This is a genomic window from Cytobacillus sp. FSL R7-0680 (genome assembly GCF_038009245.1).
In the GTDB taxonomy this organism is placed as follows: domain Bacteria; phylum Bacillota; class Bacilli; order Bacillales; family Cytobacillaceae; genus Cytobacillus; species Cytobacillus kochii.
Genome location: NZ_JBBPAO010000001.1, coordinates 4,323,102 through 4,380,772 on the forward strand (window position 1 = coordinate 4,323,102; position 57,671 = coordinate 4,380,772).

Genomic DNA, 57,671 nt, shown 5'->3' on the forward strand with positions numbered 1-57,671 from the left:
CTTGTGAAGGTAATGATATGGCAAAAAGAAAATGTTGAACCATCTGACATAGTATAAGTGCCATCCGCTGACGCAAGTTTTCCATGGGTGATAATTCGCTCAATATGTAGAGATAAAACATGATTATTTTCAGTGTTAGCAAAGAAATGAAATAGGCTCTCTTTGCCAATGATTGACTGATGGTTCACTCGTTGCCATTGGATATCCTCTGACAAATAGTGAGAAACTTGGGAGGGATCTTTACGAGCAAAAGCATGTATCATTTCTTTAATCGTCTCTTTTTTTGGTGCATTGCTACAATCTTTTGGGTAAGTAAAGGTAAAGTCCATTATACTTTCACTCCTTTTTATGTATCTTACCGGATTTTTTGCCTGATTGACAAATCTATGGAGAACATAATATAGTTATTATTAATAAAAGAAGGGAGGATCATTAAAAATGACTGCAAGTATGAGATTACGCCACGTTACTTTGAACAGCTAATTGAATAATGTTCAAAGGCTCTGTTTTCATAAACAGGGTAAACGGGAGTAGTCTGCACATTTTTAATGGTTTTCATCGTGATAATTTCGAACAGAAAACGCAGATTGTCTGTGTTTTTTTGTTATCTCTAAAACAAATACCACCATATACGTTTACCCTAAACACAGACAACCGAGCGCGTCTGTGTTTTTTTATGATCACATTCCTTTAATCACTCAACTAAAGGAAGTGGCAGCGTGGGACAATTAACATTAGAAATAAAAAATATTGAGGTGACATATCTAGATCGTATTATTTTAGAGATTCCTTATTTATCAGTCTACCAGTATGATCGAATTGGGATTGTTGGGAAGAATGGTAGTGGTAAAACGACCCTATTAAAGCTTATGTATGGGGATATCTATCCTTTAAAAGGAAGTGTGAGTAAACAGATTGACTTTGGCTACTTTGAGCAAAAAGAAGTGCCGGAAACAAGGCAAGCAGACGGAGAGTTATTATCAAGGTTATCCGTACCAAATGAGGATGTGAATCATTTAAGTGGTGGTGAACAGACACGATTAAAACTTGCTCAACTTTTTTCCACCTATTATGAAGGATTGCTTATCGACGAACCGACAACCCATCTGGATAGTGAAGGCATAGATTTTTTAATAGATGAGCTTATGTATTATTACGGTTCGCTCATTATTATTAGTCATGATAGATACTTGCTCGATCAATTGGTAACAAAAATATGGGAAGTTGAAGATGGACACGTAACAGAATATGTGGGCAACTATTCTGACTATGAGTCACAGAAACAACTAGCTCACAATCAGCATATTCAAGCATTTGAACAATATAAGAAAGAAAAACAAAGATTAATTCAAGCAGCGGATGAAAAAATGAAGCAAGCAGAAAAAGTGAATCAAGCCAATCGTTCAATGTCGAAAAAAGAGGCAAAAGCAAAAGCGAACCGAATGTTCATGACGAAATCAAAAGATACAAGTCAAAGAAACATTCATCGTCAGGCGAAGGCAATAGAACAAAGAATAGATCAGTTAGGAGAGGTAAAGACACCGGAAGTTGATCGTGTGCACCACTTCCCACAATCAAAAATTCTTCAAATGCATAATAAATACCCAATAATGGGAGATAGAGTCTCTTTATCTGTTGATGGCAAACGATTATTAACACATGCCAGTTTCCAGTTCCCATTAAGAAAGATCATTGCCATTGAGGGAAGGAATGGTTCCGGTAAAACGGTTTTACTTAAACATATCGTCTCCAATGGGGATGGAATAGTTCTATCTCCTAATGTATCATTTGGTGTTTATCATCAGCATAATTATTTATTAGAAGGTGTACAAACGGTTTTAGCATTTATGAATGAAAACAGTGTATATGCTGAAAGTAAAGTTCGTACAGTCCTTCATTCTATGGGTTTTGAAGGGAATGACTTGCAGAAATCGGTAATGACCTTAAGTGGTGGAGAATCAACCAGACTTGTATTATGTCAGCTATTTTTAGGAAGTAATAATGTACTCATCTTAGATGAACCAACCAATTTTCTAGATATAAGAGCCATACAAGCATTGGAAAGTTTTCTTCATGCATATGAAGGGACTGTACTGCTGGTAAGTCATGACCGAACTTTCGTGAAAAGAGTGGCGGATCATATTTTTAAAATTGAAGAGCAACAAATAAAACAAGTGAAATAAAGGAGAGATAAAAATGGATAAAAAAGAAGTGAAAAGACTAGCTAACAAACATGGATTAATGATTGATGAGGAAGAAATTAAAATAAATGAATCAGGTATGGATTTCTTAGTTGCACATGTTGTGGATAAAGAAAATAATCAGTGGATATTACGTATACCACGCCGTGAAGATTCAATGACTCGTTCAAAACAGGAGCATGCGGTACTTGAAGTACTTTATAAACATACGAGCATTAAAGCACCGCATTGGGAGGTTTTTACGAATGATTGTATGGCCTACAAACAATTAGACGGTATACCAGCTGGCACAATCGATCATGAGATACAAAACTATGTTTGGAGCTTCGATAAGGAAAGTGATTTGACAAGGTATCACGCAACGTTAGGTGAAATACTGGCAGAACTTCACCGAACGCCGATTCCCTATGTAGAAGATATTGGTATTAAAATTTTTAATAGTTCCCAAGCAAAAGAGGAAATGAGTTCAAGAATGAATAAGGTAAAGGAGATTTATGGGGTAAAAGATGAACTTTGGAGACGTTGGCAGAAGTGGTTGGCGAATGATCGCCTATGGCCCAATCATACAGGATTGCTTCACGGTGACGTGCATCCAGGGCATATTCTTGTGAATAAAGAGAAAGAGGTAACAGGATTGATAGACTGGACTGAAGTAGCTGTCGGTGATGTATCTATAGACTTTACTTCTCATTATTTAATTTTTGGAGAAGAGGGGTTAGATGCAGTCATCTCAGCTTATGAAAAAGCGGGCGGCAGGACATGGCCATTTATGAAAGAGCATATCATCGAACTTGTCAGTGCAGCAGCCGTTGGAGTAGCTGAATTTGCTCAACTCTCTGGCTTGGAGGAAATGGAGAAGATGGCAAAAACGATGCTTGGTGTAGATGGGGATAATGAGGAGAGCAGCAAATAAATCCTAGAGATACTCAACAAGCGAGCAAAGACTGTGAAAAGATTTGCTCGTTTGTTTTTACTATCATTCGTTTGAAATCTACAATCGTCATTTGAAAACAGGGTGAAGCAACATACGACGATTATCCGTAGGTGATCCATAGTTGAACTGAACCATTAAGAATAATGAAGGTAATAGAAGAATAATGTCGAATCCCACATAGGAAGAACAGCAAATGGAGGTTTTTCGGGTGGCACATTTACTCTATCAACTCTGTATTCAGGGCGAGATCACACAAATCTATCAACAATTAATAAGAAAGGAGCATCGTACTGCAGAAGAGGAAGCCATGTTGAAAAGTTATCAACAGCGCTTCTTTCAGAAGAATGAACCTTTTCAACATGTTGATAAGTGGATAGCAAATGTAGTTAATTGTTATCACAGCTATTTTATAGATGTTTTAACTAGGAGAAAAGATGTTTCTCAAGCGGAAAGTGATCTATTAATAGGTTTAGGTAAATCAACATTTAGCCATGCTCAGTCGATGGAAGAAATAGAAGAAGAGCTGAGACAAATATTTAAAGAGAAAGGCTATTCATTCGTCGGAGGAAGGACATTTCCACATTATGGTCCATATATTTGGCAAACTACAGAAAGTAAAAAGGTAGATGTTGAACTTTTAAATGAAATAGAAACGGTTCAAGTATTTTTCCTCGATGATTTTTTGATGCTGGGTTGGCTAGACTATGCCACTTTTGGAGAAATAGGAGCAGGTGGATGGGCATCGAAGGAAGGGATCTATTGTATACTTCCTCGCTATAGAGAATATTTAAATGAAGATCAGTACCTCGTTTCATTTTTAAAGCATGAAGCTCAACATATCAACGATTATAAACATTATCCGAATTTAAGCGGGAAGGAGCTGGAGTATCGCGCAAAATTAATCGAGCTCATCTATTACTCAGACCATCGTTTGCTAGAAAGGTTAATCCATCAAGCCATAAATAATGATATTCCACATAACTATGCATCTTACCAAATCATGCAGCAACTATCTACATTCTTTTTCAAGAAAAATGAACAAAAAGATATGGATAAATGGTTGAATATACATTATAAGGAAATCTGTCAATATGGGAGAAAGCTATATTGTCAACATACAGATATATTGAAAGGGTTAAGAACAGGAGGTTAGAACAGTCTTTAAAAAGTTAGCTTATTTTATTATTTTATTTAGCTGGGGTGTATTATTTAGTTATTTTTATAACCTTTTGATGCCAAAGAGCTGGCTTTATCTAGTCATTGGTATACCAGCCCTTTATTTTAGTACAAGTTTTTTAATAGATAGAATGAAAGGTGAAAAAACTCCTTGAAGCGAAAGTTTTATAAACTTTATTCTAATGTTTGTAGGTCATCGACAGTAATAAATCGATAGCCTTCTTTCGTTAAAGCTTTTAAAATTTCTTCGATCACTTGAAGTTCGTCACCAGATTGATCATACATTGGATGAAGGAGAATAATAGAACCAGGGTGGATTGCTTCTAATACATAGTCGATTTTTTCCTCTGGTGTAGTGAAAAAAGTATCAGGTTCAATATTCCATGTAATCGTTTCTTTTTCTTGTTGCTTGAGATAATAAGGTAAGAATACTAATTTTTTGCCGTTTGGTGGTCTAAAGTCTATCTCGCCTTTATATCCCGCTTCATGGATGAGTTCATCGGTTTTATCAATTTCCTCTTTAATAAATGTCGGTGACTTGAAAATCATTCTTGCATGTGAAAATGTATGATTACCAACTTGATGATCAGCTTCAATAATTGCTTTCGTTTCTTCGGGAAACTTCTCTATATCTTGACCAATCAGAAAGAAAGTGGCCTTTGCATTGTATTGTTCCAATAAGTGAAGAACCTGTTCCACATTTTTAGTTGGACCATCATCGAAAGTAAGAGCAACTACTTTTTCATCGGTTTCAATGCTATTTGTTATGTTTCCGAATAATTGATATGATCTTGCATTCATTAATTCATAGCTACCGAATAAAAGCAAACAAAGTAACAGTAACGACAAAAGGATTTTAAGATATGTTTTTTTTCTCACATTACTATTTCCTCACATTTTAGATTTCATTAGTCTTGATTATAACAAAAAAATGAAAAAGGACTGAAACTATTTCCGTGTAGATCCGTATAACATAGTAGAACATTGCAATAACGAAAGGGGATACTCCATGGGAGAACTATTTATATTCTCACTTATAATCGCTGTGGTAAGCGCAGTTATTTTGTTTCCAATCTTATCTTTATTTCAAAAGGGGGAAGAAAAGAAAAAAAGCCCTTCAATTAACGGGTTCCTTTTTATCTTCATTCTCCTCTTTATTATTATCTTTAGTATTTACTACTTCACTAATTTAGATCGCAATATGAATGGTCTTGTTATCGGTTTAACAGTGTTAGCTGTACTTGGCGGTTTCTTTGCTAAAGGTATAGAACGTAAGGTTAAATTAGTACTAGGTTTAATAGGTATCATAGCTATCGCTTATATGTCTTTCGCATTTGTCTTTAATGCAGATAAGAAATTTGAAAAAGCACAAATGCAGGTCGAAGAAGAAATTGAAACATTTGATGAGAATGAAACACCAGCAAGTGTGCCGCCTGATTTTGCTCGTAATAAAATGAAGAAAGCTTTTGGGCAAGTGCCAAACACGAGCTATTATGAACTTGGGAGTTTACAAATACAAAAAGTAGATGGGCAATATGTGTATATTGCACCAGTAGAATTTTCCGGTTTCTTTAAATGGATACAAGGTGATACTACACCAGGGTATTTTACTGTAAGTGCAACAGACTCTAGTGCCAATCCAAAGTTTATTAAATCGGAAATGGCTTATACACCATCTTCCTTCTTAAACAAAGATATTTATCGCCAGATTCGAATGCAATACCCTGATTATATTTTCTATGGTGATGTGCAATTAGAAATTGATGATGATGGTAAGCCTTTTTATATTCGCACCTATGGTGAATTTATTAGCGCAAGAAACGGTTTTAATCCATTGGGGATAGTGATGGTTGACCCGTTAACAGGAGCTGCTAAGCAATATAAATTAAAAGATGTACCTGCTTTTATTGACGGAGCTGTTTCGCCGGAGACAGTTAGCTTGCATAATAGCTACTTCGGAAAATATGTGAATGGCTACTGGAATAGTTTATTTGGAAAATCTGATGTGAAGTTACCATCAGATGAAGGTACAGAAGCGAATGTGAGTCCTATTTTTGATGAAAAAGGCGATATGTATTATTTCACTGATTTCACCAGTCCGAAAGAGGGCGTTGACTCTATGCTAGGATATTCTTTGACGAACTCTCGAACAGGTGAAGCGACTTATTATACGGGGAATCTTGAAGAGTCTTATATGGATTCTCAAGGGGCATTACAAATTATCGAAAAGAAATTCATTGAGAAAAAATGGTATGGTAAAATGCCAATCCTATATAATTTCTATGGTGAAGCAAGCTGGTTAACACCGGTATTAGATACAAATGGCTTCTTGCAAAACTATTTTATCGTTTCAGCTGCGAATCCGGAAATTGCTGTTTATGCTAGTACACCAAATGATGCATTGAAGCAATATAAAACAGCTCTACAACGTGGTAGTGGAAGTGTTGAAGGAAGCTCTAGTGCTGAAGAAGTCCAATTAACAGGAAAAGTAGTTAGGGTATATAAAGAAAGAGTAGGGGAATCAACAAACGTATCCTTCCTTTTGGAAGATGGTAAGAATTTCATTGCCTCTACTGAAAACAATCCGCTAGCGATCTATTTGCAAGAAGATGATGAAGTAGAGATGACCTATTTAAATACAGGTGAAATGTTTTTACCTGTTAAAGAAATGACCATTAATGGATTAGAATAACAATGCTTTACTTAAAACGTGCACAATTCTGTTATGAAAACAGAATTTGTGTGCGTTTTTTTATTTGGTAGCCAATTTCATCTATTTAACCATTGTCTAACTATTTTTTACTCTTTCTTTAGTGAGGATGGTTTTTCACCCGTTATTTACTAAATTATTTTATGAATAACAAATTTATAGAGGATTAATAGGTTGAAATCGAGGAATTTAGGAAAAATAAGTATGCAGTAACTGCCTGAGACATTATAAAAGAGATTTGCCGTTTAGAGAAGAGAACATGGGACTCCGCCCATCCTGAACAGCTCGCTATGGGATTTCTTTGTTTTGCTACTGCTTCATGTGTGAACAAAATCTTGTTACGCAAATGCAAAAAAGGGGAGTCGAAAGGATTGGAATTGTTATTACCATATTTAGGTGTATTATTCGTTATTATCTGTCTTGAAGGATTACTTGCTGCTGATAATGCGGTCGTATTAGCATTAATGGTCAGTCATTTACCTGAGAAACAACGGAAAAAAGCCTTATTTTATGGCCTAGTTGGTGCAATGGTTCTTCGTTTCGGGTCATTATTTATTATTTCTTTCTTAGTGAACGTCTGGCAAGTTCAAGCCTTAGGTGCGATATATTTATTAATCATGTCAATTAAAAATCTATATACTTGGTTGAGAATGAAAAAGAACAATCATTCTCAACAACAGGAAGAAGTCATAGAAGAAGCTACTCAGAAAGAGTTTTGGTGGACTGTATTTAAAGTAGAATGTGCAGACTTAGTCTTTGCCATTGATTCTATTTTAGCTGCCGTTGCTTTAGGTGTAACCTTACCTGAAACAGATTGGGGTCATATTGGTGGACTGAACACAGGGCATTTCCTTGTTGTATTTATTGGTGGACTGATCGGTGTCCTTCTCATGCGTTTTGCTGCTAATATCTTTGTTGATTTACTTCATAAACGTCCGAACCTTGAGGGGGCCGCTTATCTGATTGTCGGTTGGGTAGGGATTAAGCTACTCGTAATGGTCCTTTCACACGAAGACATTGCTTGGTTACCAGAAGGATTTGCCCATTCAGCCCTTTGGCAAATCATATTTTATGGCATATTACTTGCGATCGCAGTAATAGGTTGGTTTTCTTCTAGTAAAAACCCAGCATGAGTTGTGTTTATAGAGGATGTTTTAAGTACATGCTAAAAAAGAAAAGCAGTGGATATAATGAAGTATTCATATCCACTAAGAAATTTGTTGTGTCTTAATTAATGGGAAGGATAATCCTCACTTTTGTCCCCATACCGACATCACTGTGTACTTTAATTGACCCTCCATGAAGTTTGACGAGTTGTTTAGTGATTGCCATTCCTAATCCGGTACCAGTAGAAGAATCAGTCGTATTTGTCCCACGATAGTAGCGATCAAACAAGTTATCTAATGTTTCATCGTCCATACCAATTCCATTATCCTCAATGGTAATGATGACCAATCTCTCTTCTAACGTCTGCGTCGTAATCGTTATAGTCGTTCCTTTTGGGTTGTATTTCACAGCATTCATAATGAGATTATCTAAAATTCTTTGGAACCATTTAGGATCGAGAGAAATAATCAATTGCTTTGTTTCTGATTGCAGATCAAAAGTATAGGCATACTCATCTTGCATATTCATTGTCTGAATAATTGTCCTACGTATCGTTTCGTTCAATTCTATTGATTCTTCTATAATAGGTAAACTGTTATTCTGTAAACGATAAGTTAAAGTTAGGTCTTCGATAAGCTCCATCATGTAATGGGATTTCTCATCGATTGTGTCAATGAAATGTTTTTTTTCATCTAGGCTCCATTGATATTGATCGGAATTTAACATTTTTGTGTAACCTACAATAGAAGAAAGCGGTGTTTTCAAGTCATGTGATAAGCCACTAATCCAGTCTTCTCTTGTTTTAGCTTGTTTTTTTCGCATTTTTTCATTTTCTTCTAGTTGGATGGTTACAGCAGAGAGTGTTTCCATTACTTCTTTATAAAGTCTATATTTATGCTTAATAACTCCAGACTTATTATAGAGCTTTTGTTGATGTCTAATATTTGTAGGAGACGTATATTGTTTATTCCCTAAATTTTCAATCCATTGGATCACTGTCGTTACAGGTGATGCGAACTTACGCGAATATAAAAAGCCACTAATAATAAAAGTGAGTAATAAAGCGATTAGGAGAGCGATCAGTGGATATTTTAAATGATATATAAACGTTGTTGCTTCAACATCCTCTTTTATCGGATTAGGGACAGAGACAATGAGTGTCTTATTAGATTCCTGATTGGAAATACTCTTTGTCAAAAAGCTATTATTGTTACCTAATTGATAAAGTTCTTTAATAGACAGTCTCTGCTCATTGTTGAAGGTATTCAAGACTGTCCCATCCAGTGTAGATAAAAACACGGATCCATCTACACTCATTACTTCATGTTGAAGATCCCTTGGTAATTGCAATTCATCTGTTGTCCAGTTCATATGTGAGGCGATTTCATCAATGAGCTTCTCAGCTTTATTTCTTTGCCCAAACATGACAATGAGTGGCTGTTCACTATCATTATATAACTGCCAACTATAATATCGATCGTAATCCTCCTTATGATCTATCAAAGCTGAGAAGTTCATTTCTAACTCTTTAGGCGAGTATAAATGCTTTATTAGCTGCCCTTTATTATCAAATATTAATAACCATCCAGATTGCTTTTTTACTAGCTCTTTTAACTCTGATTGGATGGTGACATGCCCATTGTTTAGTTGTATTTGATCCTCTAAAAATAGTTCGTCAGCTTTCCCAACATTCCCTTCAATCTCCGCCTTTGATAAATAATAACCAAAGAAAACAGTAAAGGTTAAAAGAATAAAAGAAATGAAGATAAAATAAAAAAACAACTGCAAAAGAAATTGAGTAATAAAACGTCGATGAATACTCATTTTGGGGTATCCCTACTAACAAACTTATAGCCAAGCCCTCGTACAGTCACAATCCATTTTGGATCACTAGGATTGTCTTCGATTTTCTCTCTTAACTTTCGAATATGAACCATTACCGTATTATCTTCTCCTAAGTAAGGCTCCCCCCAAACTTGCTCATAAAGCTGTCCTTTACTGAATAGTTGATTAGGGTGCTTACATAAGAAAACGAGTAATTGGAATAATTGAGCTGAGAGATCGATTTTTGTCTTGTTCTTATATACTTCACCTGAATGAATGTTGATCTCAAGGGAGCCAAAGTTGAATTGCTTTAATTTTTTTGATGGTAAATGAGTTTGTTGTCTACGTAAATGGGCAAGTATCCGTGCCACGACTTCAAGTGGATTAAAGGGCTTAGTAATATAATCATCAGCGCCTAAGGCAAAACCTGATAACTTATCTAGATCGGATGCTCTCGCCGTTAGAAAAAAAATGGGTGCATTAGTGATCGCACGTATACTTGGACAGATGTCAAAACCACTTTTACATGGAAGCATCACATCTAAAAGGATTAAATCATACTCGTTATTTTCACATAATGATAAAGCATCTTCTGCTGTGCCAGTCGTATGTATATGGTTAAAGCCTTCTTTTTTTAAAATCGTCACTAACATCGTACAGATTGACTGTTCATCGTCTACTATTAATAGTCTGCTATCATACAATTTCTATCATCCCCTAGCTAGTATTCCGCATATATCATATCATTTTTAAGAAGCGATTGTGGAAATTTAAGGTAGAATTAAGGTGATGTTACTCATTAGGTAAGGTGAGTCTATTATAGTAGTTCGTAAGGAGGGAATAACATTGATGGCAATTACAAAGAAGGAATTCTTTCAATTATTCAAAAGTGTGAAATCGATTATTATGATTGTTGTTCTTTTAGTCAGTTCTTATTATTTTGCAAAGTATACGGAGCAATTAGTACCAATTCTGGAGTTAGAACAAACTTCAAGTTGGTATGCGGGTGGTCTACTGATAATCTTGCTACTTTTTGGTCCATTATTCGTGATGTCATTATCACATGATGTCTTAAATCGAGAATTGAGTGAGCGTACGATGCGCTTTCTTGTCACGAAGACATCCAAAGCAAATATTCTGTTTGGTAAATTTTTAGGAGTATGGATTTTTTGGTTTGTCTGTTTTACTGTCTGTTATGTAATAACGTTGTTTTATTCTAAGTCATTTGATGGGCGATTATTTTTGGAAACAGTAAGTTTATTAACTTACCTTGTCGTTATTACATTATTGTTATCAATTGTCATTAAGAGTCCACAATATACAATGTTTATTGGTGTGATTTTTGGGATGGCCTTTTCAATCTTTCAAATGGTTATATTAGAATCTACAGCATGGTATAGCTATCTAAAATATTTGATGCCGCTATTCTATATGCAAGACGAAGATTTTAAGTTTCTTATCGTTTTTTTACAAGCTGCTGTTATGTATAGTATGACTTATTTTATTTTTAAAAGGACGGATTGTTAAATGAATGTGATAGAAACGAGAGATATAGTAAAGCGCTTTGGTAAAGTCGATATTGTAAAAGGGATAAACTTAAAAGTAGAAGAAGGAGAGGTTTTCGGTTTTCTTGGTAGAAATGGGGCAGGAAAATCTACTTTTATAAATATATTAACAGGTATTCTTCGACCAACTTCTGGCTCATTTAGTATTCTAGGAGAAAAGGTACCAAATGAAGAAGTGAAAAAAAGAATCGGAGTATTGCCTGACTATACGGCATTCTATCATCATATGAATGCAATTGCTCATTTAAAATATTTTGCCAATATTTCTGGAAAAAAAGTGACGACTGCAGAATGTTTACGTGTCTTAAAATGGGTTGGACTTGGTTTAGATGCGAATAAAAGAGTGGGTAAATACTCATTTGGGATGAAGAAAAAACTAGGGTTAGCTCAAGCGATTATTCATGATCCGGAAGTATTATTTTTAGACGAACCAACCTCGGGATTAGATGTTGAATCTGCGATAGAAATTCAACAATTAATCATTAAGTTAAAGGAAATGGGGAAAACGATATTTTTAACTTCGCATAATTTATATGAAGTTGAAAAGCTCTGTAACAGAATTGGAATTATGAAAGATGGCAAGCTACAGAAACTTGGTACAATTGCTGAACTTAAAGCGTATTACCGGTCGAAGCTGATTGTGACAATGAAACATTCAATTTTTCCGCAAGATCAAGAACATACGGTCATCCAATGGTTAAATAATATGAGTGAAGAGATACAACGAGAAGATGAGAAAACAATAATAACTTTAGAAAAGGAGGAACAAATTGCTCAAATTGTAAGAGCTTTTAACCAATATAAAATTGATATTTTTCGTATTGAGGTAGATGAGCCTAGCCTTGAGGAAGTATTCTTAGAAGGATAGACCGGATTTTAAGTATCATAAAGGTAGCCTATAAAACCATTCTTGGTTCGGGCTACCTTTTATTTTTTACATTTGAGCTAAAGAAAAAATTAACAAATAATTTCAAAATAACACTAGATTTTTTTTTCATTCCATCCTATAATGAAAATGATTCTCATTATCAAACAGAATCTCTGAATGAAAATCGTTTTTTATATGGGAATGTTAGTGGCAGCAACTGTAGGGAAGGTTGAATAGTAATGAGTGAGAAGCATCTTTGTATAGGGTTATCATTATCACCTACTTGGTTAAATGGCTGGGGTTGGCGCAAAAAAGATAGTAGTGCAGAACGTATATTTTCTGCTGATTTTTACATAGATCTGACGAAAAAGGCAGAAGAAGCAAAGTTGGACTTTGTATTCAAACCAGATGCATTATTTTTGCATCCAGAAAGAGTCAATGTTTCACCAGCGATGGGAGGATTAGATCCGACATTGTTAATGACGATGCTGGCAGAGCACACAAGTCAGATTGGATTAGTCACAACTGTTTCGACTACTTTTAACCCACCATACGTGATTGCAAGGCAATTACAGACACTTCATCGATTAAGTGAAGGAAGAGCAGGGTGGAACATTGTCACTTCCATTGAAGGTGGAGATAATTTTGGCCATAAGAACATGCCTTCTTCAGAGGAAAGGTATAATCGTGCGAAAGAGAGCGTAGATGTTATTCGTAAGTTGTGGAGGAGCTACCCTGCTGAAGCTTTATTAGTTAATCGGGATGAAGGAATATTTGCTGATAAGGATAAAATTCATCGAATTGATTATCAAGGTGATTTTTATGATGTGAGAGGACCACTGAATTTACCTGCTCACCTTGCTGGAGAATTACCATTATTTCAAGCAGGTGCTTCTGATGCTGGGCGTGAGTTTGCTTCTGGTGTGGCATCAGGAATTTTTGCTGCCACACCTACAATCGAATCAGCGATAAGTTATCGTCAAGATTTGCGCAATCGTGCAAAGTCAAAAGGTAGAAAAGCTGATGATATTGTTGTATTACCAGGATTATCACTTTTCTTAGGAAATACAACTGCTGAAGCAAAAGCGCTTTATCGTGATGCTTTTGCACATCTAAGTCTGGAGCAACAATTGGCAATGGTACGGCGTATACTGGGCCTGGATCTGAGTGGATTTGCTAAAGATGACAAAGTAACTGCAGCGCACATACCGCATAATGATCGACAAGTGTATAGCAAAACACATGAAGGACTGTTAAAAGATTACATTATCAAAAATGAACCAACAGTTCAGCAATTACTATCAAGGCCAGAGGTTATCAGTTCGGCTCATTGGATAATCATCGGCACAGTCGAGGAGGCTGCACAGCAGATTGAATACTGGCTGGATAAAGGAGCAATGGATGGTTTTATTGCTTTACCAGGTGGTTCAATAAGGTCACTACAACTATTTTTCGATAAGCTGCTAACATTACTTGTAGAAAAAGGATTGTTCAGAGAAGAGTATGAAAGTAATACATTTATAACAAATCTAACAAAGAAGAAGAACTAGAAGGAGAGAATAATAGTGAATAGAAAGTGGATGTTAGCTAGTTTAATGATGTTCATCATGTTAGTATTAGCCGCTTGTGGTGGAGGTAGTAGTGAAGAGTCAAATGCTTCGAACAAAGAGGAAGATGATGCAAAAACCGAAGAAAGCAGTGAAGATGGTACAAAAACAATTGAGTACTTAGGTAAATCATACGAAATCCCTGCTAATGCAGAGCGAATCGTAATTACTGGTGCCATGGAAGCAATGGAAGATGCGTTAGCATTAGATGTACATCCAGTGGGTGCTATTTCAGTTGGAGGAGAATTTCCTGAAATTTATACTTCTATCACAGATAAAGCTGAATCTATCGGTGAAAAAAGACAACCGAACTTTGAAAAAGTGCTTGAGTTACAACCAGATGTTATTTTAGCAACATCTAAATTCCCTGTAGATGTAACAGAGAAATTAGAGAAAATTGCTACGACTATTCCTGTTTCTTATATCTCTACTGATTGGGAAGCAAACTTAAAGTTAATGGGTGAGATTTCTGGAAAAGAAGATAAAGCAGAAGAAGTATTAAATGCATATAAAGAAGATGTAGAAACTGCAAAAGCATCTATTGCTGGAGAATTAGAAGGTAAAAAAGTAGCAGCTGTACGTATCCGCGCAGGTCAAGTATTTGTTTATCCACAAGATGTATTCGTCAATCCTGTTTTATATAGTGAATTAGGATTAGAAGTACCAGCAGAGATTGAAGCAGCAGAGAACCAAGCACAACTTTCAATTGAGCAGTTAGCAGATATGAATCCAGACCACCTATTCATCCAATTTGCTGAAAGTGAAAATGCAGAGGCGAAAAACGCTTTAGAAGATTTACAAAACGATCCTATTGTGAAAAACATTACGGCATTTAAAGAAGATCAAGTATATGTAAATACGATTGATCCACTATTAGAAGGCGGCCCTGCAAATAGCCGTGTTGAATTTTTAAAAGCATTACAAGAAGATTTATCTAAATAATATCGCAGGAATAAGGAATATCATCAAAAGATGATAGTACTCTAGCAGTTATTGTCCAATATACACACCATCCATATTTTTTTTCGCTCTCGCCTATGGACCCCCTTTCCGACGTGCTGAGCTATATATCCATTATGGACAATAATTGACTAGATTACCTTTTTCTATATAGAATTTCGAGGCCACCCAATATTTTGGGTGGCCTCATTTGTCTCCGCCGGTATTTAATCATTTTCTAAAAAGAAGGCGTGTTTGCAAGTCACTCAGAAAGGAATCCGGGGATGAGTGCCTCGCAAAAGGTGTTTGCAGGTTACTCAGGAAGAAACTCGTGGATGAGCGCTTCGCAAAAGGTGTTTGCAGGTTACTCAGAAAGGAAACTGCGGATGAGTGCTTCGCAAAAGGTGTTTGCAGGTCATTCAGCAAGAAACTCGGAGATGAGCGCCTCGCAAAAGGTATTTGCAGATCACTCAGAATGGAAACTGCGGATGAGTGCTTCGCAAAAGGTGTTTGCAAGTCACTCAGAAAGAAACCCTGAGATGAGCGCCTGGCAAAAGGTGTTTGCAGATCACTCAGCAAGAAACTCGGGGATGAGCGCTTCGCAAAAGGTGTTTGCAGGTCACTCAGAATGGAAACTGCGGATGAGTGCTTCGCAAAAGGTGTTTGCAGATCACTCAGCAAGAAACTCGGGAATGAGCGCCTCGCAAAAGGTGTTTTCAAGTCACTCAGCAAGAAACTCGTGGATGAGCGCCTCGCAAAAGGTATTTGCAGATCACTCAGAATGGAAACTGCGGATGAGCGCCTCGCAAAAGGTGTTTGCAGGTTACTCAGCAAGAAACTCGGGTATGAGCGCCTCGCAAAAGGTGTTTGCAGGTCACTCAGAAAGGAACTCGCGGATGAGCGCCTCGCAAAAGGTGTTTGCAGATCACTCAGAATGGAAACTGCGGATGAGTGCTTCGCAAAAGGTGTTTGCAAATCACTCAGAATGGAAACTGCGGATGAGCGCCTCGCAAAAAGTGTTAGCAAGTCAACTCCGAAAGAAACCCTGGAATGAGTGCCTCGCAAAAGGTGATCTGAGTATAATTTTTATCTTTGGAACAAGTTCCAAATAAATGAAGCCCGTAATTAATAGTTTCTTACTATAGAAAAATTATATAATGATATTAATTTATTATTACTTATTTTACTATATTTAAAATTATCTGGATTATTAATCATTACAATGGTAAAGATCGTTGCTCTTAAAAAATTATTCGAAAGTATAAGCGATGAAAAACAGACAGTATCTTGAATCTACCAAGAAATAATTCGCCATTTAAATAAGACCACAAAAAATATTAGCAGGGTTTATATATTACGAAGTGAGCGAACTATTTTACAAGAATAAAACCCGAGTACGCAAGGTACCCGAGCAATTAATTCTTTATGATTCAACGGGCACACCGTTAAATGGTGTATCACTCAATTTGATCGAATCTGTTGGACATCCATCGATGGCGTCTTCAACGTCAAAGAGGAGATCTTCAGGTATTGGTTCATTTCCTTGGTTATCATCGAGAATGACAAAAGAGATTCCTTCGTCATCATAATCATACACATCTGGAGCGGAAGCACCGCAAGCGCCACAAGCAATACAAGTTTCTTTGTCTACAATCGTATATTTGGCCATGATATAACCTCCAATAAAAGTTTAGATACTAATTATAACTAAAAAAATACGGTTAACTTAATAATGTTATATACGGAATGATAATTGGAGAATTATGATTTGTCAAATATTTTAGAAATAAATAATTTACGGTTATAACCTTAATTACCAATGTTTTTGACTTATTATAATTATATTACCTCTATTTTAAAATATCTGATTTTTATTTACATTTAAAAAATTATGTGATAATTTAAGTGAAAATAAATATAACTTTTTTACGGTTGTAAACTTGTAAAAGGTTATATTTATATATGTTTTTTAAATGAAAGCGTTTTAAAAACGGGCTTTTTCTATAGAAGGTTGGTGCTCAAAAGCTTTTTTACAAAAATACTTACACAATCTCCACATAACAACACTGTTCATTGGGGTGTTTCAACGATTAAAATAATTTACTTATATGAGTAGCTATCAAAAAGAAAAAGCCACAATAACCAATAAGGAGATAAAAAGATGATTCTACACAAAGCTGAAACCTTTAGTAAGTCTGAAATGGAAGTGCTACAGTTAGAAGGATTAAAGAAAACTGTGAATCGAGTATTTGAACATGTCCCTTTCTATCAAAATAAGTTTCAAGAATTAAATATTACTCCGAATGATATCCAAACGCTTGATGATTTAAGTAAACTTCCTTTCACAAAAAAATCCGATTTAAGAGATAACTACCCTTATGGCTTGTTTGCGGTAGAGATGAAGGATGTCCTTCGCGTACATGCTTCATCTGGTACAAGTGGGAAACCAACGGTAGTTGGTTATACTCAAAATGACGTTGATAACTGGGCTGATTTAGCTGCTCGTGCGATTGCCTTAGCTGGTGGTGAACCGGATGGCATTTTCCAAAATGCCTATGGCTATGGGCTATTTACTGGGGGATTAGGGATTCATTTTGGTGCAGAAAGGTTAGGAATGGCGACAGTTCCGGTATCTGGTGGCAATACCGATCGCCAAATAATGATTATTGAGGATTTCAAACCGACAGTGATTGCAGGTACCCCTTCTTATATTTTGAAAATTGCAGAAGAAATGAAAGCGCAAGGCAAAGATCCAGCTAAGAGTTCCTTAAAATATGGCATTTTTGGTGCAGAACCTTGGACAGAAGGTATGCGTAAAAAACTTCAAGAGTTGTTCGGTATAAAGGCAAGTGATATTTACGGATTAAGTGAAGTGATGGGACCAGGTGTAGCGATGGAATGTCATGAAGAACAACAAGGTCTGCATATTGCTGACGATCATTTCTTGGTAGAAGTAATCGATCCTGATACGTTAGAACCAGTAGCTGAAGGAGAAATCGGCGAACTTGTTTTTACTAGTTTAACGAAGGAAGCGTTTCCAATTATTCGTTATCGTACAGGAGACTTAGCTTCAGTAAAATCTGGTACTTGTTCTTGTGGTAGAACAACGAAAAAAATGTCTCGAATTAAAGGGCGAATCGATGACATGATGATTATTCGCGGTGTAAATGTATTTCCTTCTGAAATCGAGCATTATTTATTACAAATAGAAGAATTGGCACCTATCTATCAAGTACATTTACTCAATGATGGGGTACTGGATAGTGTAGAACTTCATGTAGAAATGGATGAATTTATGTATCAAAAATCGAACGGTGTCGATTTAGAGGGATATACTTTAGGTTTAATGAAAAAAGTACAGCATTCCATGAAAAATAACTGTCTAGTTTCGATGAAAGTTAAAGTACATCCACCAAGGAGTATCCCGAGATCAGAAGGGAAAGCTGTTAGGATCGTTGATAAGCGACAAGTCGAAGTCATCTTGTGAAAAGATTAAAATGAATAATCAGAAAAATAAATTTGCTTTATAACATAACTATAATATATAATATCGTTATATAAACGTTATATAAAATATAAAATAACTCAAAGAAGAGAGGGAAGGTAGATGAGTAGTTCAGTTGTAGCGGAAACAGAAGAACAAAAGTATGAACAGTTTATGGAACGGATTAATCGCGGTGAACAAATCGAAGCTGATGATTGGATGCCTGAAGATTATCGCAATGCATTAATTAAATTGATTTCTATGCATGGAATCAGTGAGATTATGGGAGCGCTTCCAGAGAAAGAATGGGTACCTAAAGCCCCGTCTATACAAAGAAAACTCGGCATCATGGCAAAGGTACAAGATGAAATGGGGCATGGCCAATTACTATTGCGTGTCGCTGAAGACTTACTTAAGCCTACTGGCAAAACACGAGATGACATTATGCAGGATCTTTTTACAGGAAAATTGAAATTTCATAATGTATTTCATATGCCGGCACCGAGTTGGGGAGATGCAGGTTTAATTGGTTGGTTAGTAGATGGTGCGGCTATCATTACACAGACCAATATGCTTAACAGTTCGTATGCACCCTATTCGAGAGCATTGCATCGTATTTGTGCGGAAGAAGTCTTCCACGCTCAACACGGTGAAGCGATTATCATGGCATTAGCAGAGGGAACAGAGGAACAAAGAGAAATGGTGCAGGATGCTGTGACAAGATGGTGGGAGTCACTTCTGTTATTCTTCGGACCCCCAAGTTCCCAAGTAGGCAAGTCAAAACAAGATATTACCATCAAATACAAAATCAGACCAAAAACAAATGAAGAATTGCGTCAAGCGTTCCTCACAAAATATGTACCTAGAATTCTATCTCTTGGCTTAGAGATTCCTGATCCAACCATCCGTTTTGATGAAGAGAAGCAAGAATGGACCTATCAACAACCTGATTGGTCGAAATTAAAAGAAATCATGAGAAATAATGGTCCTAAATCTCAGGAACGCTTAAATCTTCGCCGCGTATCTTACGAAAATAATGCTTGGGTGCGAGAAGCATTAGGTCAGATTAGCTAAAGGAGGAAGTCAGATGGGTAGTAATGAATTTTTTCAAGAATTCGAAGTATTTAGTAAAAAGACATCAAAAGCAGCCTTTCAACATCAATTTAGCTTGCTTGCCCCTAATGCTGAAATGGCTATGGTTATGGCACAAGAGAACTTTTTGCGCCGTGAACCTGTAGCAGATATTTGGGTGGTTAATCGTAAAGAAATTCGTGGTTTAAATTATGAAGAAAAGCAGATGTTGAACCGGTTAGATAATAAGGAATACAGAACAACAAAAGGGTATGGCTACTTAAAGAAAAAATGGCGCCATTACGAGCAACAAATGTTAGATGAAAAAGAGATTCTATCATGGGGGGAGAAGTAAGATGAGCACAAATGCAGTGGAAATGACACCAGCGCATAAAGAAGCACTTGCTGAGCTTTTATTTCAGCTTGCTGATGATGACTTTCTCCTCTCTTACCGCGGTTCAGAATGGCTAGGGCTGGCGCCTCATATTGAAGAAGATGTTGCTTCATCTTCCATCAGTCAAGATACGATGGGTCATGCGAAAATGTATTACGGTTTACTAGAAGAGCTGGGGTATGGAAAGATAGATGATCTAGCACATGGACGATCGGCGAAGGAAAGAAAGAATAGTATATTAGTAGAACGCGAAAATGGTGCAGGCTACTATATGGAAACACCAAGATATGATTGGGCATATGCAGTTGTTCGCAATTATTTCTATACGCTAGCAAAAAAAGTGAAAGTAGATTCATTGAAAAAAACCACCTATCAGCCACTAGCTGAAGTAGCCACAAAAGTTAGCATGGAATTGTTTTATCATCATATACACTGGAGGACATGGTTTACGCAATTATTGTCTTCATCTGACGAGGCTAAAGAGCGTATGAACAAAGCAATTGAAGGAGTAATGGCTGACTTTGGTGATGTTTTCTCTTATGGTAATGCATCTCAAAGCTTTAAAGAATTTGCTTTAATTGAAGATGCAACGGTATTAAAACAAAGATGGGAAGCAGCACTTGAAGAAGTAGTGAAAGCGCTTCATATCGAATCGCATATCATACAGCAACCAGATCGAAATGGACGTTTAGGGGAACACACTGAGGAACTTGACCGGGCGTTAAGTACGTTATCAGAGGTTTATCGCCTCAATCCTGCTGTTCCTTGGTAAGATTTTTTAGAACATGTGAGGAGGAATAGAGATGTATCAATCGACTTTAGTAGCTGAAAAGGACATTATGGAAGCGCTTGAATTAGTTCAGGACCCTGAAATTAGCACAGTGAGTGTGGTAGACCTAGGGATGATCGAGGGTGTAGAAATACATGATTCGTATGTATCGATTACGATGCTTCCAACCTTTTTAGGGTGTCCAGCACTTGAAATCATCAAGAAGAATGTGGTCGAACAAATCCAAAGTGTAGCGGGGGTAGAAGCAGTAGAAGTATTATTTAAAACTGCACCTCCATGGACTTCAGATCGCATTACAGAAAAAGGACAAAAAGGACTAAAGGCGTTTGGTATTGCTCCACCTCCAAAGCATTTTACAGAAGACGGTTCTTGGCATGTGGATTGCCCCTATTGCGGATCAACCTATGTCACGCTTGATAATATATTTGGACCGACAGCCTGCAGAAGTATTTTATATTGTAAATCATGTAAAAATCCATTTGAAGCAATGAAACCAATATCAAACTTAATGTAAAGGGGAATATAAACAATGGTCAAATTAATCGCATTTTACAAGCAACCTGAAGATAAGGCAGCATTCGATGAGCATTATTACAATGTACACGTGCCAATTACTGAAAAAATCCCTGGATTACAAAAAATGAAAGTAACAAAAATGGTCGGTACACCAACCGGAGATGAGCCCAAATTTTATTTAATGTGTGAAATGTACTATGAAAATCATGAAGCATTGAAAAATGGTATGAAGTCACCTGAAGGTAAAGCATCAGCGAAAGATGTAATGGGGTTTGCAGGTAAACTGGTTAGCTTTGCTATCGGTGAAGAAGACGAATGAGTGAATACGCGTTTATAGAAACAAAAGTGGAGGATTATATTGGCATCATTGAGCTAAACCGTCCGAAGCAATTGAATGCTCTTAATCGTCAAATGATGAAAGAAATTGTTCAGGTAATGGAGCGTTATGATCAGGACGATACCGTGAGAGTCATCTTACTCAAAGGCAAAGGAAGAGCTTTTTCAGCAGGCGCAGATATTGACGAAATGTCGAATGATGATCCCATTCATCTAGAGCTGCTAAACCAATTTCAAGATTGGGATCGTCTTTCAGTGATAAAAAAACCGATTATCGGCGCTGTACAAGGCTTTGTTTTCGGAGGGGGATTTGAACTGGCCTTAAGTTGTGATGTATTGATTGCAGCTGAAGGTACGGAATTCTCCTTTCCTGAAGTTAATCTAGGTGTGATGCCAGGTGCTGGAGGTACACAGCGTTTAACCAAACTTGTAGGTCGCACGCTCGCATTAGAGTGGATATGGAGTGCGAAACGTATTCAAGTAGAAGAGGCGCAATCTCATGGCTTTGTAAATAGAATTGTATCTGGCGAACTATTAGAAGAAGAAACATTAAAGTTTGCGAAAATGATTGCAGAAAAGCCGCCACTAGCCATCCGCCTCATTAAAGATTCCGTTAATAAAGCGGTTGATTATTCTTTATATGAAGGCATGCAATATGAGCGAAAAAACTTCTATCTACTCTTCTCTTCAGAAGATCAAAAAGAAGGAATGAATGCTTTTATTGAGAAAAGAAAGCCCAAATTCCACGGAAAATAGAAAGAAGGTTGGCAATGTTCAATACAATTAATTATGAATGTCATGAAGGAATCAGTTGGATCAAGCTGAATCGTCCCGATAAATTGAACGCTTTTATTGCAGAAATGAATCGCGAAATTACACAAGCAGTAAAGCTAGCGGGTAAAGATGAAAAAGTACGCTGCATCGTTATTACTGGTGAAGGTAGAGCGTTTTGTTCCGGGCAAGATTTAGCTGAGGTAAATGATGATACGAATCACGGTGATTTACTAAGAAATCATTACACACCGATGGTAAAAGCAATAATGGCTTGCGAAAAACCTATTATTGCGGCGGTGAATGGCGTAGCTGCAGGAGCTGGATTTAGTTTAGCTTTAGCGTGTGATTTTCGTCTTGCTTCAGAAAAAGCTAGTTTTATCAATGCTTTTGTTAATATTGGTCTAATTCCGGACTCTGGTAATTTACATTTTCTTAGCCATTTAGTTGGCCGAGCAAAAGCGCTAGAGATTTCTGTTCTAGGGGAAAAAATCCCTGCACAGAAAGCCTTGGAGCTGGGTGTGATTAATCGCGTCATTCCACAAGATACTTGGCAAAAAGAAGTAGAGGAATTTGCAATTAAATTAGCGAAAATGCCTACAAAAGCCATTGGCTTAATTAAAAGATACTTAACACTGGCAGAGAATCTCCCGCTAGATGCTTATTTAGAAAAAGAAGCAGAAGGGCAACGAATTGCTGGTTTAACAAAGGATGCAAAAGAAGGCGTTCAAGCATTTATAGAGAAAAGACAACCTGAATATATCGGACAATAAAATTAGGAGTGGTAGACATGGCAACAGTTCAAGAAACAGCTAAAGAAGCAGTATCAATGAAGAGAGATTACTATCACCTGATAATTAATGGCGAAAAAGTAGAAAGCACAGGCGGAGCAACAATCAAAACTTATAACCCTGCTACTGGTGAATTATTGGCAGAGGTGGCAAAAGCGTCAAAAGAAGATGCAGAAAAAGCAGTTTTAGCAGCAAGAGAAGCATTTGACAACGGAAAGTGGAAGAAGTTTCCCGTTAATAAAAGATCGCGTATTATGAATAAAATCGCTGCTATTATGCGTAGTCGATTTAATGAACTTGTTGAATTAGAGATGCTTGATACGGGTAAAACATTAAGCACAGCACAAGGACAAGTGATGCAAGCGATTGAGGATTTTGAATTTTATGCAGGCGCGATTGTTGGCCACCGCGGAACAGTCAATCCAATGGCAGGACAATTTCACAACTATACTGAAAAGGAACCTGTAGGGGTTTGTGCACAAATCATCCCCTGGAACTATCCTCTAATGATGGCTGCTTGGAAGGTTGCTCCTGCGATTGCAGTTGGATGTTCAATCGTTGTGAAACCAGCTAGCTTAACACCACTTACAGCGATTATTTTAGGAGAAATCTGCATCGAAGCAGGTGTCCCAGCAGGAGTAGTAAATATCGTTCCTGGATCAGGTAAAGATGTAGGGAATTACTTAGTAGAGCACGATAGAGTGGATAAAGTGGCTTTCACAGGATCAACACCAATTGGTAAAGATATTATGGCGAAAGCTTCAGATACATTAAAACGCGTGACATTAGAGCTAGGTGGAAAATCACCAAATATCGTTTTCGATGATGCGGATATTGATGCAGCAGTTGTAGGATCGATCTACGGAATTTACTATAACACAGGTCAATCTTGTGAAGCTCGTTCTCGTCTCTATGTACATGAGGATATTTACGATGAATTTGTAGAGAAATTTGTTGAAAAAACAAAGTCATTAACATTAGGTAATCCATTTGATAAAGGGACACATGTTGGTGCTATTATTGATCAGAACCAATGGGATGTCATTGATGGTTATGTGCAATCTGCCAAAGATGAAGGCGCTGAAATTCTTGCGGGTGGGAAAGGTGCGCAAGTAGAAGGATTTGAAAATGGCTTTTGGTATGAGCCTACAGTGATTGCTAATGTGAATCATGAGATGAAAGTGGTTAAAGAAGAAATCTTTGGGCCAGTTGTTGTCATCATGAAATTCAAAGATGAAAAAGAAGCAGTTAAACTGGCGAATGATACTGTGTATGGTTTAGGCTCAGCTGTTTGGACAAAAGACGGAGCAAAAGCAACTAGAGTAGCAAACAAAATTGAAGCAGGAATTGTTATGGTGAACTGCCCATTCTCTGCTTTCCCTGGTACACCTTTTGGTGGTTACAAACAGTCAGGTTTCGGTCGTGAACTATGTATTGAAACATTAGATCTTTATACAGAAACAAAAAGTATTATTTCTTATTTTGGGAACAAACCGCTGAACCCATTCGGCATTTAAGGAATACACATATGCGGATGCCAAGACTATTGACGCTTGGCATCCGCCTTCATTTATTAATGGGAAATAGAGGAGGAGAGCATGATGAGTAAAATTGTTGTTGTCGGATCAGGTGTGATGGGCAGAGGGATTGCTTATGTGAGTGCAGTCGGTGGATACGAAGTTGTCTTGAATGATATAAAGGAAGAAGCGTTGAACAGTGCAAAAAAAGAGATTGAAAGTATTTTTGCAAAAGGTGTTTCTCGTGGGAAAATTACGGGTGAACAATCAGCCGCGGCTCAAGCGAATCTAAGCTATGCAACAGACTTGAAACAAGTAGTGGCTGATGCGGATCTTGTTATTGAGGCTGTTCCAGAAATTGCGAGCATTAAAAGGGACATTTTTGAAACGATAGATCAATTTGCACCTGGACATTGTCGTTTTGCCTCCAATACATCAACAATGAGCCCGACGGAAATTGGCTCTTATACGAACCGTCCAGAAAAAACAATCGCCATGCACTTCTTCAACCCGGTACATAAAATGCCGCTAATTGAAATCATTCGCGGATTAGAAACGAATGATGACACAGTTGCTTTTATTGAAGGTGTTGCTGGCAAAATGGGTAAGGAAACAGTTGTTGTAAATGAGTTTCCAGGGTTTGTAACGAGTCGAATGAGTGCGCTCGTCGGAAATGAAGCATTTTACATGCTTCAAGAAGGATTAGGGACGCCAGAAGATATTGATAAAGCGATTAAGTTAGGTCTGAATTATCCGATGGGGCCATTCGAATTAGTCGATTTGGTAGGTTTGGATGCAAGATTAAACAACTTAAGGTATTTACATGAAAAATTAGGTGAAAAATACCGTCCTGCTCCATTACTAGAACAATACGTCAAAGCTGGCAGATTGGGAAGAAAATCTGGCAAAGGCGTCTATGATTACACGAAAAAACCCGAGGAGGCCCTGTAAAATGAGAGAAGTTGTTATCGTTGATGCAGTAAGAACACCAATTGGTCGCTATAAAGGCGCATTAAAGGATGTCCGTCCCGATGATTTAGGTTCAACAGTCATTAAAGCATTGGTCGATCGGAACCCTGGGTTACCTGCTGAGCAAATAGAAGAGGTTGTCCTAGGCAATGCCAATCAAGCGGGAGAAGACAATCGGAACGTTGGGCGTATGTCAGCCCTTTTAGCAGGTTTACCTATTGATGTTGCAGGTACAACATTGAACCGCCTCTGTGGGTCCGGATTAGATGCTGTTTTATATGCAGCACGTGCGATTGCCATTGGTGAAGGTGACGTTTATATTGCTGGTGGTACAGAGAGTATGACGCGTGCACCATTTGTGATGGCTAAACCGAGTAAAGACTACCCAAGAGGTAATATGGAAATGTTCGATACAACGATTGGTTGGCGTTTTACGAATAAAAAGCTTCATGAAATGTATGGTACAGACTCGATGCCACAAACAGCTGAAAATGTAGCCAAACGTTACAATATTTCTCGTGAAGATCAAGATAGATTTGCTTACGAAAGCCAACAACGTGCAAAAACCGCTATGGACGCTAATATTTTTAAAGAGGAAATGGTCCCTGTTGTCTATCACGATCGTAAAGGAAATGAAGTAGTAGTGGATACGGACGAGCACCCACGTCCCGATACCTCATTAGAAAAGTTAGCTAAACTACGTCCCATTTTTGAAGGCGGAACAATTACTGCAGGCAATGCTTCTGGTGTCAATGATGGTGCAAGTGCATTGTTAATTATGAGTGCGGATAAAGCAAAAGAGTTAGGACTAAAACCATTAGTATCCTATGTTGCTGGTGCAACAGCCGGACTAGAACCAGCAGTCATGGGACTCGGCCCAATCTATGCATCAAGAAAGGCGCTAGACCGTGCCAATTTATCTACAGCTGATATTGGCTTGGTTGAACTAAACGAAGCTTTTGCATCACAATCAATAGAATGCGTGAAACAACTTGAATTAGATACAGACAAAGTCAACGTCAACGGAGGGGCGATTGCCTTCGGTCACCCATTAGGGGCAAGTGGTGCGAGAATTCTTACGACATTGATATATGAAATGAAACGTAGAAAAGAAACATATGGACTAGCAACGATGTGTATTGGAGTGGGACAAGGTATTGCTGCTATTGTGAAAAATGTAGAGGAATAAAGAATGATATTGTTTGGCAATGTCCCCTTCATGTATAAGGGGACATTGCAGCATTTAATAGGGAGTAAATCTTGTGTTATTAAGTGAAAAGGCAAGAACCATTATCAGAGGAAAGTGATCCACGCTACGTCGAAAGTGTAAAATTTTCGTTCTTGGTAAATGAGAGCCTCACAAAAGAGGGCATTATAGCAATGGCAAAATCCTGATATTAACAATCCATAAATTATGGTATCAATAGGCTAAACATCCAGCGATTAAATCTATCAAATAGTATCCTTTAAAGGAGGAAAACTCAATGACAAACGTATTATTCAAGCTAGAGAATCATATTGCAACGGTTACGATTAATCGTCCAGACGTCCTTAATTGTTTTGATTATGCTACACTGAAACAGCTTCAAGAAACGGTAGCGGATATGCAAATAAATCCAGATGTACGTGTGGTTATTTTCACAGGGGCAGGAGATAAAGCCTTTAGTGCTGGAGCAGATTTAAAAGAAAGAAAAACATTGAATGAACAACAAACAAGAAGAAATGTCCGCTTAATTCGTGATGTGTTCAATGATATTGCAAATCTACCGATGCCAACGATTGCTGCAATAAACGGATATGCCTTTGGTGGAGGGTTCGAACTGATTCTTGCTTGTGATTTTGCTCTCTCAGTAGAAGATGCTAAATTAGGTTTAACTGAAACGAGTTGGGCAATCATTCCAGGTGCTGGTGGTACACAGCGCTTACCGAGAGTGGTTGGAGAAATGAAAGCGAAGGAGTTAATCTTCACAGCCGCGAAAATATCTGCCAATGAAGCATATGGATTAGGAATTTTGACAAGAGTAGTAGAGAAAGAGGCTTTACAATCGACTTGCATCAACTTCGCACAACAAATGTTGAAAAGCGGGCCTGTGGCGCTCATCCAGGCAAAATATGCAATCTCACAAGGGATGAACACGGATATTCAAACTGGGATGGCGATTGAATCGAAGGCATATGAACTAACGTTACCGACAAATGATCGTGTCGAGGCACTGCAAGCATTTAGTGAAAAAAGACAACCGGTGTTTCAAGGGAAATAACTATTGCGTTTCTTTGTCTTTTTTAGATAAGATAAAAGATAAAGTACGAATGGAAAAAGAGTGTGATAGAAATGGGCAATAATACGCAATCTTTAATCTTTACGATATATGGAGATTACTTGCGTCATTATGGCAATAAGATTTGGATAGGTACGCTCATTCACCTACTGAAAGAATTTGGCCATAATGAGCAGTCAACAAGAGTAGCCATGTCCCGAATGTACAAGCAAGGCTGGGTTCAGTCTGAAAAGAAAGGGAATAAAAGCTATTACTATTTGACCCCGCGTGGAGAAGATCGGATGGAGGAAGCTGCGGGTAGGATATTTAAACTGAACCCGCATAGTTGGAAAGGTAAATGGTGTTTTCTTATGTATTCGATTCCAGAGGAAAAACGCCAGGTTCGTGATGAGTTCAGAAAAGAGCTTGTTTGGAGTGGATTCGGTAGTTTTCAAAATGGTTTTTGGATCTCACCAAATAACCTAGAAAAAGAAGTCAAGCAACTTGTTAAGAAGTATGAGATAGAGTCTTATGTTGACTTCTTTGTTTCGGAATATAAGGGGCCTCAAGATAGCCTGTCATTAGTGGAGAGAAGTTGGCCTGTAGATGAAATTCAAGCAAAGTATGAAGAGTTTATTTCTACATATAGTAAGCAATATATTATTCATCAAAGTATGATTCAAGATGGGAAAATGACGAAAGCAGAGTGTTTTGTCGAAAGGACATTACTTGTTCATGAATACCGTAAATTTCTCTTTATCGATCCAGGTCTACCGAAGGAGCTCCTTCCTGTAGAGTGGAATGGGAACCATGCAGCACTTTTATTTACGCAATATTATAAATTACTTGCAGAACCTGCAAATGAATTCTTCGAAGAGATTTTTCGGAAGGATAATGATATCAAACGAAAAGATGCCGATTATGATGTGTCGAAGCATCCTTTAATGAGTGAAGAATAAAACGATGGCTATTTCTGGCCATCGTTTTTTACTTGTTGCCCTTGAAATTCTGCGCCTTTTTGCACATAACTATCAATAGAAAGTTGTATTAACGCCAGATCCTTATCATCGATTGCACGTACAACTTTTCCGGGTGAGCCGATCACAAGGGAGCGTGGTGGAATTTTTTTATTGGCTGGTATAAGCGTATTGGCACCAATAATACATTCTTCTCCAATGTGTGCCCCATCTAAAATGGTTGATCCCATACCTACAATTGAGCGCTTACCAATATGGCAACCATGAAGAATAGCATTATGGCCTACTGTTACTTCATCTTCAATAATTGTTGGTGAACCTTCATATAGATGAATGGTTGCATTATCTTGAATACTACACCGTTCTCCAATGATTATTCTATCTTCATCTCCTCTAATGACAGCATTAAACCAAACAGAGGATTGTTTCCCAATGATTACATCGCCAATAATATAAGATCCTGGTGCTTGAAATACGGTTTGATCTACAGAAGGTTTCTTGTCTCGGTAAGGTATGATCATTATTTTTTCCTCACTTTTATATTTTTTAGAATTGTCATACATTAAAATTTATTATAACATAATTATTACAGGTGGTGAAAAAATGAAATACTTAACAACTCTTTTAAATATTCAATATCCCATTATTCAAGGAGGGATGGGCAATATCAGCTCTGCACAATTAACAGCGGCTATATCTGAAGCAGGGGGCTTAGGGACGATCGGTTGTGGGACATCATCCGTTGAAGAAGTAGCCGAAAAGATTAAAGCAGTGAAAGAAATGACAACAAAACCGTTTGCCGTCAATATTCCCCTGACTGTTACAGAAGACGTAATAGGGATGATGAAATTGGTTATAAAAGAGCAAGTGCCGATTGTTTCTCTTTCAGCAGGGAATCCAGCACCATACATAGCTAAGCTACATGAGGTGGGGATAAAAGTCATTGTCGTTGTCGCTTCAGTGAAGCATGCTATGAAGGCGGAACGAGCAGGAGCGGATATATTAGTAGCGGAAGGTTTTGAGGCAGCGGGAATTAACTCAAGCTTAGAACTTACGACTTTTACGTTAATTCCACAAATCGTCAAGGCTGTAAATGTTCCGGTTGTTGCAGCTGGTGGTATTGGTGATGGGAGTGGATTAGCAGCAGCTATGATGTTAGGAGCAAGTGGTTGCCAAATGGGAACGAGGTTTATTGCCACAGAAGAAGCACCTTTTCATGAAAACTATAAGAAAAAAATCATTCAGGGTGATGACCTTTCAACAATGATATTAGGCAGACCACATGGGAAAGTAAGAAGAGTCATCACTGTGCCGTATACTCAAACAGTACTAGCAGAACAGGAAAATGATTCAGTTGAACAATATTTAGCAAAAACATCGGAAACACAGCATGTATTAGGCGCTATTGAGGGTGATTTTGAAAACGGCTTCATAAATGGTGGGCAGGTTGTTGGGCTTATTGACAGAATCCCGACTGTGAAAGCCTTAATTGAACAAATGATGAAGGATTTAGAAGCGCAGGTAAGTAAAATTCATCAGCAGTTATTTAAATAAGTAAAAGAGTCACGACATTATTAGATGAACTAATTTCAAAAACGAACAATAACAAAATATAGTTTATAAAAAATCATTTGCAAAAAAGTCCGTTCCATTGCACTACAGACACTCGCTTTCCGCGGGGAGGGGCTGAGCCTCCTCGGCATTGCCTGCGGGGTCTCAGCTTTCCCTCTATTTCCCGCAGGAGTCGAGTGTCTTCCGCTTCTTTCACTATTCTTATTCATATAAGGATTCAAATCACAGAAAAAAACCGAATGATTAGATGTTAATCATTCGGATAAATCATTAGCTATATACTTATGTCCCAACCTCTATGCTTTATGCCACGTGATTTTGTTTGCGTTTTTTTGCCTTTTCTGCAGTCGCAGTAAACAATACATCAGAAGATGAGTTCAATGCGGTTTCACAAGAGTCTTGTAGAACTCCAATAATGAATCCAACTGCAACGACCTGCATGGCTACATCATTAGAAATTCCGAACAAGCTAGCTGCTAGAGGAATTAATAATAGAGAGCCCCCAGCGACACCTGATGCACCGGCAGCAGATACAGCAGATAGGACACTTAAAATAATGGCTGTCCAAAGATCTACTTCAATACCTAGAGTATGGGCAGCGGCTAGTGTTAATACGGAGATAGTCACAGCAGCTCCTGCCATATTAATTGTAGCACCTAGTGGGATAGAGATAGAATAAGTATCTTCATCTAAATCCATCTTTTTACAAAGATTTAAGTTTACAGGGATATTAGCAGCAGAGCTTCTAGTGAAGAATGCAGTAATCGCACTTTCTCTTAATGTTTGTAAAACCATTGGATAAGGGTTTTCTCTTGTGAAAATGAAAACGATCAATGGGTTAACTACAAGTGCAATAAAGAACATACAGCCAAGCAACAAGATTAAAAGCTGTCCATATTCTGTTAATGCGGAAAGGCCATTAGAAGCAATCGCATCAAAAACAAGACCTAAAATACCGATTGGTGCTAACTCAATTACCCATTTAACAATAGTAGTAATCGCGTCTGAGATGTTTGCTAATGCCGTTTTGGTTGTATCTGCAGCAATTGATTTTAAAACAATACCTAATACAATTGCCCAAGCTAAAATACCAATATAATTCGCATTCATCAATGCGTTAACTGGATTATCTACTATATTAAATAATAATGTTTGTAATACTTCTACAATCCCGCCAGGTGGTGTTACATCATCTGCTCCCGTTTGGAGTGTAAGGCTTACAGGGAAAATGAAGCTAGCAATTACGGCGATGACACCAGCTGAAAATGTTCCTATTGCATATAGAAAGATAATCATTTTCATATTCGTTTGTTGGCCTGTTTTATGACTAGCAATGGCGTTTATAACTAGAAATAAGACTAAAATTGGTGCAACAGCTTTTAAAGCACCGACAAATAGAGAACCAAATATAGAAATCCAACTAGCTTGTGGAACAACTAAAGCTAATATAATACCAATAATCAGACCAGCTAGAATACGCTTTACTAAACTAATTTCGCTCCATTTACGTATGAAGTTTTTCATGATGCTCCTCCAAATTCAAATTTAATATATTAATATAATGTACAGTTGTCGCGTCCACGTGGACAATATCTTTCAATAAGTGTATCACGAATTGTTCATTAACGGAATAAGAAATTATTTCGAAATATTCATTTTTGATAGATGATTTTCCTTCAAAGAGTCTATGTGCTGCTCTTTCTTTAATAGATATAAAATAAAAATAGTAAATGATGGCATTCGCAAGATATGTTACTTCCCGTTCGCTAGTTTTAGATTTTTTGTGATCGTTTTACATAATGATTAATTGTCTTCCTTCCTTTTTATTACATATTTAATATATTTATAAAGCAGCGACGAAGGTATTTGAATTTACCTAGGTTTATAAAAACGTAAGTTCCTGCTTTATTATTTTTCATTTTGATTATATAGATATTTCACAGGTAAATACCATTGAATGGAATGTTATTGTAAAATATTTCATATATTAAATACTATTGACTGCAGCTTGATTATCTGCAATAATAAACTCAATTAAATACTGGTACCTTTAATTCAGTCCAGAGAGGCTGGCAAGGGCAGCGGATATCATTATTTCTGTAGTGATATAGTATTTTCTAGAGAGAAATACTATATATAATCATATACAGATAATGAAATTAGGGGCTAATTGTCAGATCTAACTGATGATTAGTCTCTTTTTTTTCTGCTTTTTGGTATCAGAAAACTGATGGAGGGATTTACAAATGAGTAAAATCGATCAAGAGTTTTCGTGGCAAGCGGTGCCAAAATCGCAGAGAAATAATTTCTGGAAGACATTATTTGTTATGTTAGGGTTCACGTTTTTCTCAGCAAGCATGTTAGCAGGAGGCGAGCTTGGTATAGGACTCAGCTTTAGTGAGTTTATTATCATCGTCCTCTTAGGGAATTTACTATTAGGCATATATACAGGTGCTCTTGCACATATTGCTGCCAAGACAGGATTGTCCACACATCTTTTAGCTAAATATGCTTTTGGAGAGAAAGGGTCGTATTTACCTTCCTTTTTACTAGGATTTACGCAAGTCGGTTGGTTTGGTGTTGGTGTGGCTATGTTTGCTGTTCCTGTAGCAACAGCGCTAGATTGGAATGTGTATGCACTTATCTTTGGTTTCGGTATTGCGATGACAATCACTTCTCTCTACGGGATGAAGTCATTGGTTATTTTAGGGTTTATTGCAGTACCAGCAATCACACTCTTGGGTGGTTATTCAGTTATAGAAGGAATTTCAGCTTTTGGTGGCTTAGAAGGCTTAATGGATTATACACCTGCGCAAACGATGACAGTTGCTGCAGCATTGTCCATCTGCATAGGGTCATTTATAAGCGGCGGAACATTGACACCTGACTTTGCAAGGTTTGCTAGGACTTCTAAGCAAGCCGTAACAGCGACGGTCATCGCCTTTTTCTTAGGAAATTCACTTATGTTTTTATTTGGTGCAGTCGGTGCGATGGCATATGGTTTAGCTGATATATCTGAAGTCATGTTTTTACAGGGATTGATGATTCCAGCTGTACTTGTATTAGGACTTAACATCTGGACAACGAATGATAACGCCTTATATGCATCGGGGCTTGGTTTTGCCAATATTACGAAGATTTCCAAGAAAGTATTTGTTGTCGTAAATGGTTTGGTTGGTACCATCTTTGCTATGTGGATGTACAATAACTTCGTTGGTTTCTTAAATATCCTAAGTGCTGCCGTACCATCTATCGGTGCGATTATCATAGCCGATTACTTCTTCATTAAACGTAGAAACTATGAAGGATTTGAGCAAGCGAAATTTAAAGTCATTAATTGGGTGGCCATGGGAGCATGGGCACTAGGGGTTACTTTTGCTCAAATTATGCCGGGCATCACACCTCTTAATGCATTGTTTGGCACAGCAATCATTTATATCGTTTTAACCTTCATTGTAGCAAAAATATCAAAATCTAAGGAGATGACAACTAATGATCATACAGAACGCGAAATTACGGGGTAAAGAAGGGCTATGGCAATTAATTATTAAAGATGGTGTTTTTCACGAGATTACACAAAAAACAATTGAAGTTCCAGATGGTGAACAAGTAATTGATGTTGATGGGGCGCTCACTTTACCTCCATTTATTGAACCTCATATTCATCTGGATACAACTTTAACAGCAGGTGAGCCAGAATGGAATAGAAGTGGTACTTTATTTGAGGGAATCCAAAGATGGTCAGAGCGGAAAGCATTTTTAACTCCAGAAGATGTTAAAACAAGGGCGAAGCAAGCGCTAAAATGGCAAATTGCCCAAGGGATTCAGCATGTTCGCACACATGTCGATACCACAGATACAACCTTAACAGCTGTTAAAGCTTTATTGGAAGTAAAGGAAGAAATGAAAGACTATGTTAATATCCAGCTTGTTGCTTTCCCGCAAGAAGGGATTTTATCGTATCCAAGTGGGGCAGAGCTGATGGAAGAAGCGTTGAAAATGGGTGTCGATGTCGTTGGTGGTATTCCACACTTTGAATTTACAAGAGAATATGGCGTAGAGTCGATGAAGATTGCTTTTGACCTTGCCGAAAAATACAATCGTTTAATTGATATTCATTGTGATGAAATAGATGATGAACAGTCACGTTTTGTTGAGGTTGTTGCTAAAGAGGCGTATGAGCGGGGTTTAGGAACACGAACAACAGCAAGTCATACGACAGCGATGGGTTCTTATAATGATGCTTACACATATAAGCTATTCCGCTTACTGAAGATGTCTAACATTAATTTTGTTTCAAACCCATTAGTCAACATTCATTTGCAAGGAAGATTTGATACGTATCCAAAAAGAAGGGGATTGACTAGGGTAAAAGAAATCCAAGAAGCTGGACTTAATATTTGCTTTGGTCATGATGATATTTTTGACCCTTGGTATCCTCTAGGAACAGGAAATATGTTACAAGTACTTCATATGGGTATTCACGCTTCACAGTTGCTAGGTTATGAACAAATTGTCAATTCAATCGATTTGATTACGAAAAATAGTGCAAAGACATTACAAATCGAGGATGAATATGGTATTGAGAAAGGTAAACCGGCGAATTTTATTATCCTTGAAGCAGAAAATGAATATGAGGCCGTTAGGAAACAAGCGACAATCCTTTATTCTATTCGCGGAGGTAAAGTGATAGCTGAAACGAAGCCACAAGTAACCAATATTACATTTGGAGATCATGTTGAGCAAGTTAATTTTAAAAAATGAATTTCAAGATAATGACCACAGAGAAAATCTGTGGTTTTTTCTATAAGAATTTTTGAATGAAGCACACAAAATTATTTATCGGCAAAAGGAAGAGGAGTGGTTTTAGTAAAAGGGTATGAATAATATCTAGTTTTTAGATGTTTAACCCTTCTATTATTAACTACTAAGACCATTCCACAACCTCAGCCAGTATTCTGTTGGATCCACCGCAGGTAGAGCGGCTGATAGTGCTTTAACTTTCCCCGTCAATCATTTCCCAAAAGTGCCAAGAGGCTTTGGACATTTGTTTCTCTTTGAGGCGCAAAATAACAGGTTCCATTTGATATTCATAAGATTGTATTGCTCGAACTTCAATATTTTCAAACAGTTGAGGAGAATTGTCCATTTGCGGAATCATTGATATCCCAAGACCTTTACTGACAAGTTGGATGGCCATCATCACATCTTTACATTCAATAATGATATTTGGAGTTATATTTCTTTCTTCAAAGGACTTAAGAATATTTTCAGTGAAAGTCAAACCCTCTAGTGCTCCTAACAAGATGAAAGGAAAGGAAACCATTTCTTCAAAAGTTGTTCTTTCAGGAGACAGTTGATCTGCCCATTCACTTGGAATAATTGCTACACAAGATCGTTTGTTCAAACTTTTTATTTTGTATTGCTCATTATTCATTGGTCTTAATAGAAAAGCCATATCGATTTCTCTTTGGTCGAGTCTTTTCAATAATTCCTCGGTATTACCGTTTAAAATACTGACCTTGACATTAGGAAATTCCTTCCGATACAAGCTGATATAATCAAGCAGCAGATTTGAGCAAGAAGAAGATACCCCGATTCGGACAGTTCCAGCATCTCCTCGTTCGATTTCTTGTATTTGTTCTTCTACAACTTGCATTTCCATTAACATTTGTGTGGCATATTTGTACAAAATGATTCCTGTCTCTGTTAACTCCCATTTTTCCCGGTAACGATGAATTAAGGTAGAACCTAAGTCGGTTTCTAGCTTCTTTAAAACTTGGCTCAAAGGGGGTTGCGCCATATGCAGAACTTTTGCTGCTTTAGAAATACTGCCTTGATCGACGATTGTTTTATAATATTGAAGCTGTCTGATATCCATAATTTCTCCCCTTTCATCATATGTAATTTGATATAACTAGTTTATCATATATATATTTTTTATATATTTGTTCTGATGATAAAATGAGTAAGTGAAACATTGAACAAATTTAGAATCGGGTGAAACAAATTATGGCTAAACGACTAGTTCTTTATGTACTAGGCTTATTTTTTTTATCACTAGGCGTTAGTTTTTCTATTCAAGCGGATTTAGGAGTTTCACCAGTATCATCATTACCTTATGCGTTAAGTTTAAGTACTGGTATGAAAATCGGTATGATGACTGTCGCTGCGAATATTCTATTCATTATTGTTGGAAGCATTTTGACTAAATCTTTTATCGTAAAAGAGGTTGTTGGTCAACTGATTATTTCGTTCTTATTCGGTGGATTTATGGATTTAACTTTGCTTTTAGTTCAAATTTTTCCAGCACCACAAACAATTGGGATGAAAATTATCTTTTTGCTTATTAGTTTATTTGTAGTGGCAGTAGGCCTGTTAGGTTATTTTAATGCTAAGTTACCACTTATGCCTTATGATGCCTTAACCTATGCCATCAGTGCGCGTTTTAAGATGATTTTTAGTAAGGCGAAAATTACAAGTGATTTATTGAATGTCTGTGTCGCCGGTGCTGTTTGCCTCATCTTTGTCCATTCACTAGGAGCTATCGGGGTTGGCACAGTTATAGCCGCTTATTTTATTGGTAAGATCCTTGGTTGGATGACAAAATTATACGAAGTACCGTTAAAAGAATGGTTGTGGGCAAAACCACAAGAGGAATTAAGTAAGATCAACTAAGGGGTAATATAAAATAATTCATTATAACCAGTGAGGGATGGGGATGCCTTGCTGGTTATTTTTTAGTTAAGAAAGATATTTTGTTGTTTACGCTAATCTAGTTGGAGGAGAATAAAAGCCAAACCGGCAATATAACCGGTTCTCAATTTGATTCTCCCTCTTCCAATTGCTTTAATTTCTCATGATATCTTTTATGGGCTCCTTTTAAGGCAACAATTACTGCTGTGGTGGATGGTGCGAAATAGTGCTTTTCTATCCGGTTGATAAGGCCTTGAAGGTCGGTACTCATGTCAAATCCAATCATTAATCTCTTAAAGAAATTTTGCGTCAGGCCAGTTATAAAGGTAAATTCTGCGTTGATAATCTTATGGTTAGTAGAATTGATTTCGAGAACAATACCTGCGTGTTTGTATACTTCATACATCGCTGTTCCTTGTGGAGCTTTGGCATAAGCAGTAACAAGTACGGAGCTAAGTTCATTTTGTGCCATGATAGTGGCTCCCTTCTATTTCGGTTTACTAAACAGTTCTATTTTATCATATAACTTCAAAGGTTTTTAGAATTGAAAATTTTCCATTGACTATCTAAATCTTTTAAAATATGATAATACTATCAAAATGATTTGAATATATTATTCTTTCTGAAGAAAAGCGTCTTCTTAACGATGAAATTCACCTTTCATAACACTTAAGGATACCTAGCTTTTTCAAGGAGATAAGAGTCGAGTAATTTTCTTATTTTCCTGGGATAGCTAGGTTTTTTGTTTTTGTTAAATTAAGGTAATTCGTATAAATGCTGGAGGGGGGAGTTATTAGAGTGACTAAAAGAATCGCTGTTATTGGTGGAGGAACAATGGGGATCGGGATTGCCCAATTGTTTTCTACAAATGGGTATCAAGTTACGTTAGTGGATGTGAATAAAGAAGCATTATATTTAGCAAAAGAGAGAATGGAATATCAACTTTCTACTCTTCTTTCCAATTCAGATGATGTTAAAAGTGTGTTGGCATCTGTCTCTATGACTGTTGAAATGAGTGAAGTGAAAACAGCTGAGTTCATTATTGAAGCAGTTCCGGAAAAACGAGACCTGAAACAACAGGTGCTACAGGAAATAGAGAGGTTTTGTGCGGAGGAGACGATCATTGCAACAAACACTTCTGGGTTGTCTATTGATAGCTTAGCTGAAAGCCTAACCTATCCACAAAGGATGATGGGTACACATTTTTTCATGCCAGCTCATGTCATTCCACTCGTTGAAGTGGTAAAAGCAAAAGCAACATCGGAAGCAGTTGCAGACAAAGTGATGTCACTATTAAAAGAGGTTGGCAAAAGGCCAGTACTGATTAAAAAAGACATCCCAGGATTTATTGCCAATCGCATTCAACATGCAATGGCAAGAGAGGCCATTTCACTATTAGCTTCAGGTGTCGCTTCAGCAGAAGACATTGACACAGTTATTCGTTATAGTTTAGCGCCTCGGTTATTATTTAGCGGACCGCTTGAACAACGAGATTTAAATGGACTAGATGTTCATTTTCATATTGCTTCATACTTATATCCAGATCTCGAAAATCGGACAGATCCTGATCCATTTTTTGTGAAAAAGGTAGAAGCAGGAGAACTAGGTATAAAAAGTGGGAAAGGTTTTTATGATTGGCAAGATAGAAATGTACAAGCAATTGTCGAAGAGAAGAATAACGCAATTTTGCAAATAATGAAAGCGCTTAAAGATAGAGACAACAAGGAGGGGAACTAGATGGAAAAAATGACAAACTTTTTCACAAATTTAATGAGGAAGTATTTACCTGATGCATTTGTATTTGCTATTGGATTAACGATTTTAACAATGATTCTAGCCATGTTGATTGAGGGACAAACACCAAAAGAACTTGTGCTAGCATGGGGAAATGGGTTTTGGGATTTATTAGCGTTTACGACACAAATGGCTGTTATTTTAGCTATGGGTTATGTTTTAGCAACTGCACCACTAACGGATAGGTTATTAAATAAAATTGCGGCTAAAGTAAAAACACCTAAGGGTGCAATTATAGTGGCCACTTTAGTTGGGTCGATTGGTAGCTATCTAAACTGGGGATTTGGGTTAGTTATTGGAGGAATTATCGCCCGTAAATTAGCAATGAATGTAAAGGGTGTGCATTATCCCTTAATTATTGCAGCTGCATATAGCGGTTTTACCTTTTATGGTTTAGGTTTATCAGCTAGTATTCCTGTGCTCATTTCTACACCAGGTCATCCAATGGAAGCGGCAATGGGCATAATCGGTTTAAGTGAAACCATTTTCTCTTTACCAATGGTAATAACAACGGTTGTCTTATTAATTACTTTGCCACTTGTGAATGCTGCTCTTCACCCAAAGAATAAAGAGAATGTAAGAGAGATAAATCCTGCATTATATGAAGAGAAAAAAGAGGCATCAGTGAATATATTAGGCGATGATACTTTTGCCTCAAAGATTAATAATAGCCGATTACTTAGTTATGCTATTGGTATCATTGGTTTAGTTTATATCCTTTTCTATTTCATCGATGGTAACACAATGAATCTTAATATTATTAACTTTATTATCCTTTTCTTAGGAATTATTCTTCTAGGGACACCTGCGAAGTATACGCAAAGCTTAAATAGTGGAATTGGTACAATATCAGGAATCATTCTACAATTTCCGTTTTATGCAGGAATCATGGCGATTATGGCATCATCGGGTCTAGTTGATACAATTGCTGCTATATTTGTTAATTTTTCAACTGCTGAAAGTTTACCATTCTGGGGAATTATTAGTTCTTTCTTTATTAATTTCTTTGCTCCATCTGGCGGCGGTCACTGGGTTGTTCAAGGACCATTTATGATTGATGCGGCGAAGGAGTTAGGTGCAAGTCTTAGCCAAACATCTATGTCTGTTATGCTTGGTAATGCATGGAATGATGTGATTCAACCTTTCTGGATTTTACCAGCGCTCGCTTTATCGAAACTAAAGCTTAAAGATATAATGGGTTATTTAGTAATGATTATGTTTTATGTAGGAATTATTTATATTGCAGCTTGTTTAATATGGGGTTACTTACTATAAAAGGAGGAGCTAATAATGAAAGTAGTCGATTTATCTGTTGTTTTATACGACGGTCTGGTATCTTTCCCGTCTCACCCAAAGGTGGTATTTATGGATCATGTTACACATGATTTTTCAAAACCGCGATATCAAGCGCCGTGTGAAGGGTATGCGAGTAAAACGATAATCATGTCAGATCATAGTGGCACACATATGGATGCTCCCTATCATTTCTTTAAAGATGGTTGGACAATTGAGCAAATCCCTGTGGAGGCAACAATGGGGAATGCAGTATTGGTAGATGTTTCTCAAAAGAGTGCAAATGAGCCTGTAACAAGAGATTTGGTAGAAGAGGTTGTTTGTCGTGACAATCTTAAAGTGAAGAAGGATGATATCGTTTTATTTCGCTGCTGGCCAGGAGAATGGAATGCTGCAGGTTTTCATGACTGCTTATCATTAGATCCTTCTGTTGCTAGTTGGGTAGTGGAACAAAAAGTAAAAGCGATTGGTCTTGATCTTCCTAATGCTGATATTAATACAAATATGCAACGTAATGTTCATATGGAGTTACTTGGCCGAAATATCATGATTTTTGAGAATGTAGTAAATCTAGAGAAGTTAACAAAGAAACATTTTTATTTTATGGGAACGCCACTAAACCTAAAAGGAATGACGGGCTCACCAATAAGAGCTTTAGCGATAGAAGAATGGTAAAAGAAAGGAGGAGAGCTTTTTATGAGAGCAATAGTAAAAACTAATAGATCACGAGGTATTGAAATAAAAGATGTAGAATTGCCTACTTTAAAAGAGAATGATGTACTAGTACAAGTGCTAGCTGCCAGTATTTGTGGAAGTGACCTTCATATGCACGAAGGGATGAATGCGTATGAATGGGTATCTACCCCTGTCACACTAGGACATGAATTTGCTGGAGTGGTAGTGGAAGTGGGTCATAAGAATCACGCTCATTTGATTGGGAAAGATGTAGTCATTAATCCGTATATTCCTTGTGGTCATTGTGAGAATTGTTTGAAAGGGCAAACGAATCTATGTGACCATGGCAAAGGTTCCATGAGTAAAGTGCCGGCAGAATCATTACGATACGGTTTTAGAGAAAATGGTGGAATGGCAGAGTATGCTTCTATCGATTATCGGAATGTACTCCCGCTTCCCGAGGAAGTTACTATTGAAGTGGCAGGGATGCTAGAAGCAATTGGAATTGGTGTGCGCGCAATTGAAAGGGCAAAAATTCTGCCGGGTGAAACAGCAGTTGTTATTGGACCTGGACCCATTGGATTATCAATGGTGGCCTCTCTATCAAACTATGGATTTAAACAATTGATTGTCACTGGATTAACAAAGGACAAAGACCGTTTGGCATTAGCATTAGAGCTAGGTGCTACTGATATAGTGTATGTTGATGATGAAAACTTATTAGAGGCAATTGCTCATAAGACGAACGGAAATGGCGTAGATCATGTTTTTGAAACGAGTGGGTTTAATGGTTCGCTGACAGATGCTGTGAGAATATGCAAAAAAGGTGGGGAAGTCTTACTTATTGGGATTAGCCCGCAAGAAAGTACCATAGCTACTAGTGAAATTGTACGTGGTGAGATTGATATAAAAGGAATATATGGAGTGACAGAACAAACGATGAAGCGTGCGATTGCAATGGCAGCATCAGGAAAGTATCCATATGAAAAACTTATTACACATACGTATGCTTTGGAAGAGGCAGAAGCAGGATTTAATGCAGGCATAAGAAAAGAAGCGGTAAAGGTAATATTAAAGCCATCAGGAGAATGAGCTTATATAAGATGGCAAATGCAAACGAACAATCTCTAAACTTGGGTTGTTCGTTTTTTTTTTGAGTTAGTGATTATTTCATTAGGAATTTTCGGTAAAATCTTACGCTATCAATAAAATATAGGTTTTATCATTTTATCGTCTTATTTCGTATGGTTATGCCCACCCTATAGAGAATTGATTGTATGAGTTGATAGATTATTCAGAAAGAATCCTGCTATAATGTAAAGAATCTATAAATACTGGAGAACTGTATGAAAAAGTTATTAAAAGTTCCTATAAAAATTAAGATTCTCGTCCTTATAGTCATTTTAATTATTTCTATTATTGTTTTGTTATCTGCGATGTATATCGTGATGAAATTAAATGATGATATGGCTAAGGCTGAAGAGTTAACAATGCAGACAGCAAAGACCGTTTCTTATATGCCGGCATTACATGACTTTTACAACCCTTATAAACTAGTAAATACTTTAGGAAATGTAGTAAATCAAGTAAAAAAGATAGACAATATGGAAGTGTTTTTTCAAAAACGCAATGGCATGATTATCGCCTCGACTGATGATGAATCTACTTTTGGAGAATTAACAATAGAAGAGCATGAAAAAGCACTTATTTATGGAAGCTCTTATGTGATGCAAACAGTAGAAGAAGATAAAAAAGTGATTAAGGCCGTTGCCCCTATAATGGTCAATTATGGTGAATATAAAAAAGTAGAGGGAGCAGTCATTGTCCTTTTTGAAGTGAACCAATTATATGAAGCCATTTGGGAGGATATAAGAGAAATACTTAAAGTATCTGTGATAATCTTGTTTCTTGGCATCTTTGCCGGCTATTCATTGACTAATAGTATTAGGAAAGACACATTAAATTTAGAACCTTATGAAATTGCTGCCATGTTCAGAGAGAGAAACGCTATACTCCATTCAGTGAAGGAAGGGATCCTTTCTATTGATGAAAAAGGGATGATTACGATGGTCAATACTTCCGCTGCTCAGCTATTGACATTAGAGAGTGAAGTAGAAGGGAGATTAGTAGAGGAAGTCATTTCTTCAGAGGTAATGATTGAAGGACTGAAGAGTTGTAAGAAACAAGTAAATGTTGAAATACAAATTGATGAGAAAGCCATTATCATGAATACACAACCGATTATAGAAGCTGGGAAGAGAATTGGTACAGTAGCTAGCCTCCGAGATCGTACTGAAATTAAACGAATGATAGATGCCATATCTGAAGTGAAACAGTACTCTGATGATTTACGAGCACAATCACATGAATTTACGAATAAGTTATATGCCATTTTAGGCTTACTTCAATTAGATAAAAAGGAGAAAGCGATTGAATTCATAAACAGCGAAGCAACATTATTAAAAAAAGAAGAAAAAATCATTTTTACAAAAATAAAGGATGAACGCGTGCAAGCGATATTATTAGGAAAATTAGCACAAGCTTCCGAAAAGAAAATAGACTTTGTAATAGATAAAGAGAGTTCTTTAGAAGGGTTACCAGATAACCTCAATTTATCGTCACTTATCATTATTCTAGGAAACTTAATTAGTAATGCTTTCGATGCAGTAAAAGAGAATGCGCCCAAGGAAGTGAAATTTTTTGTTACCGATATTGGAGACGAGGTTATTTTTGAAATCCAAGATAATGGAACAGGAATTGCTGAAGAAATGACACAACAACTATTCGAGAAGGGACAATCATCTAAAGGGAAAAATCGTGGTTACGGGCTCTTTAATGTTCAAGTAGAGATAGAATCTCTAAATGGTGTGATTGAATATAGCAGTGATGAGCATAAGGGTACAATCTTTACTGTATATTTACCAAAGAAAGAGGGGAGTAAAAATGGGAATCATTAATGTAGCAATAGCCGAAGATGATTATCGGATTGCGCAACTTCATGAAGAGTATATAACTAGAATAGATGGGATGAAGGTAATTGGAACAGGTTTAAATGCTCTTGCAATGATGGAACTGTTACAACAGCATCCAGTTGATTTATTACTTATGGATATATATATGCCGGATCGTTTAGGAATTGATCTATTAGAGGAAATAAGGGAGAAGTATCCTCTTGTAGATATTATTTTAATTACAGCAGCGAATGAGAAAGATTATTTATTGAAAGCACTAAAATATGGAGTAATCTCTTACTTAATTAAACCGGTTTCATTGGATGTTTTTAATGCAACCTTAGAAAGGTACAAAGAAGAAAAAGGGAAATTCGCTTCTGTCACTGAAGTCAATCAACAGGTTGCTGATTATTTCTTTGGTCGCACGCAAACAGACATATTACATAAACAAACCGGTTTGCCAGCTGGAATTGATCACGTTACGCTTGAGAAAGTGCGCTCCATTCTACAAAAGGGAGGAACAGGTTTAACAGCTGACAAGGTCGGAGAGAAAATGGGAGCATCTCGTACAACAGCCCGCCGCTACTTAGAATATTTAGTTAGTATAAACAAAGCTTATGTTGAACAAGTATATGGAGTGGTGGGGAGACCCGAGAGGAACTATTTTTATCGTTGAAAAACTGGTCGTAAAGGGACCGGTTTTTTTATGTATAAGAGGGAAAACATACGTCGGTGAATGGTATGTCGTATTGCCACTTATAGTTATTGTGAAATAAAGCACAAATGAACACAATGAACTTAATTAATTTTAAGTTTTTAATAGACAATTTTTAGAAAACGTTTACATTTATTTATTCAGAATTTAATATTAACTCAGAATTTAACAAAATAAAGGGAGTGGATATAGTGAAAAAGCTGGTAGTTTTCGTTCTAGCTGTTCTTATATTGACAGCGTGTTCTTCCAATTCAACTTCAGGAAATGGGGAATATCCAACAAAAAATATAGAAGTAGTTGCTCCTGCCTCACCTGGTGGCGGATGGGATTTAACAGCTCGATCTGTGCAAAAAATTCTTAAGGATAATAACCTGGTGGATAATAACATTAATGTCATTAATAAGCCAGGTGGCGGTGGTGAAGTTGGATGGAGCTATTTACATACGAAGGATAGTCATTATCTTGCGGTAAACTCTAGTCTGCTATTAACCAATCATTTCTTAGGACAAAGTAAGTTAACTTATGAGGATTTTACACCTCTTGCGACCTTAGCAACTGAATGGCAGGCCATTGCTGTATCAGTAGATGCTCCATATGAAAATATAAATGACTTGTTTGAAGATATTAAGAATGATCCAGCATCTATAAAAATTGGCGTAGGACCAGGACTAGGCAATGATGATCATCTATCATTTGTGCAAGCGGCAGGAATGAGGGATGTCGCAGCAAAAGATTTGAATTTCCTCGTCTATGATGGCGGTGGTGGGGACGTAGTGACAGCCCTTTTAGGAAATCATGTAAACGCGGTCACGACTTCATTATCAGAAGTTAAGGAACAACATATAGCTGGCAAGCTAAAGATTTTAGCGGTGTCTTCGGAAGATAGATTAGAAGAATTAGAAGATGTACCTACATTAAAAGAAGAAGGTATTGACATGGTTTTCCCCCATTGGCGAGGTATTATGGGGCCACCAGATATGACAGAAGAAGAAATCAAATATTGGGATGAAAAATTGGGAGAGATGGTTAAGAGTGAAGAATGGGCTGAACTTTTAACAAATAATGATTGGGATAATTTTTACCAGAATAGTAGTGATACGAAAGCGTTTTTCGATGAACAAGCAGAATTATATAAGGATTTAATTGGCGAATCAGGGCTGGTTCAGTAAGGGAGGATTTGTTAAGTGAGAATCATCAAAATAGGTTTACCCATATTAATGATAGCCGTTAGTTTAGTTTTTCTAATTAGCTCATTTCAGATCCCAAAAGCTACATTAGGTAGTGCCAATGGGCCTCTATATTTTCCTATTGGCATCAGTGCACTGATGCTTATCCTAAGTGTTATTTATCTGGTGAATGAGCTGAGAAATATCCATGAAAAAGAAGAGAAACTGACAGATGTCTTTAGTAAGAGGGCCATACAGTTAATTGTTGTCACGATCATCCTCGGTATCATTTATGCCTTGACATTTGAAACACTAGGATTTTTAATTTCAACGATTTTATTCTTAGGTGTCTTATTATTTTATCTGAATGGTTGGAGAAAATGGCTCGTTAACGTCATCGTTACTGTGAGTTTTTCCTTCATTACTTGGTACGGATTTAGTCAACTATTAGGTGTAAGTTTGCCATAGAAAAGGAGGGAATCATATGGAGGGTTTTGTAGAAGGATTGATGACAGCCATACAACCAATTAATATTATTTGGATTGTAATAGGAGGATTCTTGGGGACAGTTGTTGGTATGTTACCAGGGTTAGGTCCAGCCACGGCTGTTGCGGTTTTAATCCCAGTTACTTTTGGAATGGACCCAACAAGTGCCATTATATTAATGGCTGCCATTTATTATGGTGCGATGTACGGCGGATCTAGAAGCTCTATATTATTAAATACACCTGGCGATGGTTCGGCAATTGCTGCCACCTTTGATGGTTATCCGATGGCAAAGAAAGGGCAAGCTGGTCAAGCAATGGCCATATCAGCAGTAGCTTCTTTTATCGGGGGGATATTAGCCACCTTTGGATTTATTGCCTTAGCTAAGCCGTTAGCAAGCTTTGCCTTGCAGTTCGGTCCATCGGAATATTTTTTACTTATGCTATTAACCCTCTCAGCTATTGTTTCGCTATCAACAGGAAAAATGATTAAAGGTTTTATAGCAATGTGCTTAGGGTTATTATTAAGTACAATTGGCATTGATCCGCAAACCGGTGTTCATCGTTTTACCCTTGGGCTGCCACATTTAGCAGAAGGTATTGATTTTCTAATTGTCATCATTGGAATCTATGCGGTAGGTGAGGTATTTTATAATTTCTTAACGATTTATAAAGAAAAGAAAAAGCAAAAAGAAAATCAAGACATGGGTAAAACATGGTTCACCAAAGAGCAATGGAAACGTTCTAAATGGCCCATTCTCAGGAGTGCACCTCTTGGATTTATTGTTGGTGTACTTCCGGGAGCGGGGGGAACCATTGCATCAATGATTAGCTATTCTACTGAGAAGCAGTTATCTAAAAAACCAGAGGAATTTGGTAAAGGAGCTGTAGAAGGTTTAGCAGCACCAGAATCGGCAAATAACTCTGCCTCAGTTGGGGCGATGATTCCGTTATTAACAATGGGGATTCCAGGTTCAGGAACCACTGCTGTTATGCTCGGCGCATTAATCATGCTCGGCGTTAGACCTGGTCCGATGCTTTTTGAAAATGATCCGGTTATGGTTTGGGGACTTATTAACAGTATGTTTATCGGTAATATTGCTTTAGTGATTATTAATGTACTATTAGTTGGGTTACTCGTAAAGGTCCTTCACACGCCAGCTAAAGTACTGTATCCGCTTATCATTATGTTGGCTTTTATCGGTACTTACACGTTGAGTTATTCTACAGTTGACTTTTACTTATTATTGTTATTCGGTCTCATTGGTTTAGTTATGAAAGTGTTAGATTTTCCTATTGCTCCATTAGTTCTAGCGCTAATTGTGGGAACAGATATGGAACAAAATTTCCGTATGGCTCTGACATCATCTAATGGAAGTCTAAGTATTTTCTTTTCTTCTGGGATTTCTATTATTTTGATGATTCTTACAGTATTATCTTTATGCTATCCACTTATTTTGAAGTTGATTAAAAATAGAAAAAGAAAAGAAGACCAAACAATATCAGGTTAAATAACAGCTCGTCATTGATGGCGAGCTTTTTGTTTGCCTATAATGTTGTATAGATACTTCCTGTAAAAAGAAAATAAAAAGCCTAGAGAATCACTGGATAAAAGGAGGAAGAAAACATGTATCAATTAAAGACAAAAGAGACGGATGAAGACGTCATAATGTTTATCGAAAAAGTGGATTCAGTAAAGAAGCGGGAGGATGCTTATCAGTTATTAGATATCTTTATTGAAGCGACCGGTTATCAAGCGAAAATGTGGGGAACGAGTATTATCGGATTTGGAAAATATCATTACAAATACGAATCTGGGCATGCTGGAGAGGCTCCGTTAGTTGGTTTTTCACCGCGTAAAGCTAAAATAAGTCTTTACTTAGCTGCATGTGATCCTAATCGCCTAAACATATTGAATGGTTTTGGTAAGTATACTACCGGAAAGTCATGTGTGTATATTAATAAAGTTGCTGACATTGATATAGAAATATTAGCGCAACTAATTAATAGTTCAATCAGTTATTTACAGAAGAAATATCCTCTCTAAACTCGTTGCAATGGCTGGGAAGTCACTTCGATAAAAGGGGAAACTAGGGAAGTATTGATGCATAATTTCTTTCCTAGTCAACTTTATCAATATGCTGTTTGATTTCCGATCCAAATCAGTTACAACCAAAATGTTTCGCCGATTAATAATTTTTTTAGTTGATTGGCATCTAATTGTTGCTTTTCCCATTCAGTATCTAGTCTAGCAATAGCTTCTGGTCCGGTATCGTCTGCTAAATGATAAGTACCATAATGCATAGGGATAAAGGTAGCGCCATTTAATTCTATATATGCTTTCACTGCATCTTCTGGGTTAATGTGACTGACTTTCATAAACCATTCTGGTTCGTAGGCGCCAATGGGCATTAATACAGTTTTGATGTTGAACTTTTCGGCGATCTCTTTAAACCCACGAAAGTAACCTGTATCACCGACAAAATAAATAGAGTGTGGCTCATTTTCTATTATCCAACCACCCCAATGAGATGTATTCGTATCCGTTAGTGATCTTTTCGTCCAATGTTGAGCGGGTACAAAAGAAAGGGACAACGAATTGAGTCTAAAAGAATCATACCAGTTCGCTTCAAATATATGCTGATATCCCCGTTTGCTAAAACTTTTCCCTAAACCAATTGGTACATAGAAAGTGGGGTCTCCTTTTAGTTTTTTAATTGATGGAAAATCTAAATGATCATAATGACCGTGAGAGATTAAGACAATATCGATATCTGGTAAATCAGTTATAGAAATACCGGGAGCTGTTAATCGTTTACCGAGACCCATACGTTTTGCCCACACGGGATCAGTAACGATATTTAATCCATCTATTTGAATGAAAAAAGTAGAATGGCCAATCCATGTAATAGAAGCTTCTTTTCTATTTTTGTTTAATCGTATAATTTCTTTTGTTGGGGATTGCTCAATTTGGATAGTAAGATCTTTTTTATTTTGTCTTCGTTCTTTTTGCCAACGACGAAAATCATTGAATGATTTAGTGTTTTCTACATTATCTAGATTAATAAAACGTTTTTTACCCGTCATTCTAACCCTCCAAACTTATCTTCCTTTAAAAACATCTGTTAGCAACCATTATATCTGTCTATTTTTTAATATCAAAGTTTTTGTATTCATTTAAACGTAGAAAATGCCCCGTCATTTTTAACTCATGAAAGTACATCTAAATTTAAGTTTTGTAGAGGGAAAAAAAGATTTGATGAAAAAAAGCTCCCAGTGGATTCTTTATGAGGTTCCTGCGTATTTAAAAAAGATTAATTCTTATGAATGCAACTCTTGGTATGTAAATTCATTGTATTTCTTATAGTAGGCATAGGACAAAATCTCTTTACGTAACTTTTAGTATGTCTAGGTGAAAGGTGCGTGAGCCGCGCTGAAAAGAGTACAAGAAAACCAAGTCGTATTTTATTCGATAAAAGCATCAACGATTAAACGTTTCATTATTTTAGACTGTGTGACTGGCACAGCGTTTTATTATGCTATTAAAGCCATTTCGACTAGTATGATACTTGCACTTATTGGTTGTGTTGTTGGGACGGAAGGAATTAAACAAGTGAAAAGAGAAACGGATAGGAAGCATTAGCGAATACTAATTGTCTTTTAACTTCTCCCTTTTTTCAATGCTAAATAGAGTAGTGAATTTCTATGTTATTCATTTCACTCAGAAAACAAAGTACTATTCCATTATTAAATAAGTTGGTTACACTATATGTATTAACTAAAAAGGGATGTATATCATGGATGAAAAAATCAACCGTAAATTAAAGAAGCCGATTTATAAACAAATTGCCGATGAAATAGAGAACGGAATCTCTGACGGTACTTTTCCAGCTGATAAAAATCTACCATCGGAAAGACAGTTAGCTAAAACTTTTCAAGTTAATAGAAGTACGATTGTTGCTGCTTATGATGAACTTGAATCAAAAGGATTAATTGAACGGAGAATCGGAAGTGGTACAGTCATAAGTAAAGATATTTGGGGCATGACAAAAAAGCGTATGCCAAGTTGGAACAGATATATTGAAGCAGGTTCGTTCTTACCTAATTTGCCGATTACGCAAAAAATTCGTAAGGAAATGGAAAAAAGAAAACTTATCAATATGGCGAGTGGTGAGTTGTCAGAAGATTTATATCCAACCGATATTTTAAGAGAAATTACGCAAATGCAAGCGTTTATTGGGAGACTAGGTTACGACCATCCTCAAGGTAGTGAAGCATTAAGATATACCATTATGAAACATGTGGAGAAATACAGAAATATTCAAACAACACCAGCTTCTATCCTTGTTACTTCTGGAGCACAACAAGCCCTGCATCTTGTTGTGCAATGCTTATTAAAACCTGGTGATGCTGTTGTAATTGAAGATCCTTCTTATCATTACAACTTACCCATTTTCAAATCAGCAGGCATTCAAGTCTTTACCCTATCAGCACTAAGCAATAGGGCTCTTTCTGCCGAGCTTCTTTCATTACATAAAAAACACCGGATTAGTATGATTTTTTTAAATCCAGCATTTCAAAATCCAACAGGGAGGCTGTTTAGGAAAGCGCAATTGCAAGAGATTTTGGATATATCTTCTGAATACGGGATCCCAGTGATTGAGGATGATCCATACAGCTTAATTGCTTTTAATAACAATCCTGTCTCTACATTGAAATCGATGGATCAAAACGGAAATGTATTGTATATCAGTTCGTTATCAAAATTAGTTGCTTCTGGTTTAAGGATTGGCTGGATTATCGGGCCGAACTCGGTAATAGAAAGATTATCGGATGCAAAGCAGCAGATTGATTTTGGTCATGCAAGCTATACACAATGGATTGCTAATGATTTTTTGGAGTCAAAGCATTTTCCTGTACATTTAGATAGGATCAAAACAGAACTAGTTCAAAGAAGAAACGAAGTAGTTGCTAGTTTAAAGAAATATTTAGGGGATCAGGTGGTGTTTACCATTCCTCAAGGTGGTATTCATATTTGGTGTGAAATAAACAGAGACGTTGATGAAATGAAGTTGTTAGAGAATGCTATTAAACAAGGGGTTATTTATTTTCCTGGAATGATGATGGGATCAAAGAAGTTATTTGTGCGGTTTACCTTTGGACGAGCAAATGAAGAACAAATAAGAACGGGTATCCAACGCTTTAGTGCTGCATTGGCACTTACTTAAATGAAGTGGATGGTAAAAAAATAGATGAATTGGCTGGTCATAAATATGCTCGTTTCAATTAAGATAAAGGAGAAAGCGAAATACATAAAAGAGGAGCATAAAAGATGATCATATTATACGGCGTAATTATATGCATCCTAATGATTGCGATTATTGCTACCCTATTGATTACGAATAGGAGTGATGATAATTATCAATCATCTTCAAGAAAAAATAATCTAAACTTAACAATGATTTATATAGTGGTGATTGCTTTGTCCATCATTGCTTTAGCTATATATATTGCTTATGACTAAAAGTTTTAGGAGGATCAAGGCATGACATGGACAATGGGTTTTGTATTAATACTAGGTATTTTAATCAAGATGATTACTAGCCCACCAAGTGCGGCTGTCGCATGGTTATTAAAAAAATTTGCCATCCATCAAGAAATAAATGAAAAAGAGATTACATTAGTATATGATAGCCAACTGATAGAGGGACAGGTTAAGGAGAAAGTAGTTACCATGTATAATGAAGCTAGTTTTTTGAAAAGAATTCATATTTATCCTGGTAATGAAGACTTATTTATGCCGCATAATCAAAAAACAGTTCCCTATCATATTTGTTATAGTAAAGGAAAGAAAAAGATACAATTATACCTTTATATTGAAGAAAAATATCTAACTGTTGTAAAACAAACGAAGAGGAAACTAATTGCCTATCAAATGTCTGCTAAGGAACAATATATTGAGTGTGAAGAAAATAGCATATACTCAAATAGTAAAATAGATCACATGTGATCCCCTAAAAAAATTATTCTAAAAATGAGGGCTACCTATTTATTGAAGCTATCCTTGTTTTATTTTTCCCTCAAAGGGTAAATACAAAAGTAATAAGGAAGGTGGCTATAAAGATGAGTAGAGAATCTGTTAAAAAAGAGCAAAAGAAAAAAATAGAACAAGATCCTCATGTTGATCCATTACCACTTAAAGATATTGAACTAGAAGTAAAAGAGGAAAAAGTAGGCAAAAAACAAAAAAATAAATCGAGTTCATCATCGAAGAACGAACATGATTATAGTAGTAAATAAAATAGATATGAACACAAGGTTTCTCAAATTTTTTGAGGAGCCTTTTTTGAATACTGAGGTTCTTCTTGATTTCATTAGATCGAGTTAGTGCTTAAGAAATGTGAAACAGCACATACTACATCTGTAAATATTGAAAATATGGAGGGAAAAGAGATGGAACAACAATCAAATATGGCAGAATCCATTCTTCAATTTAAAGAGGGTTTGGCTCATTTATCGCACACTTTACCAACATATGCAGAGAAATTTAACGAGTTTACAGAGGAATGTTTCAAAGAAGGTGCAGTTAGTGCCAAGCAAAAGCAGTTAATTGCACTAGGAATTAGTGTGCAAGCACAAGATGAATATTGCATCATCTTTCATACAAAAGGCTGTATCGATCAAGGGTGCACAGAACAAGAAATTATGGAAACCATTGCTGTTTCGTCAGCCTTTGGTGGCGGAGCGTCAATTAGTCAAGGGGTAACTTTAGTGCAAAGTTGTATCAATGAATTCAAACCGTTAAACTAGGAGTTGAAGTTGATGTCAAATGAAAAAGTAATGAAAAAAGCAAAAGAAATCATCAAGAATCATCCTATCGGTGTATTGGCAACGGTAGAATCAAATGCGCCACATATTCGTTATATGGCTTTTTATTGTGAAGATAGCGAGGGATTCACTCTTTATAGTGCGACAAAGAAAAATACAGAAAAGGTTGAAGAGATTGAGGAGAATGGACATACTTCTATTCTTTTAGGTTATACTGGTAAAGGTCTGAATGATGAATACATTGAAGTCAAGGGACAATGTCGAATTAGTGAAGATGAAGAGATAAAAAAGAAAATTTGGCAGGATTCTTTCTCCCGTTGGTTTGAAGGGCCTGAGGATCCAAACTATGTCATATTAGCCATTACCCCTCAAACCATTCGCTTTTTAAATAATGACCATCAGCAAACAGAAGAAGTAACTCTATAGAAAAGAGATCCCGTTTTATTTAGCGGGATTTTTTTTCATTGAATAGAACGTATGTTTGTGTTACCTTTTAAAAAAGGAGTGATATATAGTGACTGCATTAAATATAGCAGAAAGAATGAAGGCGTTACACATACAAGGATTAACAATAACAATGATTAAAAATAAGAAAATCTTTCAAAGTGAATATGGAGTGCGTAATAAACACGACCAATTTCCTGTTATGGGAAATACGATGTTTAATGTGTGCTCTATAAGTAAATTGCTTACTACGGTCTTAGCTTGCAAACTAATAGATGAACAGCTCCTCCAACTAGATACACCAATAAATGAAGTGGTCACAACATGGACAATACCCTCTAATACACCCTCAACCACACTCACCCTTAGACAATTATTAAGTCACCAATCAGGTATCATTGATCCTCCAAATAGTTTTTTACCCTATCAAAAACGTTGGGGTTACCCTACAGTAGAACAACTTTTTCTTGGGAAAACTGAATATTGTCGAGAGCCTATTATCAGACAAGAGAATCAGGTGGGGAGATTTCATTATGCAGATGCTAATTTTTGCTTGATAGAGAAGTTAATAGAGGGAGTGACAGGTAAATCTTTCACACTATTAATGGAAGAGAAGATATTCCAGCCACTAGGTATGACGTGTAGTACCTATGAGATTACTTATGCGAAAAATATTTCTCAAGGACATGATAGGAACGGAGCAACAGTGAAAGAGAAATACCCACATTATCCTTATCCAGCTGCTTCAGGGTTATGGTCAACATCTCAAGACATTAGTATGCTGATGATTGAACTCATGAATGCAATCGTTGGTGATAGTAAGCTCGGCCTCTTACCCCTAACTATAAATGAAATGTTTACATCACAGGGTGAGTGTGAATGGTCAGGGCTTGGCTGCTTTTTAGGAAATACATCCAATGGATTTGAATTGAGTTCCCTTGGTTGGGGAGTAGGCTTTCAAAGTTTGCTTGCTCTATACCCGCAAAAGAAGGAAGGGATAATAATTTTGACGAATACTGAGCTTGGTATTCATCAAATGGATGGGCTCATCGGTGAAATTTATCGGGCATTTATAGGGAAAGAGTAAGAGAATAAATAAAAAACGTAATTTACCTCCAATAAATTTTCTAAGTATTAATCATAAGTAATTAATTTCGGAAAAGAACAAAAGAGCTCAGGGATAGAGTAACCTTCTTGGAATTTTTAGTGGTGATCATCTCGTGATGCTACTTTCTTTAATTAAAAAATAGCCCAAGTTGACAAGAATAATCACAACTTATTAGAGGGGGGAGTATGCGCATTATCGGATGCTAGAACTTTTAGTAGTAATTATTATATATTGGTAAATTTTTTGATATTATCAAAGATGTTTGTGCGTTTTTTAAAGCTAATAGCTTAAGGTAAAAAAATATAAAAAAAGAAAAATATACAATTGATGGCATTTTTTTCTTGTTTTACAATATGTTGGTTGTGAAAGGAGAGAAACGAGATGAAAAGTAAACAAATTAAACAACTTGCTCTCGCATCATTGCGAGACAATTGGGGAAAGGGTGTATTGCTCTCATTCTTATATTTTCTAATTACGTTCATCCCCGAATTTATTATTGAAATACTATTAATTCCTTATCCTGAATGGGAGTATGCTGCAGGGTATAATTTAATTAGTATTGCAATTAGTATAATCTTAATTCCATTTGGTGTAAGTCTTTCATTGTCGTACATTACATTAATTAGAGAGTCTAAGCTTCCAGTGGAGGAATTATTTACAGGCTTTATGTATTTGAGTTTCTTAAGAGCTTTGGGATTAACGATTTTACAAAGCATTTATATTTTCTTATGGTTCTTATTATTGATTATCCCAGGCATCATTAAGTCGCTTTCGTATTCTCAAGCGATGTATATTCTACGCGACCGCCCAGAATTATCTGTGAACAAAGCGATAACTGAAAGTCGAAAAATGATGAAGGGTCATAAGTGGAGATATTTTTGTTTGAACTTAAGCTTCATCGGTTGGGCTTTTCTATGTATCTTAACGCTTGGAATTGGGTTTCTTTGGCTTGGCCCATACTTTTTAACAGCGCATGCACACTTTTATGAAGATTTAAGAGACCGAGAAGGTGCTGTTGCTGTGAAGGAAGCGATTATATAATTGTTTAGAAGACCTTCATCTGATAAAGATGTTGGTCTTTTTATCTTTATATAATGTCTTGTATATACCTAAGGTTTTCTTTTTAAATCAATAGGGAACACTTTTAATCTGGATTCAGTGAGTATCTAGCTTTCTTTTTTTTGTGTAGAAGATGCTTTATAATGAATGAAGCCAAAGATAAACAATTAAGACAGGTATTTAGTGTAATTGCTTTTTTCTTTACCTGTTTCTATTATTAATGGATAGATATGAGCAATGAAGAAGGAGTTGATCTTAGTGATCAAACAATCAATCCTACCAGCTATTCGTAATATGAAGGATTTCGAGAAAGTCATCTCTTCGCAATATGAGTATATGATTTTACTGGATTCTCACATTACACAAATAAAAAGTGTTGTAGCAACAGCTAAGAAGCATAATAAAAAAATCCTCATTCATATGGATATGATTGATGGTTTAAAGAATGATGAAAGTGGCACTTTATTCGTTTGCCAAGAAATTAAACCGGCTGGGATTATTTCGACCAAGAGACAAGCGATTATTACAGCCAAGAAAAAAGGGGTACTAGCCATTCAAAGGCTTTTCTCCATTGATACCCTGGCGTTAGAGAATGGACTAGAGTTGTTGAAGAATACAAAGCCAGATTATATTGAAGTGTTACCTGGCATTATTCCAGAAATCATTCGCGAAGTTCATGAGAAAACGGATATAAAAATAATTGCTGGTGGCTTGGTGAGGGAGAAATCAGAGATTGAATCAGCCCTCGAATCCGGTGCTATCTCTGTTTCAACATCTAACAGGGATCTATGGGAGCTATAATTAACTGCGATCTTTTTCTACTTACAGCAGGTTTGTAGAAAAGGATGGCTTTTTTTATTACTGCAAAAAGATTGCATTTTCTATTCGCTGAAGAAATATAATGACTTGGAAGGGCGCTCATCTTCAGTCAGATTTGTTTACTTATCGACTCGGATTGCTGTGAACATGGGGATAAGTATCTTACTTGTTGTTAAAAACCGATCGGTCTGGTGATTTTTCTTTACATGTCTCTTATCTTACTCTTCTAAAAAATTTAATTATTTATTTGCAATCGTTTTCATTTTATTATAATATGGTTCGTACAAGTTAATTTATTTTGTCGGAGATTTAGAGAGGCATGCGAAATAACGTTTGATCGTTATTTTCTTTCGCATGCCTCTTTTTGTTTTCTCTTGAAAGGGTAATGTAAAAAGTAGTTTTATAGTCTATTAAATGATTAGGAGGATTACTGAATGTCTGATATTTTTATAGGAGAGCTAATTGGCACTTTCATATTAGTCGTATTCGGTGTTGGTGCTGGGGCCAATTTGAATTTAAACAAGACATTTGCTAATGGTGGTGGCTGGATTGTCACTTCGTTTGCATGGGGGTTTGCTGTCGCGTTTGGTGTCTACGTTTCAGATTTCTTTGGTGCGGGTGGCCATCTCAATCCAGCGGTAACATTGGCGGCAGCTTTAGCTGGTAGTATTGAGTGGGGAGCTGTTGCATATTATGTATCAGGACAAATGATTGGTGCATTTATTGGTGCAGCGTTTGTTATCTTATACTTCTATCCACACTGGAAAGCTACTAGTGATCAAGGCACGAAACTGGGCGTTTTCTCAACAAGCCCAGCAATTAAAAATACGCCATTTAACTTCATAAGTGAAGTACTCGGAACATTTATTTTAGTCTTTGGTTTGAATGCGATTGGGCTAAATTCATTTGCTGAGGGATTAAATCCTCTTATCGTTGGGTTCTTTATTGCCGCAATTGGTATGAGTCTTGGGGGAACAACAGGTTATGCGATAAATCCAGCTCGTGATTTAGGACCGCGTCTTGCCCATGCATTACTACCCATCCCAGGCAAAGGGTCTTCGGACTGGGGCTATGCTTGGATTCCAGTTGTAGGTCCATTAGTTGGGGCTGTTCTTGCAACATTTGTATTTCAATCTTTATTCTAATAAATAGGGGGATGCCGACATGACAAAAAAATATATCTTATCACTAGATCAAGGAACAACAAGTTCAAGAGCGATACTTTTTAATAAAGAAGGTCATATTGTAGGTGAATATCAAC

58 protein-coding genes (2 of these 58 cut by a window edge) are annotated in these 57,671 nt (G+C 36.8%); 48 read left to right on the forward strand and 10 right to left on the reverse strand.

The window, feature by feature from the left end:
* Window positions 1–329, reverse strand: partial view of a nuclear transport factor 2 family protein gene (locus MKY26_RS21725; RefSeq protein WP_328198461.1) — the 5' portion only. 55 nt of this gene lie to the left of the window's left edge; 329 of the gene's 384 nt are visible here — the first part of the coding sequence; the start codon lies at window positions 327–329; the stop codon falls past the left edge of the window.
* A 390-nt stretch (window positions 330–719) separates the two neighbouring features.
* Here MKY26_RS21725 and MKY26_RS21730 point away from each other — a divergent pair, with 390 nt between their 5' ends.
* The 3 genes from MKY26_RS21730 to MKY26_RS21740 all read left to right on the forward strand — a co-directional run bounded on the left by MKY26_RS21730 (window position 720) and on the right by MKY26_RS21740 (window position 4,288).
* On the forward strand, window positions 720–2,183 hold the full coding sequence (locus tag MKY26_RS21730; protein WP_307314868.1) for an Msr family ABC-F type ribosomal protection protein: 1,464 nt from the start codon (window positions 720–722) through the stop codon (window positions 2,181–2,183).
* A 13-nt stretch (window positions 2,184–2,196) separates the two neighbouring features.
* Window positions 2,197–3,114, forward strand: a complete 918-nt coding sequence (locus MKY26_RS21735) for a macrolide 2'-phosphotransferase (protein ID WP_322910089.1) — start codon at window positions 2,197–2,199, stop codon at window positions 3,112–3,114.
* Between the two features lie 229 nt (window positions 3,115–3,343).
* On the forward strand, window positions 3,344–4,288 hold the full coding sequence (locus tag MKY26_RS21740; protein WP_157733787.1) for a hypothetical protein: 945 nt from the start codon (window positions 3,344–3,346) through the stop codon (window positions 4,286–4,288).
* 197 nt (window positions 4,289–4,485) lie between these two features.
* Here the strand turns inward: MKY26_RS21740 and MKY26_RS21745 are convergent, their stop codons facing one another.
* Window positions 4,486–5,190, reverse strand: a complete 705-nt coding sequence (locus tag MKY26_RS21745) for a polysaccharide deacetylase family protein (protein ID WP_328198465.1) — start codon at window positions 5,188–5,190, stop codon at window positions 4,486–4,488.
* Between the two features lie 130 nt (window positions 5,191–5,320).
* On the opposite strand from MKY26_RS21745, the gene MKY26_RS21750 reads away from it, so the two are divergent.
* A complete protein-coding gene (locus tag MKY26_RS21750; RefSeq protein ID WP_095370472.1) occupies window positions 5,321–7,003 on the forward strand; it encodes a hypothetical protein in 1,683 nt (560 codons plus the stop codon).
* Between the two features lie 389 nt (window positions 7,004–7,392).
* Complete coding sequence (locus MKY26_RS21755) at window positions 7,393–8,154, forward strand: TerC family protein (RefSeq protein WP_341098613.1); 762 nt, start codon at window positions 7,393–7,395, stop codon at window positions 8,152–8,154.
* A 94-nt stretch (window positions 8,155–8,248) separates the two neighbouring features.
* Here the strand turns inward: MKY26_RS21755 and MKY26_RS21760 are convergent, their stop codons facing one another.
* Both MKY26_RS21760 and MKY26_RS21765 read right to left on the reverse strand, forming a co-directional pair.
* Window positions 8,249–9,952, reverse strand: a complete 1,704-nt coding sequence (locus MKY26_RS21760; protein ID WP_095370470.1) for a sensor histidine kinase — start codon at window positions 9,950–9,952, stop codon at window positions 8,249–8,251.
* Entirely contained in the window at window positions 9,949–10,656 is a 708-nt protein-coding gene (locus MKY26_RS21765) for a response regulator transcription factor (RefSeq protein WP_095370469.1), read from the reverse strand. The genes MKY26_RS21760 and MKY26_RS21765 overlap by 4 nt, the downstream gene beginning before the upstream one ends.
* Window positions 10,657–10,801: 145 nt before the next feature.
* On the opposite strand from MKY26_RS21765, the gene MKY26_RS21770 reads away from it, so the two are divergent.
* The 5 genes from MKY26_RS21770 to MKY26_RS21790 all read left to right on the forward strand — a co-directional run bounded on the left by MKY26_RS21770 (window position 10,802) and on the right by MKY26_RS21790 (window position 16,043).
* On the forward strand, window positions 10,802–11,479 hold the full coding sequence (locus MKY26_RS21770; protein ID WP_095370468.1) for an ABC transporter permease: 678 nt from the start codon (window positions 10,802–10,804) through the stop codon (window positions 11,477–11,479).
* The gene (locus MKY26_RS21775) at window positions 11,480–12,385 is read left to right on the forward strand and encodes an ABC transporter ATP-binding protein (protein WP_289432908.1); all 906 of its coding nucleotides are present in this window, start codon (window positions 11,480–11,482) and stop codon (window positions 12,383–12,385) included.
* Window positions 12,386–12,624: 239 nt separating this feature from the next.
* Complete coding sequence (locus MKY26_RS21780; RefSeq protein WP_341098614.1) at window positions 12,625–13,935, forward strand: NtaA/DmoA family FMN-dependent monooxygenase; 1,311 nt, start codon at window positions 12,625–12,627, stop codon at window positions 13,933–13,935.
* A gap of 15 nt (window positions 13,936–13,950) precedes the next feature.
* Entirely contained in the window at window positions 13,951–14,934 is a 984-nt protein-coding gene (locus MKY26_RS21785; RefSeq protein ID WP_341098615.1) for an ABC transporter substrate-binding protein, read from the forward strand.
* Window positions 14,935–15,215: 281 nt separating this feature from the next.
* Complete coding sequence (locus tag MKY26_RS21790) at window positions 15,216–16,043, forward strand: hypothetical protein (protein WP_341098616.1); 828 nt, start codon at window positions 15,216–15,218, stop codon at window positions 16,041–16,043.
* A gap of 311 nt (window positions 16,044–16,354) precedes the next feature.
* Here MKY26_RS21790 and MKY26_RS21795 read toward each other — a convergent pair whose 3' ends face one another.
* Window positions 16,355–16,600: a ferredoxin gene (locus MKY26_RS21795; RefSeq protein ID WP_095370463.1), complete on the reverse strand. Its 246-nt coding sequence runs from the start codon at window positions 16,598–16,600 to the stop codon at window positions 16,355–16,357.
* 492 nt (window positions 16,601–17,092) lie between these two features.
* On the opposite strand from MKY26_RS21795, the gene MKY26_RS21800 reads away from it, so the two are divergent.
* From MKY26_RS21800 to paaX, 13 genes are all read left to right on the forward strand, one after another.
* Window positions 17,093–18,418, forward strand: a complete 1,326-nt coding sequence (locus MKY26_RS21800; RefSeq protein WP_341098617.1) for a phenylacetate--CoA ligase family protein — start codon at window positions 17,093–17,095, stop codon at window positions 18,416–18,418.
* Between the two features lie 120 nt (window positions 18,419–18,538).
* A complete protein-coding gene (paaA, locus tag MKY26_RS21805; protein ID WP_341098619.1) occupies window positions 18,539–19,489 on the forward strand; it encodes a 1,2-phenylacetyl-CoA epoxidase subunit PaaA in 951 nt (316 codons plus the stop codon).
* A gap of 13 nt (window positions 19,490–19,502) precedes the next feature.
* Window positions 19,503–19,841 carry a 1,2-phenylacetyl-CoA epoxidase subunit PaaB gene (gene paaB, locus MKY26_RS21810; protein WP_095370460.1) on the forward strand — a complete coding sequence of 113 codons (339 nt, stop codon included), beginning with the start codon at window positions 19,503–19,505 and terminating at the stop codon, window positions 19,839–19,841.
* Window position 19,842: 1 nt separating this feature from the next.
* Complete coding sequence (paaC, locus tag MKY26_RS21815) at window positions 19,843–20,652, forward strand: 1,2-phenylacetyl-CoA epoxidase subunit PaaC (RefSeq protein WP_341098624.1); 810 nt, start codon at window positions 19,843–19,845, stop codon at window positions 20,650–20,652.
* A 31-nt stretch (window positions 20,653–20,683) separates the two neighbouring features.
* A complete protein-coding gene (gene paaD, locus MKY26_RS21820) occupies window positions 20,684–21,184 on the forward strand; it encodes a 1,2-phenylacetyl-CoA epoxidase subunit PaaD (protein WP_341098627.1) in 501 nt (166 codons plus the stop codon).
* Between the two features lie 15 nt (window positions 21,185–21,199).
* On the forward strand, window positions 21,200–21,505 hold the full coding sequence (locus MKY26_RS21825; protein WP_095370457.1) for an EthD family reductase: 306 nt from the start codon (window positions 21,200–21,202) through the stop codon (window positions 21,503–21,505).
* Complete coding sequence (locus MKY26_RS21830; RefSeq protein ID WP_095370456.1) at window positions 21,502–22,278, forward strand: enoyl-CoA hydratase/isomerase family protein; 777 nt, start codon at window positions 21,502–21,504, stop codon at window positions 22,276–22,278. The genes MKY26_RS21825 and MKY26_RS21830 overlap by 4 nt, the downstream gene beginning before the upstream one ends.
* Window positions 22,279–22,292: 14 nt before the next feature.
* Window positions 22,293–23,066, forward strand: coding sequence for an enoyl-CoA hydratase-related protein (locus tag MKY26_RS21835; RefSeq protein WP_095370455.1), 774 nt, complete (start codon window positions 22,293–22,295; stop codon window positions 23,064–23,066).
* A gap of 17 nt (window positions 23,067–23,083) precedes the next feature.
* Window positions 23,084–24,601: an aldehyde dehydrogenase family protein gene (locus MKY26_RS21840; RefSeq protein WP_341098632.1), complete on the forward strand. Its 1,518-nt coding sequence runs from the start codon at window positions 23,084–23,086 to the stop codon at window positions 24,599–24,601.
* Window positions 24,602–24,682: 81 nt separating this feature from the next.
* Window positions 24,683–25,552 carry a 3-hydroxyacyl-CoA dehydrogenase gene (locus tag MKY26_RS21845; RefSeq protein WP_095370453.1) on the forward strand — a complete coding sequence of 290 codons (870 nt, stop codon included), beginning with the start codon at window positions 24,683–24,685 and terminating at the stop codon, window positions 25,550–25,552.
* Window position 25,553: 1 nt separating this feature from the next.
* Entirely contained in the window at window positions 25,554–26,759 is a 1,206-nt protein-coding gene (locus MKY26_RS21850) for a thiolase family protein (RefSeq protein ID WP_341098634.1), read from the forward strand.
* Window positions 26,760–27,054: 295 nt separating this feature from the next.
* On the forward strand, window positions 27,055–27,831 hold the full coding sequence (locus MKY26_RS21855; RefSeq protein ID WP_341098637.1) for an enoyl-CoA hydratase-related protein: 777 nt from the start codon (window positions 27,055–27,057) through the stop codon (window positions 27,829–27,831).
* A gap of 71 nt (window positions 27,832–27,902) precedes the next feature.
* Window positions 27,903–28,787 carry a phenylacetic acid degradation operon negative regulatory protein PaaX gene (gene paaX, locus MKY26_RS21860; RefSeq protein WP_095370450.1) on the forward strand — a complete coding sequence of 295 codons (885 nt, stop codon included), beginning with the start codon at window positions 27,903–27,905 and terminating at the stop codon, window positions 28,785–28,787.
* Between the two features lie 8 nt (window positions 28,788–28,795).
* Here paaX and MKY26_RS21865 read toward each other — a convergent pair whose 3' ends face one another.
* Window positions 28,796–29,326, reverse strand: coding sequence for a gamma carbonic anhydrase family protein (locus MKY26_RS21865; RefSeq protein WP_307314825.1), 531 nt, complete (start codon window positions 29,324–29,326; stop codon window positions 28,796–28,798).
* A gap of 82 nt (window positions 29,327–29,408) precedes the next feature.
* Here MKY26_RS21865 and MKY26_RS21870 point away from each other — a divergent pair, with 82 nt between their 5' ends.
* Complete coding sequence (locus MKY26_RS21870; protein WP_095370448.1) at window positions 29,409–30,359, forward strand: NAD(P)H-dependent flavin oxidoreductase; 951 nt, start codon at window positions 29,409–29,411, stop codon at window positions 30,357–30,359.
* Between the two features lie 321 nt (window positions 30,360–30,680).
* On the opposite strand, the gene sstT is transcribed toward MKY26_RS21870, so the two are convergent.
* The gene (sstT, locus tag MKY26_RS21875) at window positions 30,681–31,901 is read right to left on the reverse strand and encodes a serine/threonine transporter SstT (protein ID WP_095370447.1); all 1,221 of its coding nucleotides are present in this window, start codon (window positions 31,899–31,901) and stop codon (window positions 30,681–30,683) included.
* Between the two features lie 722 nt (window positions 31,902–32,623).
* Here sstT and codB point away from each other — a divergent pair.
* A complete protein-coding gene (gene codB / locus MKY26_RS21880; protein ID WP_307319080.1) occupies window positions 32,624–33,901 on the forward strand; it encodes a cytosine permease in 1,278 nt (425 codons plus the stop codon).
* The gene (locus MKY26_RS21885) at window positions 33,870–35,141 is read left to right on the forward strand and encodes a cytosine deaminase (RefSeq protein WP_322909918.1); all 1,272 of its coding nucleotides are present in this window, start codon (window positions 33,870–33,872) and stop codon (window positions 35,139–35,141) included. The genes codB and MKY26_RS21885 overlap by 32 nt, the downstream gene beginning before the upstream one ends.
* 232 nt (window positions 35,142–35,373) lie before the next feature.
* Here MKY26_RS21885 and MKY26_RS21890 read toward each other — a convergent pair whose 3' ends face one another.
* Window positions 35,374–36,258: a LysR family transcriptional regulator gene (locus MKY26_RS21890; RefSeq protein ID WP_095370444.1), complete on the reverse strand. Its 885-nt coding sequence runs from the start codon at window positions 36,256–36,258 to the stop codon at window positions 35,374–35,376.
* A 131-nt stretch (window positions 36,259–36,389) separates the two neighbouring features.
* On the opposite strand from MKY26_RS21890, the gene MKY26_RS21895 reads away from it, so the two are divergent.
* A complete protein-coding gene (locus MKY26_RS21895; protein WP_307319072.1) occupies window positions 36,390–37,055 on the forward strand; it encodes a YczE/YyaS/YitT family protein in 666 nt (221 codons plus the stop codon).
* Window positions 37,056–37,197: 142 nt separating this feature from the next.
* Here the strand turns inward: MKY26_RS21895 and MKY26_RS21900 are convergent, their stop codons facing one another.
* Window positions 37,198–37,545 carry a DUF3870 domain-containing protein gene (locus MKY26_RS21900; protein ID WP_341098641.1) on the reverse strand — a complete coding sequence of 116 codons (348 nt, stop codon included), beginning with the start codon at window positions 37,543–37,545 and terminating at the stop codon, window positions 37,198–37,200.
* Between the two features lie 326 nt (window positions 37,546–37,871).
* Between MKY26_RS21900 and MKY26_RS21905 the strand changes: the two genes are divergently transcribed.
* From MKY26_RS21905 to MKY26_RS21950, 10 genes are all read left to right on the forward strand, one after another.
* Window positions 37,872–38,810 carry a 3-hydroxyacyl-CoA dehydrogenase NAD-binding domain-containing protein gene (locus tag MKY26_RS21905; protein WP_322909920.1) on the forward strand — a complete coding sequence of 313 codons (939 nt, stop codon included), beginning with the start codon at window positions 37,872–37,874 and terminating at the stop codon, window positions 38,808–38,810.
* A complete protein-coding gene (locus MKY26_RS21910; protein ID WP_307319066.1) occupies window positions 38,811–40,142 on the forward strand; it encodes a short-chain fatty acid transporter in 1,332 nt (443 codons plus the stop codon).
* Between the two features lie 15 nt (window positions 40,143–40,157).
* Window positions 40,158–40,835 (forward strand): cyclase family protein, encoded by a 678-nt coding sequence (locus tag MKY26_RS21915; protein ID WP_341098645.1) that lies wholly within the window; start codon window positions 40,158–40,160, stop codon window positions 40,833–40,835.
* 21 nt (window positions 40,836–40,856) lie between these two features.
* Window positions 40,857–41,927, forward strand: a complete 1,071-nt coding sequence (locus MKY26_RS21920) for a zinc-dependent alcohol dehydrogenase (RefSeq protein ID WP_341098647.1) — start codon at window positions 40,857–40,859, stop codon at window positions 41,925–41,927.
* A 254-nt stretch (window positions 41,928–42,181) separates the two neighbouring features.
* Window positions 42,182–43,792: a sensor histidine kinase gene (locus tag MKY26_RS21925; RefSeq protein WP_340978054.1), complete on the forward strand. Its 1,611-nt coding sequence runs from the start codon at window positions 42,182–42,184 to the stop codon at window positions 43,790–43,792.
* On the forward strand, window positions 43,785–44,462 hold the full coding sequence (locus MKY26_RS21930) for a response regulator (protein ID WP_341098726.1): 678 nt from the start codon (window positions 43,785–43,787) through the stop codon (window positions 44,460–44,462). The genes MKY26_RS21925 and MKY26_RS21930 overlap by 8 nt, the downstream gene beginning before the upstream one ends.
* Before the next feature lie 230 nt (window positions 44,463–44,692).
* Window positions 44,693–45,670, forward strand: coding sequence for a tripartite tricarboxylate transporter substrate binding protein (locus tag MKY26_RS21935; RefSeq protein ID WP_322909923.1), 978 nt, complete (start codon window positions 44,693–44,695; stop codon window positions 45,668–45,670).
* Window positions 45,671–45,685: 15 nt separating this feature from the next.
* Complete coding sequence (locus MKY26_RS21940) at window positions 45,686–46,135, forward strand: tripartite tricarboxylate transporter TctB family protein (RefSeq protein ID WP_095370437.1); 450 nt, start codon at window positions 45,686–45,688, stop codon at window positions 46,133–46,135.
* Between the two features lie 16 nt (window positions 46,136–46,151).
* Window positions 46,152–47,663, forward strand: coding sequence for a tripartite tricarboxylate transporter permease (locus tag MKY26_RS21945; RefSeq protein WP_340978058.1), 1,512 nt, complete (start codon window positions 46,152–46,154; stop codon window positions 47,661–47,663).
* 116 nt (window positions 47,664–47,779) lie between these two features.
* Window positions 47,780–48,199, forward strand: a complete 420-nt coding sequence (locus MKY26_RS21950; RefSeq protein WP_095370435.1) for a DUF1801 domain-containing protein — start codon at window positions 47,780–47,782, stop codon at window positions 48,197–48,199.
* A gap of 119 nt (window positions 48,200–48,318) precedes the next feature.
* On the opposite strand, the gene MKY26_RS21955 is transcribed toward MKY26_RS21950, so the two are convergent.
* Complete coding sequence (locus tag MKY26_RS21955; protein WP_341098650.1) at window positions 48,319–49,239, reverse strand: MBL fold metallo-hydrolase; 921 nt, start codon at window positions 49,237–49,239, stop codon at window positions 48,319–48,321.
* Window positions 49,240–49,949: 710 nt separating this feature from the next.
* On the opposite strand from MKY26_RS21955, the gene MKY26_RS21960 reads away from it, so the two are divergent.
* From MKY26_RS21960 to glpK, 11 genes are all read left to right on the forward strand, one after another.
* A complete protein-coding gene (locus tag MKY26_RS21960; RefSeq protein WP_095370432.1) occupies window positions 49,950–51,380 on the forward strand; it encodes an aminotransferase-like domain-containing protein in 1,431 nt (476 codons plus the stop codon).
* A gap of 104 nt (window positions 51,381–51,484) precedes the next feature.
* Window positions 51,485–51,676, forward strand: a complete 192-nt coding sequence (locus tag MKY26_RS21965; RefSeq protein ID WP_095370431.1) for a hypothetical protein — start codon at window positions 51,485–51,487, stop codon at window positions 51,674–51,676.
* A 21-nt stretch (window positions 51,677–51,697) separates the two neighbouring features.
* Entirely contained in the window at window positions 51,698–52,162 is a 465-nt protein-coding gene (locus MKY26_RS21970; RefSeq protein ID WP_095370430.1) for a YfmQ family protein, read from the forward strand.
* Between the two features lie 113 nt (window positions 52,163–52,275).
* Complete coding sequence (locus tag MKY26_RS21975; protein ID WP_157733782.1) at window positions 52,276–52,452, forward strand: hypothetical protein; 177 nt, start codon at window positions 52,276–52,278, stop codon at window positions 52,450–52,452.
* 153 nt (window positions 52,453–52,605) lie between these two features.
* Complete coding sequence (locus MKY26_RS21980) at window positions 52,606–52,962, forward strand: carboxymuconolactone decarboxylase family protein (protein ID WP_095370429.1); 357 nt, start codon at window positions 52,606–52,608, stop codon at window positions 52,960–52,962.
* 12 nt (window positions 52,963–52,974) lie between these two features.
* Window positions 52,975–53,406, forward strand: coding sequence for a pyridoxamine 5'-phosphate oxidase family protein (locus MKY26_RS21985; protein ID WP_095370428.1), 432 nt, complete (start codon window positions 52,975–52,977; stop codon window positions 53,404–53,406).
* An 88-nt stretch (window positions 53,407–53,494) separates the two neighbouring features.
* Entirely contained in the window at window positions 53,495–54,511 is a 1,017-nt protein-coding gene (locus MKY26_RS21990; protein ID WP_341098651.1) for a serine hydrolase domain-containing protein, read from the forward strand.
* A 402-nt stretch (window positions 54,512–54,913) separates the two neighbouring features.
* Window positions 54,914–55,573, forward strand: a complete 660-nt coding sequence (locus MKY26_RS21995; protein WP_341098652.1) for a DUF975 family protein — start codon at window positions 54,914–54,916, stop codon at window positions 55,571–55,573.
* A 276-nt stretch (window positions 55,574–55,849) separates the two neighbouring features.
* The gene (locus MKY26_RS22000) at window positions 55,850–56,392 is read left to right on the forward strand and encodes a glycerol-3-phosphate responsive antiterminator (RefSeq protein ID WP_307319033.1); all 543 of its coding nucleotides are present in this window, start codon (window positions 55,850–55,852) and stop codon (window positions 56,390–56,392) included.
* A gap of 452 nt (window positions 56,393–56,844) precedes the next feature.
* A complete protein-coding gene (locus tag MKY26_RS22005; protein WP_095370423.1) occupies window positions 56,845–57,555 on the forward strand; it encodes an MIP/aquaporin family protein in 711 nt (236 codons plus the stop codon).
* A gap of 19 nt (window positions 57,556–57,574) precedes the next feature.
* Window positions 57,575–57,671, forward strand: the beginning of a protein-coding gene (glpK, locus tag MKY26_RS22010; protein WP_307319031.1) for a glycerol kinase GlpK. Its footprint extends 1,394 nt past the window's final position; the window shows 97 of its 1,491 coding nt (coding positions 1–97); it begins with the start codon at window positions 57,575–57,577; the stop codon falls past the right edge of the window.

What these genes read in the sequence shown, in the direction of transcription:
- MKY26_RS21780 (WP_341098614.1), top strand. Translation starts at nt 12,625, where the DNA reads ATGAGTGAGAAGCATCTTTGTATAGGGTTATCATTATCACCTACTTGG.
- MKY26_RS22005 (WP_095370423.1), top strand. Translation starts at nt 56,845, where the DNA reads ATGTCTGATATTTTTATAGGAGAGCTAATTGGCACTTTCATATTAGTC.
- MKY26_RS21945 (WP_340978058.1), top strand. Translation starts at nt 46,152, where the DNA reads ATGGAGGGTTTTGTAGAAGGATTGATGACAGCCATACAACCAATTAAT.
- MKY26_RS21870 (WP_095370448.1), top strand. Translation starts at nt 29,409, where the DNA reads ATGAAATACTTAACAACTCTTTTAAATATTCAATATCCCATTATTCAA.
- MKY26_RS21865 (WP_307314825.1), bottom strand. Translation starts at nt 29,326, where the DNA reads ATGATCATACCTTACCGAGACAAGAAACCTTCTGTAGATCAAACCGTA.
- MKY26_RS21925 (WP_340978054.1), top strand. Translation starts at nt 42,182, where the DNA reads ATGAAAAAGTTATTAAAAGTTCCTATAAAAATTAAGATTCTCGTCCTT.
- MKY26_RS21775 (WP_289432908.1), top strand. Translation starts at nt 11,480, where the DNA reads ATGAATGTGATAGAAACGAGAGATATAGTAAAGCGCTTTGGTAAAGTC.
- MKY26_RS21760 (WP_095370470.1), bottom strand. Translation starts at nt 9,952, where the DNA reads ATGAGTATTCATCGACGTTTTATTACTCAATTTCTTTTGCAGTTGTTT.
- MKY26_RS21855 (WP_341098637.1), top strand. Translation starts at nt 27,055, where the DNA reads ATGACAAACGTATTATTCAAGCTAGAGAATCATATTGCAACGGTTACG.
- MKY26_RS21895 (WP_307319072.1), top strand. Translation starts at nt 36,390, where the DNA reads ATGGCTAAACGACTAGTTCTTTATGTACTAGGCTTATTTTTTTTATCA.
- MKY26_RS21915 (WP_341098645.1), top strand. Translation starts at nt 40,158, where the DNA reads ATGAAAGTAGTCGATTTATCTGTTGTTTTATACGACGGTCTGGTATCT.
- MKY26_RS21835 (WP_095370455.1), top strand. Translation starts at nt 22,293, where the DNA reads ATGTTCAATACAATTAATTATGAATGTCATGAAGGAATCAGTTGGATC.
- MKY26_RS21900 (WP_341098641.1), bottom strand. Translation starts at nt 37,545, where the DNA reads ATGGCACAAAATGAACTTAGCTCCGTACTTGTTACTGCTTATGCCAAA.
- MKY26_RS21850 (WP_341098634.1), top strand. Translation starts at nt 25,554, where the DNA reads ATGAGAGAAGTTGTTATCGTTGATGCAGTAAGAACACCAATTGGTCGC.
- MKY26_RS21790 (WP_341098616.1), top strand. Translation starts at nt 15,216, where the DNA reads ATGAGTGCCTCGCAAAAGGTGTTTGCAGGTTACTCAGGAAGAAACTCG.
- MKY26_RS21840 (WP_341098632.1), top strand. Translation starts at nt 23,084, where the DNA reads ATGGCAACAGTTCAAGAAACAGCTAAAGAAGCAGTATCAATGAAGAGA.
- MKY26_RS21750 (WP_095370472.1), top strand. Translation starts at nt 5,321, where the DNA reads ATGGGAGAACTATTTATATTCTCACTTATAATCGCTGTGGTAAGCGCA.
- MKY26_RS21975 (WP_157733782.1), top strand. Translation starts at nt 52,276, where the DNA reads ATGAGTAGAGAATCTGTTAAAAAAGAGCAAAAGAAAAAAATAGAACAA.
- MKY26_RS21795 (WP_095370463.1), bottom strand. Translation starts at nt 16,600, where the DNA reads ATGGCCAAATATACGATTGTAGACAAAGAAACTTGTATTGCTTGTGGC.
- MKY26_RS21970 (WP_095370430.1), top strand. Translation starts at nt 51,698, where the DNA reads ATGACATGGACAATGGGTTTTGTATTAATACTAGGTATTTTAATCAAG.
- MKY26_RS21910 (WP_307319066.1), top strand. Translation starts at nt 38,811, where the DNA reads ATGGAAAAAATGACAAACTTTTTCACAAATTTAATGAGGAAGTATTTA.
- MKY26_RS21980 (WP_095370429.1), top strand. Translation starts at nt 52,606, where the DNA reads ATGGAACAACAATCAAATATGGCAGAATCCATTCTTCAATTTAAAGAG.
- MKY26_RS21955 (WP_341098650.1), bottom strand. Translation starts at nt 49,239, where the DNA reads ATGACGGGTAAAAAACGTTTTATTAATCTAGATAATGTAGAAAACACT.
- paaB (WP_095370460.1), top strand. Translation starts at nt 19,503, where the DNA reads ATGGGTAGTAATGAATTTTTTCAAGAATTCGAAGTATTTAGTAAAAAG.
- sstT (WP_095370447.1), bottom strand. Translation starts at nt 31,901, where the DNA reads ATGAAAAACTTCATACGTAAATGGAGCGAAATTAGTTTAGTAAAGCGT.
- MKY26_RS21845 (WP_095370453.1), top strand. Translation starts at nt 24,683, where the DNA reads ATGATGAGTAAAATTGTTGTTGTCGGATCAGGTGTGATGGGCAGAGGG.
- MKY26_RS21825 (WP_095370457.1), top strand. Translation starts at nt 21,200, where the DNA reads ATGGTCAAATTAATCGCATTTTACAAGCAACCTGAAGATAAGGCAGCA.
- MKY26_RS21965 (WP_095370431.1), top strand. Translation starts at nt 51,485, where the DNA reads ATGATCATATTATACGGCGTAATTATATGCATCCTAATGATTGCGATT.
- paaX (WP_095370450.1), top strand. Translation starts at nt 27,903, where the DNA reads ATGGGCAATAATACGCAATCTTTAATCTTTACGATATATGGAGATTAC.
- MKY26_RS21830 (WP_095370456.1), top strand. Translation starts at nt 21,502, where the DNA reads ATGAGTGAATACGCGTTTATAGAAACAAAAGTGGAGGATTATATTGGC.
- MKY26_RS21735 (WP_322910089.1), top strand. Translation starts at nt 2,197, where the DNA reads ATGGATAAAAAAGAAGTGAAAAGACTAGCTAACAAACATGGATTAATG.
- MKY26_RS21995 (WP_341098652.1), top strand. Translation starts at nt 54,914, where the DNA reads ATGAAAAGTAAACAAATTAAACAACTTGCTCTCGCATCATTGCGAGAC.
- MKY26_RS21885 (WP_322909918.1), top strand. Translation starts at nt 33,870, where the DNA reads ATGATCATACAGAACGCGAAATTACGGGGTAAAGAAGGGCTATGGCAA.
- paaA (WP_341098619.1), top strand. Translation starts at nt 18,539, where the DNA reads ATGAGTAGTTCAGTTGTAGCGGAAACAGAAGAACAAAAGTATGAACAG.
- paaC (WP_341098624.1), top strand. Translation starts at nt 19,843, where the DNA reads ATGAGCACAAATGCAGTGGAAATGACACCAGCGCATAAAGAAGCACTT.
- MKY26_RS21985 (WP_095370428.1), top strand. Translation starts at nt 52,975, where the DNA reads ATGTCAAATGAAAAAGTAATGAAAAAAGCAAAAGAAATCATCAAGAAT.
- MKY26_RS21800 (WP_341098617.1), top strand. Translation starts at nt 17,093, where the DNA reads ATGATTCTACACAAAGCTGAAACCTTTAGTAAGTCTGAAATGGAAGTG.
- MKY26_RS21950 (WP_095370435.1), top strand. Translation starts at nt 47,780, where the DNA reads ATGTATCAATTAAAGACAAAAGAGACGGATGAAGACGTCATAATGTTT.
- MKY26_RS21920 (WP_341098647.1), top strand. Translation starts at nt 40,857, where the DNA reads ATGAGAGCAATAGTAAAAACTAATAGATCACGAGGTATTGAAATAAAA.
- MKY26_RS21890 (WP_095370444.1), bottom strand. Translation starts at nt 36,258, where the DNA reads ATGGATATCAGACAGCTTCAATATTATAAAACAATCGTCGATCAAGGC.
- MKY26_RS21960 (WP_095370432.1), top strand. Translation starts at nt 49,950, where the DNA reads ATGGATGAAAAAATCAACCGTAAATTAAAGAAGCCGATTTATAAACAA.
- MKY26_RS21770 (WP_095370468.1), top strand. Translation starts at nt 10,802, where the DNA reads ATGGCAATTACAAAGAAGGAATTCTTTCAATTATTCAAAAGTGTGAAA.
- paaD (WP_341098627.1), top strand. Translation starts at nt 20,684, where the DNA reads ATGTATCAATCGACTTTAGTAGCTGAAAAGGACATTATGGAAGCGCTT.
- codB (WP_307319080.1), top strand. Translation starts at nt 32,624, where the DNA reads ATGAGTAAAATCGATCAAGAGTTTTCGTGGCAAGCGGTGCCAAAATCG.